Source organism: Cryomorphaceae bacterium 1068 (assembly GCA_027214385.1).
Taxonomy (GTDB): domain Bacteria; phylum Bacteroidota; class Bacteroidia; order Flavobacteriales_D; family Cryomorphaceae; genus JAKVAV01.
In genome coordinates, this window is sequence record JAPVXR010000015.1 from 7,501 (window position 1) to 65,171 (window position 57,671).

46 protein-coding genes and 2 tRNA genes (1 of these 48 running past the window's edge) are annotated in these 57,671 nt (G+C 44.1%); 29 read left to right on the forward strand and 19 right to left on the reverse strand.

Features of this window, described 5'->3' with window-relative positions:
- Positions 1 to 2,531: the 3' portion of a T9SS type A sorting domain-containing protein gene (locus O3Q51_15420; GenBank protein ID MCZ4410205.1), read on the forward strand. The gene continues 637 nt to the left of window position 1, outside the view; only the last 2,531 of its 3,168 coding nucleotides appear in the window; its start codon lies off the left edge, out of view; it ends in the stop codon at positions 2,529 to 2,531.
- A gap of 67 nt (positions 2,532 to 2,598) precedes the next feature.
- On the opposite strand, the gene tpx is transcribed toward O3Q51_15420, so the two are convergent.
- The gene (gene tpx / locus O3Q51_15425) at positions 2,599 to 3,108 is read right to left on the reverse strand and encodes a thiol peroxidase (GenBank protein MCZ4410206.1); all 510 of its coding nucleotides are present in this window, start codon (positions 3,106 to 3,108) and stop codon (positions 2,599 to 2,601) included.
- Positions 3,109 to 3,128: 20 nt separating this feature from the next.
- Complete coding sequence (purL, locus tag O3Q51_15430) at positions 3,129 to 5,381, reverse strand: phosphoribosylformylglycinamidine synthase subunit PurL (GenBank protein MCZ4410207.1); 2,253 nt, start codon at positions 5,379 to 5,381, stop codon at positions 3,129 to 3,131.
- Between the two features lie 176 nt (positions 5,382 to 5,557).
- Between purL and O3Q51_15435 the strand changes: the two genes are divergently transcribed.
- The 6 genes from O3Q51_15435 to O3Q51_15460 all read left to right on the forward strand — a co-directional run bounded on the left by O3Q51_15435 (position 5,558) and on the right by O3Q51_15460 (position 13,907).
- Positions 5,558 to 6,877 (forward strand): hypothetical protein, encoded by a 1,320-nt coding sequence (locus O3Q51_15435; protein MCZ4410208.1) that lies wholly within the window; start codon positions 5,558 to 5,560, stop codon positions 6,875 to 6,877.
- Positions 6,874 to 7,626 carry an SDR family NAD(P)-dependent oxidoreductase gene (locus O3Q51_15440; protein ID MCZ4410209.1) on the forward strand — a complete coding sequence of 251 codons (753 nt, stop codon included), beginning with the start codon at positions 6,874 to 6,876 and terminating at the stop codon, positions 7,624 to 7,626. The genes O3Q51_15435 and O3Q51_15440 overlap by 4 nt, the downstream gene beginning before the upstream one ends.
- Complete coding sequence (locus O3Q51_15445) at positions 7,610 to 9,235, forward strand: amidohydrolase (GenBank protein ID MCZ4410210.1); 1,626 nt, start codon at positions 7,610 to 7,612, stop codon at positions 9,233 to 9,235. Before O3Q51_15440 ends, O3Q51_15445 begins: the two co-directional genes overlap by 17 nt.
- Positions 9,236 to 9,340: 105 nt before the next feature.
- The gene (locus O3Q51_15450) at positions 9,341 to 11,104 is read left to right on the forward strand and encodes an AMP-dependent synthetase/ligase (protein MCZ4410211.1); all 1,764 of its coding nucleotides are present in this window, start codon (positions 9,341 to 9,343) and stop codon (positions 11,102 to 11,104) included.
- Positions 11,105 to 11,217: 113 nt separating this feature from the next.
- Positions 11,218 to 11,892, forward strand: a complete 675-nt coding sequence (locus tag O3Q51_15455; protein MCZ4410212.1) for an SCO family protein — start codon at positions 11,218 to 11,220, stop codon at positions 11,890 to 11,892.
- Positions 11,893 to 12,038: 146 nt separating this feature from the next.
- On the forward strand, positions 12,039 to 13,907 hold the full coding sequence (locus tag O3Q51_15460) for an ABC-F family ATP-binding cassette domain-containing protein (GenBank protein ID MCZ4410213.1): 1,869 nt from the start codon (positions 12,039 to 12,041) through the stop codon (positions 13,905 to 13,907).
- Between the two features lie 58 nt (positions 13,908 to 13,965).
- Here O3Q51_15460 and O3Q51_15465 read toward each other — a convergent pair whose 3' ends face one another.
- Positions 13,966 to 15,012, reverse strand: a complete 1,047-nt coding sequence (locus O3Q51_15465; GenBank protein MCZ4410214.1) for a T9SS type A sorting domain-containing protein — start codon at positions 15,010 to 15,012, stop codon at positions 13,966 to 13,968.
- A 103-nt stretch (positions 15,013 to 15,115) separates the two neighbouring features.
- Between O3Q51_15465 and O3Q51_15470 the strand changes: the two genes are divergently transcribed.
- Positions 15,116 to 16,036 carry a hypothetical protein gene (locus O3Q51_15470; protein MCZ4410215.1) on the forward strand — a complete coding sequence of 307 codons (921 nt, stop codon included), beginning with the start codon at positions 15,116 to 15,118 and terminating at the stop codon, positions 16,034 to 16,036.
- A gap of 31 nt (positions 16,037 to 16,067) precedes the next feature.
- On the opposite strand, the gene lysA is transcribed toward O3Q51_15470, so the two are convergent.
- Positions 16,068 to 17,297: a diaminopimelate decarboxylase gene (lysA, locus tag O3Q51_15475; protein ID MCZ4410216.1), complete on the reverse strand. Its 1,230-nt coding sequence runs from the start codon at positions 17,295 to 17,297 to the stop codon at positions 16,068 to 16,070.
- Between the two features lie 171 nt (positions 17,298 to 17,468).
- Between lysA and O3Q51_15480 the strand changes: the two genes are divergently transcribed.
- The 6 genes from O3Q51_15480 (at position 17,469) to O3Q51_15505 (ending at position 25,697) form a co-directional block, all read left to right on the forward strand.
- Positions 17,469 to 17,936: a MarR family transcriptional regulator gene (locus O3Q51_15480; GenBank protein ID MCZ4410217.1), complete on the forward strand. Its 468-nt coding sequence runs from the start codon at positions 17,469 to 17,471 to the stop codon at positions 17,934 to 17,936.
- An 8-nt stretch (positions 17,937 to 17,944) separates the two neighbouring features.
- Positions 17,945 to 20,353, forward strand: a complete 2,409-nt coding sequence (locus tag O3Q51_15485) for a 3-hydroxyacyl-CoA dehydrogenase NAD-binding domain-containing protein (GenBank protein MCZ4410218.1) — start codon at positions 17,945 to 17,947, stop codon at positions 20,351 to 20,353.
- A gap of 12 nt (positions 20,354 to 20,365) precedes the next feature.
- Positions 20,366 to 21,541, forward strand: a complete 1,176-nt coding sequence (locus O3Q51_15490) for an acetyl-CoA C-acyltransferase (protein ID MCZ4410219.1) — start codon at positions 20,366 to 20,368, stop codon at positions 21,539 to 21,541.
- A gap of 12 nt (positions 21,542 to 21,553) precedes the next feature.
- Positions 21,554 to 23,353, forward strand: a complete 1,800-nt coding sequence (locus O3Q51_15495; protein MCZ4410220.1) for an acyl-CoA dehydrogenase family protein — start codon at positions 21,554 to 21,556, stop codon at positions 23,351 to 23,353.
- Positions 23,354 to 23,609: 256 nt separating this feature from the next.
- The gene (locus O3Q51_15500) at positions 23,610 to 24,101 is read left to right on the forward strand and encodes a lipocalin family protein (GenBank protein ID MCZ4410221.1); all 492 of its coding nucleotides are present in this window, start codon (positions 23,610 to 23,612) and stop codon (positions 24,099 to 24,101) included.
- Positions 24,102 to 25,697, forward strand: a complete 1,596-nt coding sequence (locus O3Q51_15505; protein MCZ4410222.1) for a DUF547 domain-containing protein — start codon at positions 24,102 to 24,104, stop codon at positions 25,695 to 25,697. It abuts the gene before it with no gap.
- Between the two features lie 9 nt (positions 25,698 to 25,706).
- Here the strand turns inward: O3Q51_15505 and O3Q51_15510 are convergent, their stop codons facing one another.
- Both O3Q51_15510 and fabF read right to left on the reverse strand, forming a co-directional pair.
- The gene (locus tag O3Q51_15510; GenBank protein ID MCZ4410223.1) at positions 25,707 to 27,446 is read right to left on the reverse strand and encodes a carboxypeptidase-like regulatory domain-containing protein; all 1,740 of its coding nucleotides are present in this window, start codon (positions 27,444 to 27,446) and stop codon (positions 25,707 to 25,709) included.
- A 61-nt stretch (positions 27,447 to 27,507) separates the two neighbouring features.
- Positions 27,508 to 28,761 carry a beta-ketoacyl-ACP synthase II gene (fabF, locus tag O3Q51_15515; GenBank protein ID MCZ4410224.1) on the reverse strand — a complete coding sequence of 418 codons (1,254 nt, stop codon included), beginning with the start codon at positions 28,759 to 28,761 and terminating at the stop codon, positions 27,508 to 27,510.
- A gap of 244 nt (positions 28,762 to 29,005) precedes the next feature.
- Here fabF and O3Q51_15520 point away from each other — a divergent pair, with 244 nt between their 5' ends.
- From O3Q51_15520 to O3Q51_15530, 3 genes are read left to right on the forward strand one after another with little or no spacing between them, the layout of a single operon-like run.
- A complete protein-coding gene (locus O3Q51_15520) occupies positions 29,006 to 30,160 on the forward strand; it encodes a pitrilysin family protein (protein ID MCZ4410225.1) in 1,155 nt (384 codons plus the stop codon).
- 2 nt (positions 30,161 to 30,162) lie between these two features.
- Positions 30,163 to 30,807 carry an O-methyltransferase gene (locus tag O3Q51_15525; protein ID MCZ4410226.1) on the forward strand — a complete coding sequence of 215 codons (645 nt, stop codon included), beginning with the start codon at positions 30,163 to 30,165 and terminating at the stop codon, positions 30,805 to 30,807.
- Positions 30,808 to 30,811: 4 nt separating this feature from the next.
- On the forward strand, positions 30,812 to 31,825 hold the full coding sequence (locus tag O3Q51_15530; GenBank protein ID MCZ4410227.1) for a beta-eliminating lyase-related protein: 1,014 nt from the start codon (positions 30,812 to 30,814) through the stop codon (positions 31,823 to 31,825).
- On the opposite strand, the gene O3Q51_15535 is transcribed toward O3Q51_15530, so the two are convergent.
- Positions 31,822 to 32,976, reverse strand: coding sequence for an OmpA family protein (locus O3Q51_15535; protein ID MCZ4410228.1), 1,155 nt, complete (start codon positions 32,974 to 32,976; stop codon positions 31,822 to 31,824). The two genes, O3Q51_15530 and O3Q51_15535, sit on opposite strands and share 4 nt — an antisense overlap.
- 406 nt (positions 32,977 to 33,382) lie before the next feature.
- Between O3Q51_15535 and O3Q51_15540 the strand changes: the two genes are divergently transcribed.
- Positions 33,383 to 33,847: a DUF5684 domain-containing protein gene (locus O3Q51_15540; protein MCZ4410229.1), complete on the forward strand. Its 465-nt coding sequence runs from the start codon at positions 33,383 to 33,385 to the stop codon at positions 33,845 to 33,847.
- Here the strand turns inward: O3Q51_15540 and alaS are convergent.
- Complete coding sequence (alaS, locus tag O3Q51_15545) at positions 33,833 to 36,448, reverse strand: alanine--tRNA ligase (GenBank protein MCZ4410230.1); 2,616 nt, start codon at positions 36,446 to 36,448, stop codon at positions 33,833 to 33,835. The genes O3Q51_15540 and alaS overlap by 15 nt on opposite strands.
- Positions 36,449 to 36,547: 99 nt before the next feature.
- On the opposite strand from alaS, the gene O3Q51_15550 reads away from it, so the two are divergent.
- Positions 36,548 to 37,519, forward strand: a complete 972-nt coding sequence (locus tag O3Q51_15550) for a M23 family metallopeptidase (protein ID MCZ4410231.1) — start codon at positions 36,548 to 36,550, stop codon at positions 37,517 to 37,519.
- Positions 37,519 to 37,854 carry a MerR family transcriptional regulator gene (locus O3Q51_15555; protein ID MCZ4410232.1) on the forward strand — a complete coding sequence of 112 codons (336 nt, stop codon included), beginning with the start codon at positions 37,519 to 37,521 and terminating at the stop codon, positions 37,852 to 37,854. The genes O3Q51_15550 and O3Q51_15555 overlap by 1 nt, the downstream gene beginning before the upstream one ends.
- Before the next feature lies 1 nt (position 37,855).
- Here O3Q51_15555 and rfaD read toward each other — a convergent pair whose 3' ends face one another.
- Positions 37,856 to 38,821 (reverse strand): ADP-glyceromanno-heptose 6-epimerase, encoded by a 966-nt coding sequence (gene rfaD / locus O3Q51_15560; GenBank protein MCZ4410233.1) that lies wholly within the window; start codon positions 38,819 to 38,821, stop codon positions 37,856 to 37,858.
- Positions 38,822 to 38,912: 91 nt separating this feature from the next.
- Here rfaD and O3Q51_15565 point away from each other — a divergent pair, with 91 nt between their 5' ends.
- The 4 genes from O3Q51_15565 to fabD all read left to right on the forward strand — a co-directional run bounded on the left by O3Q51_15565 (position 38,913) and on the right by fabD (position 41,646).
- Positions 38,913 to 39,332: a 6-carboxytetrahydropterin synthase gene (locus O3Q51_15565; GenBank protein ID MCZ4410234.1), complete on the forward strand. Its 420-nt coding sequence runs from the start codon at positions 38,913 to 38,915 to the stop codon at positions 39,330 to 39,332.
- 13 nt (positions 39,333 to 39,345) lie between these two features.
- Positions 39,346 to 39,939, forward strand: a complete 594-nt coding sequence (folE, locus tag O3Q51_15570; protein ID MCZ4410235.1) for a GTP cyclohydrolase I FolE — start codon at positions 39,346 to 39,348, stop codon at positions 39,937 to 39,939.
- A gap of 6 nt (positions 39,940 to 39,945) precedes the next feature.
- Positions 39,946 to 40,689, forward strand: coding sequence for a Bax inhibitor-1/YccA family protein (locus tag O3Q51_15575; protein MCZ4410236.1), 744 nt, complete (start codon positions 39,946 to 39,948; stop codon positions 40,687 to 40,689).
- 75 nt (positions 40,690 to 40,764) lie between these two features.
- The gene (gene fabD / locus O3Q51_15580) at positions 40,765 to 41,646 is read left to right on the forward strand and encodes an ACP S-malonyltransferase (protein MCZ4410237.1); all 882 of its coding nucleotides are present in this window, start codon (positions 40,765 to 40,767) and stop codon (positions 41,644 to 41,646) included.
- On the opposite strand, the gene O3Q51_15585 is transcribed toward fabD, so the two are convergent.
- The 6 genes from O3Q51_15585 to O3Q51_15610 are packed head-to-tail and all read right to left on the reverse strand — an operon-like array spanning position 41,641 to position 47,961.
- A complete protein-coding gene (locus O3Q51_15585; GenBank protein ID MCZ4410238.1) occupies positions 41,641 to 42,930 on the reverse strand; it encodes a nucleotide sugar dehydrogenase in 1,290 nt (429 codons plus the stop codon). The genes fabD and O3Q51_15585 overlap by 6 nt on opposite strands.
- 1 nt (position 42,931) lies before the next feature.
- On the reverse strand, positions 42,932 to 43,960 hold the full coding sequence (locus tag O3Q51_15590; protein ID MCZ4410239.1) for a Gfo/Idh/MocA family oxidoreductase: 1,029 nt from the start codon (positions 43,958 to 43,960) through the stop codon (positions 42,932 to 42,934).
- Positions 43,957 to 44,526 (reverse strand): acyltransferase, encoded by a 570-nt coding sequence (locus O3Q51_15595; GenBank protein MCZ4410240.1) that lies wholly within the window; start codon positions 44,524 to 44,526, stop codon positions 43,957 to 43,959. Before O3Q51_15595 ends, O3Q51_15590 begins: the two co-directional genes overlap by 4 nt.
- Positions 44,526 to 45,515, reverse strand: coding sequence for an SDR family oxidoreductase (locus O3Q51_15600; protein MCZ4410241.1), 990 nt, complete (start codon positions 45,513 to 45,515; stop codon positions 44,526 to 44,528). The genes O3Q51_15595 and O3Q51_15600 overlap by 1 nt, the downstream gene beginning before the upstream one ends.
- Entirely contained in the window at positions 45,512 to 46,825 is a 1,314-nt protein-coding gene (locus O3Q51_15605; GenBank protein ID MCZ4410242.1) for a UDP-glucose/GDP-mannose dehydrogenase family protein, read from the reverse strand. The genes O3Q51_15600 and O3Q51_15605 overlap by 4 nt, the downstream gene beginning before the upstream one ends.
- Positions 46,822 to 47,961: a DegT/DnrJ/EryC1/StrS family aminotransferase gene (locus O3Q51_15610; GenBank protein ID MCZ4410243.1), complete on the reverse strand. Its 1,140-nt coding sequence runs from the start codon at positions 47,959 to 47,961 to the stop codon at positions 46,822 to 46,824. Before O3Q51_15610 ends, O3Q51_15605 begins: the two co-directional genes overlap by 4 nt.
- A 37-nt stretch (positions 47,962 to 47,998) precedes the next feature.
- Here O3Q51_15610 and O3Q51_15615 point away from each other — a divergent pair, with 37 nt between their 5' ends.
- Positions 47,999 to 48,808, forward strand: coding sequence for a hypothetical protein (locus O3Q51_15615; GenBank protein ID MCZ4410244.1), 810 nt, complete (start codon positions 47,999 to 48,001; stop codon positions 48,806 to 48,808).
- A complete protein-coding gene (locus O3Q51_15620; protein ID MCZ4410245.1) occupies positions 48,808 to 50,019 on the forward strand; it encodes a 3-deoxy-D-manno-octulosonic acid transferase in 1,212 nt (403 codons plus the stop codon). The genes O3Q51_15615 and O3Q51_15620 overlap by 1 nt, the downstream gene beginning before the upstream one ends.
- Here O3Q51_15620 and O3Q51_15625 read toward each other — a convergent pair.
- A complete protein-coding gene (locus tag O3Q51_15625) occupies positions 50,016 to 50,804 on the reverse strand; it encodes a tryptophan-rich sensory protein (GenBank protein MCZ4410246.1) in 789 nt (262 codons plus the stop codon). The two genes, O3Q51_15620 and O3Q51_15625, sit on opposite strands and share 4 nt — an antisense overlap.
- A gap of 104 nt (positions 50,805 to 50,908) precedes the next feature.
- Here O3Q51_15625 and O3Q51_15630 point away from each other — a divergent pair, with 104 nt between their 5' ends.
- On the forward strand, positions 50,909 to 52,219 hold the full coding sequence (locus tag O3Q51_15630) for a serine hydrolase (protein ID MCZ4410247.1): 1,311 nt from the start codon (positions 50,909 to 50,911) through the stop codon (positions 52,217 to 52,219).
- A 71-nt stretch (positions 52,220 to 52,290) separates the two neighbouring features.
- Here the strand turns inward: O3Q51_15630 and O3Q51_15635 are convergent.
- From O3Q51_15635 to mutS, 3 genes are all read right to left on the reverse strand, one after another.
- Positions 52,291 to 52,378: transfer RNA gene (locus tag O3Q51_15635), tRNA-Leu, on the reverse strand.
- A gap of 440 nt (positions 52,379 to 52,818) precedes the next feature.
- Positions 52,819 to 52,891: transfer RNA gene (locus tag O3Q51_15640), tRNA-Gly, on the reverse strand.
- A 301-nt stretch (positions 52,892 to 53,192) separates the two neighbouring features.
- A complete protein-coding gene (mutS, locus tag O3Q51_15645) occupies positions 53,193 to 55,766 on the reverse strand; it encodes a DNA mismatch repair protein MutS (GenBank protein ID MCZ4410248.1) in 2,574 nt (857 codons plus the stop codon).
- Between the two features lie 149 nt (positions 55,767 to 55,915).
- Between mutS and O3Q51_15650 the strand changes: the two genes are divergently transcribed.
- Together O3Q51_15650 and O3Q51_15655 are read left to right on the forward strand one after the other, a co-directional pair.
- Positions 55,916 to 56,458 (forward strand): RNA methyltransferase, encoded by a 543-nt coding sequence (locus tag O3Q51_15650; GenBank protein MCZ4410249.1) that lies wholly within the window; start codon positions 55,916 to 55,918, stop codon positions 56,456 to 56,458.
- Positions 56,459 to 56,499: 41 nt separating this feature from the next.
- Positions 56,500 to 57,477: a DUF6089 family protein gene (locus O3Q51_15655; GenBank protein ID MCZ4410250.1), complete on the forward strand. Its 978-nt coding sequence runs from the start codon at positions 56,500 to 56,502 to the stop codon at positions 57,475 to 57,477.
- Positions 57,478 to 57,671 lie beyond the last annotated feature (194 nt).

Consider the following 57,671-nt stretch of genomic DNA (forward strand, 5'->3'; position numbering starts at 1 on the left):
TAATTTATCATTTCACTGGTGCAGTTGGTGGTTCTTCTCCAAAAGGAGGACTATTACTCGCCGATGATGACTTGTTATATGGTACTGCCCAATTTGGTGGAAGCTTGAGCCAAGGAACTATTTTTAGCATTAACCCTATCGGAAATGTTTTTAATGTTGTTTATGAGTTGAACAACACATCATCAGACGGACGCTATCCGGTTGGTCGTTTGATTCAAACCGACTCGGGTTTGCTTCTAGGGACATGTTCGGAAGGAGGAACTTCAGGAACCGGAACAATATTCTCTTGCTCAACTGCGGGAGTATTTACCAGGCTTCATAGCCTTTCTGCTTCATCAAACGGAGGATTTCCCAAAACGGGTCTCACCGATGGTGAGGATGGATTTTATTATGGTGTAACAGAATTCGGCGCAGCCAATGGATTTGGATCATTATATAGAATTGAGGAAACAGGAAGTTTCGCCAAACTCAGAGATATGCAATACACCGAGGATGGAAGCAATCCCGTTGGTGGTCTGACACTTCTTGAAAGTGGAGATCTTGTGGGGACAACTACTTCAGGCGGAGCGAACAACTTTGGAACTGTATTTAGCTACAATGAATCAGGACTAGAAAAAATCCATGATTTCAGCTTACCTCTGGGAGGCTCAGGTCCAAATGGGTCAATTATTTCCGGTACTGACTTCTATGGTGTTACCTCATCTGGTGGTCTTTTCAATACAGGTGTATTCTACACTAACGGACTGAACGGGGAAAGAACTAAAATCTACGACTTTAATGGACCTCTGGATGGCCAAGATCCAAATGGCGAGATCATTGAAGTTGAAAGCGGGGTTTTTTATGGCACCTTGAGGTTTGGAGGTCCTAATTCTGCAGGAACCGTTTACAGCCTGACTGAAAACGGCGAGTTTGAACTGATTCATGCTTTTGATGGCAACAATGGCGGCCAATTTCCCTACTCAGGATTAGTAGCCCACACTGACGGAAACTTCTATGGAACTACCATAAACGGAGGAAGTAATGGCGATGGGGTTATCTATCGTATTACATCTGAGGGTACTTTTGAGAAGCTATATGACCTATTCGGATTCTTTGACGGCGGAAGCCCTGAGGCAGGATTGGTTGAAGGTGCCGATGGACTTCTATATGGTCTGACTACAGAGGGCGGAAACTTCAACGGAGGTACACTCTTTCAATTCAATCCTGAGAGCTTATCCTTTGGTGTAGTCCACCAATTCAATACTTCCCTGCACGGAAATGCGCCGATCGGCAACCTTTTACTTCACTCAGATGGCAGCTTCTATGGAACTACCACTGAAAACGGACCGGAGGAAGGAACACTTTTCCGCTACAACTTAGATACAGGGTTTGAAGTACTTCACTCTTTCAACCCTACTGCTGACGGCTTTATGCCTGAAGGAGCTTTGGCTGAAGATGAAGTAGGAACCGTTTACGGGTTTTGCACCCAAGGTGGCGGCCTAAACGGCGGTACTGCCTTCAAGTATTCAGAGAGCAACGGATTTGAGAAAATCTATGATTTCTCTTCAGGCGATAGCCGCAATCCAACGGGCACCCCCGTACTCTTCTTTCCTGAATGCCTGGACAACTCAGGGTGTGTGGCTTCCGAACCATGTTCCGTTGGAGTATGCAACTTTGGTATTTGCGACGAAGTGGCCATCAATCCTCAATTCAGCACCATTCAATTAGGAATATGCGAAACAGGCCTTGACTTATTTGACATGGAAATTGCGCTGAATATAGACATAAGTCCGGGAGGAGTACTAACTATTGCGGGCAATGACTTCGATCTGGATGAAGGTATAACCTCCTACGTGCTTGAAATTATTGGGCTTCCTGCAGATGCAAACGCAATCGATTTGAGTTATGAATTCGAAGCCACGGGCTGCACAGGCCAAACAGGAAATCTAGGTACGGCGCCGATTCCATGCCCACCCATTGAAACCACATTCCGCGTTGATGCGAGCAATATTGACGTTGATCTTGACGGAATGCACGTTGGCGGAAACTTCCAAGGCTGGACTCCTTCTGAGAACCCAATGACTGAGGTTGAACCGAACATCTGGGAAATTACCATTGAGGTAGGTTCAGGAGAATATGAATTCAACTTTTTTAACGGGTCGAGCCTTTTTGATGGTGAATACGTGGTCGGCGATTGTGCCTCAAGTGGTAAAAGGGCATTAAGCGTTGGCAGTGAAAGTCAAGTCATAGAATTTTGCTGGGAAGAGTGTTTTTACGACTGTAACTTTTTGGGTACTCATGAAGACAAAGCGCTCAGCTTTAAATTGTACCCCAACCCTATCGAAAGAGGAAATGATTTGATTATCAATGCTCCTTCAGTAGATGGCAACTGGAATTACTTCATCGTCGATATTACCGGTAGAATGGTCAAATCAGGCAATTTAAATGGTAGCAACCGAGTAAATAGTAGTGAGTTCGCTTCGGGGATGTATCACATCTATTTAAGAAGCGGAGTATCCTATACGAAAGCGGAAAAGTTCATCGTTCGCTAACGAAAATACTGAGACAAAAAAATAGGCGCACCCAAATGGATGCGCCTATTTTTATGAATAAGAAGTTCTAGTTCTTTAGTTTCTCCACTGCTTTGAGCGCCTCCTCATAATTAGGCTCGACAGTAATATCATCAGTAATCTGAGTATAAGTGATTTTGTTGTCTTTATCTACTACAAAGACTACCCTTGAGCTCAACCCTTTGAGAGGTCCGTCAGTCATAAGGGTTTTATACTCATCTGTGAAGTTTCCTCTGAAATCTGAGGCAATTTTCACGTTTTCAATTCCTTCTGCTGCGCAAAATCTTTTCATGGCAAATGGCAAATCCTTTGACACAATCAAGCCCGTTACATCTGCATGGCCGCTCAGTTCTTTATTAAAACGCTTCGCTTCAAGCTGACAGATTCCTGTATCGAGACTAGGCACTGCCACAATCACTTTGATTTTGTCTCCGTGGTCGTATAGCGATTCTTCTGATAAATCTTCTTTCACGTAGGTAAAGTTCGGAGCTGTATGTCCGGCTTCAGGAACATCTCCCAGTAAATGCACTGGATTTCCTTTAAATTTTGTCTGGTTCATGGATTAAAATTTTTTCTTGTTTAAGAAGTAACACTTGAATTGAGCTTTCGTTCGAGGCTATTCAAATAAACATCAGAGGCATCATCAATAAATCCGAAATGAGAATCGTCAATCACCATTTTTCCTCGGGTCACATGACCCAACAGCGTAAATGGAACCTTGGTCTTTCTCATGGCCTCGATGAAGTCATCTTCAAAATCAGGATCCAAGGTCACAATGATTCTGCCTTGAGCCTCCCCGAAAAGGAAAGCGTCCAAACGAACATCGGCATCTGCAGTGACATCAAAGCCAAAACCTCGGTGTATACCCATTTCCACAAGAGTCGTAAATAAGCCTCCATCGGAAACGTCATGCGCCGCATTGATCAAAGCATCATCGATAAGACTAAGTGTGGCAGCTTGTACCTCGAGCTCCCGCTCCATATCGAAATGAGGAGCCGGTGATCTCTTCACGCCTCTCAAGGTGTGTAAGTACTCACTTGCTGCCAGGTCGTTTTGGCTTTCGCCAATTAAGAAAATCAAATCACCCTTTTCTTTAAAATCAAGGGTCATGACTCTATTCACGTTATCTATCAAGCCGATCATACCTATGGTAGGCGTTGGGAAAACAGGAACAGCTTCCGCACTTTCGCTTACCGTCTGGTTGTAGAAACTCACATTTCCTCCCGTTACGGGCGTATTAAAGCTCTCACAAGCTGCACTCATTCCTTTTATAGCCATTACAAATTGCCAGTAGGCTTCAGGATTGTACGGGTTCCCAAAGTTGAGACAGTTTGTAATTGCCGAAGGCTTTCCTCCCGAACAAACAATGTTTCGAGCAGCTTCAGCCACAGCAATCGATGTTCCCGTTTTGGGATCATTGTGAACGTAACGAGCATTGCAATCTACCGTCATGGCAATTCCCTTACCCGTTCCTTTTATATTGGCAACACCTGCATCAGACGGTCCATTGGTAGTCATATTTCGTGTTCCGACCATCGTATCGTATTGCTCGTAAACCCATCTCTTAGATGCTATATTCGGCAATGAGATCAGCTTCATAGCTACTTCAGGGTAGTTATCCGGCTCTGAAATTTTGTCAATGTCAAACTTCTGATTTTCGGCAAAGTAGGCCGGCTCTTTGTACTCTCGATCATAAACAGGCGCTCCGCCACCAAGAACCAAATCGTGCGCAGGAACAGTTGCAACCATTTCTCCGTGCATGTAGTATTCAAGCTGACCTCCTTCGGTTACTTCACCAATCTCTACCGCATTCAGGTCCCACTTTTCGAAAATGTCTTCAACGATTTTTTCTTTGCCTTTGTGAACCACCACGAGCATTCGCTCTTGTGATTCTGATAGCAATATTTCAAATGGCAACATACCCTCTTGACGAGTTGGTACTTTGTCCAAATCGATTTTCATTCCAAAACCGCCATCGGCGCTCATCTCGCTAGTGGAGCAAGTAATCCCTGCAGCACCCATGTCTTGCATTCCCACTACGGCATCAGTTTCAGCCAATTCAAGAGTCGCTTCGAGAAGCAATTTTTCCTGAAAAGGGTCACCCACTTGAACGGATGGCAAGTCATCTGCCGAATCGTCGCTTATATCTTTTGAAGCAAAAGAAGCTCCATTAATTCCGTCTTTTCCAGTAGCGGAACCCACGATGTAAACAGGGTTTCCAACTCCTGAAGAAGTTGCGCTAATTGTCTTGTCAACATCAACAATACCAACACTCATCGCATTCACCAATGGATTCGTATTGTAGCTTTCATCAAAGAAAACCTCACCGCCAAGTACGGGTATCCCGAAAGCATTTCCGTAATCGCCTATTCCTTTTACAACTCCACGCAGCAACCACTTGGTGTGTTCATTTTCAATCGGGCCAAAACGAAGGCTATTCAACTGGGCTATCGGGCGGGCTCCCATAGTGAAAATATCGCGATTGATCCCTCCTACCCCTGTTGCTGCACCTTGATAAGGCTCGATGGCCGAAGGGTGATTGTGCGATTCTATTTTGAAAGCACAAGCCAACCCGCCGCCTATATCTACCAAACCGGCGTTCTCCTCTCCTGCTTCTACAAGCAAGTGATCTCCCTTCTTGGGTAGCGTTTTCAGCCATTTAATACTGTTCTTGTATGAACAGTGCTCTGACCACATGATGCCGAATATGCTCAGCTCAGTAAAATTGGGCGTGCGACCCAAAACTTCTTTGATCTTATCAAACTCCGACTCGAGCAATCCCAAACTCTTGGCTTGCTCTAAGGTTACTTCATCGTGAAGGGCGGTTTCCATAGGTGTGATTTCAGTGAAAATGAAGAGTCAAAAGTAGTGAATTTGAAAGGAAAGAAACCGACGTAATGCAAGGCTTTTGATAAATAAATCATTCAGCAAGCTGACTTGACTCGAGTATCAATTAGAGAATAAACTCCCACTTAAATTAAACCCATTATTTTTGGACTAAAAAGAAATTGGCAGGTCTCCTCTTTATCATCTACGCAGCTATTTTCTCCTTTCTTATCCTGAAATGGAAATTCTTCAATGTACATGGAATTTCCAGGAGATACCTCTTGCTGGCTTTTGCCCTAAAGCTTTGTTTTGGGTTCCTGTTGGGCTGGATATACACAGATCATTATACCGATCGCAAGACGGGAGACACCTACCGATTTTTTGATGATGCTCAAATCATTTATGAATCAGTTGATGATGGCTTGGATGTTTACCTCAAACTACTAACCGGAATTGGGATGGAAGAAGACGAAGTGGCCATGAAATACTACCATAGGATGACTCATATGGAACGGTCCTATTCTGAGGCTTTCTTCAACGACAATCAAACCATCATTCGAGCCAACGCGCTGATCATGCCCTTTTCGAGGGGAAATTACCATGTCCATATTGCATTTTGGTGTTTTGTTTCTATGATTGGCCTTACGGCAATACTCAAAGTGTTGACACGCTATTTCCCAAGAAAGAGAATTGCTATGTTCACAGCAGTTTTCTTACTGCCTACTGTTCTCTTCTGGGGATCAGGAGTTCTTAAAGAACCCATTCTACTTCTTGGATTAGGACTATTCTTCAGAGGGATTATGCGCTTTGCCTATGGCGAATTCAAACCCCAAAATGCTCTGGGTTTTCTATTGGGAATTGTTTTTCTGGTTATCACCAAAGGCTACGTATTGTTTGCCTTGATTCCTGCATCTGCCGGATTGCTTTTGGCTCGAGCATTTCCCAATCGCAACTTCTGGCTCATGTTTGGGATTCCACATCTCGTGCTGCTACTTCTGGTTTTTTTGGGTCCCTTGATCAACCCGACTTTGGACTTTGCGCAACAGATGAATTTAAAGCAAGCGGCATTCTTTAATGTAGCAGCAGAATCAGACTCGGGTTCATTGTTGGAGTTGCCATCTATTGATCATTCGTCTGATCTACTCTTGAATGCGCCAAATGCTTTGCACGTAACTTATCTCAGGCCTTGGCCATGGGAATGGACCAACTTTCTTTACATTCCTGCAGCTCTGGAAAATCTCTTCCTTTTCATTGCTCTCGGATTGATGCTCTGGAATTTCAGAAGACCATACGGATTGGCTGTGCCCATTTTCGCCTTCGGGTTAAGTGCAGTCTTGGTTTTGGGTGTCCTTATTGGAGAAGTCGTACCCGTTCTGGGAGCAGTGGTACGCTATAAGATGCCCGTGCTAATTTTCCTTTTTGTAATCATTTTTGCGCTCACAGATCATGTCATGCTCCAGCGCCGATTTCCTATTCTTAGAAAAAAATTGAAAAAATTATGAGAACAGCACTCGTAACAGGAGCCACTGCCGGCTTTGGAAAAGCAATCGCAGAATCTTTGGCAAAAGCCGGATACCGACTAATCATTACGGGTCGCCGCGCTGAGAGACTTGATCAACTCTGCGAAGAATTAAGTCCTTTGACAAAAGTCCTGACCATGCCTTTTGATGTAAGGAACGAAACCGAAGTGAATGCCGCATTTGAAAAGCTTCCCGATGGTTGGAAAAACATTGACGTTTTAATAAACAATGCAGGATTGGCGCTGGGAAAAGCTCACTTAGAAGGTGGCCTCACTGCAGACTGGGATCAAATGATGGACACCAATGTGAAAGGCCTACTTTATGTTACCAAAGCGGCGATGCCATTACTGAAGAATTCCAAGAACGGGCACATACTAAACATCGGATCGATCGCGGGAACAGAAGTTTACCCCGGCGGAAATGCTTATTGTGCTTCTAAGCATGCTGTGAACGCATTGTCAAAGGCGATGAGAATCGAATTGTTGCCTCTCGCAATCAGAGTAAGTCAGATAAGGCCGGGTTTAGCTGACACCGAATTCTCCGTAGTGCGCTACAAAGGTGACAAAGAAAAGGCCGACGAAGTTTACAAGGGGTTTGACGCTTTGAAGGCAGAAGACATCGCCCGAGCTGCGCTTTTTATTCTTGAGTCCCCTCGCCATGTCTGCATCAACGATTTAGAAATAACACCAACTGCGCAAGCCAATGCCTATCTCCTTGAAAAGAATCGTTAACCTCAGCCTCCTTGTCATTTTGCTCTCCGGTTGCTTCAAATCGGAAGAAGCAGACTTAGTGGTTCACAATGCGTTAATTTATAGTGTGGACGAACAATTTTCCACCTATCAAGCCATGGCTATTAAAGATGGCAAGATCATCGAACTTGGTCCCGAAAGAGAAATATTAAACCGCTATCGCGCAAAGGAAACGTATGATGCCCAAACGAGATTTGTCTATCCTGGGTTCTACGATGCTCATTCACATTTCTTGGGTTACTCTAGAAATCAGGGAGAAATCAACCTATTCGGAGCAAAATCTTTTGACGAAGTAGTGGAGCGAATTCAAAAATTCGTTGCCAAATCTGATCGCGAATGGATCGTAGGTCGAGGTTGGGACCACAACAAGTGGGAAGTGAAAGAATTTCCAAACAAGGCATTGCTCGATAGCCTGTTTCCAAATCGGCCCGTCCATTTGACACGAGTAGATGGACACGCCGTGTTGGTAAACTCTGAGGCTTTAAGACGTTCACAAATAGACAACACCACACAAATAGAAGGTGGATTAATCGAAAAGGATGAAAATGGCGAATTGACGGGTATTCTTCTCGACCGGGCTGAAGAATACGCAGGCGAAGCCATTACTCCAATGAGTGTTGACCTTCAAGCCAAACTGATCGCAGAAACTGAAAAAGAATGTTTCGCTGAGGGCTTGACTTCAGTAACAGATGCAGGGCTGTCTGTGAGTGACATCAATTTCTTGGACAGTTTGCAAAAAACAGGTGATGTGAGTATTCGGGTTTACGCCATGTTAAGGCAAAACGAAGAAGCATTTGAATTCATGCGTAATGGCCCACTCAAAACGGAAAATCTTCATGTGAGTTCAGTGAAAATATACGCGGACGGAGCGCTGGGTTCGAGAGGAGCTTTGTTAAAACAACCCTATTCCGACGATTCTGAAAATATCGGTCTCAGGCTCGTATCCGATTCTACCCTACAAAAGTATGCTTCGGCAGCTTTAGAAAATGGCTTTCAGGTTTGTACACACTGTATCGGCGATTCGGCAAATGCATTTGTTCTGGAAGTTTACGCTGAAACCCTAGAGGGAATAAATGACCTCCGATGGCGAATAGAGCACGCTCAAGTCGTTTCACCCGAAGACTTACACTATTACAAAGATTTTGGAATCATTGCTTCAGTTCAACCCACTCATGCCTCATCCGACAAGGGCTGGGCAGAAGACAGATTGGGCCCTGACAGGATTGCACATGCGTATGCGTTCAACACATTGAAAAATCAGTTGGGTTGGATCCCTCTGGGCACTGATTTCCCGGCTGAGCCGATGTCGCCAATTTCTACCTTCTATGCGGCTGTTTTCCGAAAAAGCCCCGATGGAACAGACGAAGCTCCTTTTCAGCCCGAGGAGGCACTCTCCCGCGAAGACGCCCTGAGAGGAATAACCTTCTGGCCTGCATTGGCCTCTTTCGAAGAACAAGAAAAAGGGAGTTTGGAACCGAACAAAATCGCAGATTTCGTTGTGATGGACACTGATCTCATTCGCTCATCGGAAGAACGTGTTCTCACCTCGAAGGTAATTGCCACCTTTCTTTCAGGAAAACGGGTGCATTAGACTAATCCATCCGACAGACACTTAGACTGATCCATTAACGGAAACGTGTCATTCGTACACCCATTTGAAATAATCCTTATTTTGGAGCCTTAAATTTTGATGTAAATGGAGCTTAAAGCAGATAAAACGAGGCTATTCGATTTCTACGATTTTCAACTAGAGCACTTCCCTCAAGAAGTTGCTATCGCTGATAAAGTGAATGGAAAATGGGTAACACTTTCTACCCAAGGAGTAATTGACGCTGCAAATGCTTTAAGCACGGGCCTGTTAGAAAAAGGTATTAAGCCGGGAGATAAAATTGCTATCATTTCCAACAATCGCTCTGAGTGGGTGATCACCGATTTAGCCATCCTCCAAATCGGTGCTATCAATGTCCCGGTTTATCCCACCATTGGCGATGACGGCTATGCTTTCATTTTTAATGATTCGGAAGTAAAGATTGTTTTTGTCTCAGACGACGAGCTCTTGGCAAAAGCCAAATTGGCAAAAGAAAAGTCTCCTACGGTGGAGGAGATCTACACGTTTGATACTATTTCTGGAGCAAAACATTGGAAGAAACTTCAGAGTCAGAAAGCTGATTTGGACCAAATCAAGACACTTCGAGATGGGGTCAAAGCCGAAGACTTAGCAACATTGATCTACACCTCAGGTACTACAGGAACACCGAAAGGTGTGATGCTTTCACATAAGAATGTAGCGAGCAATGCCATAGCTAGTAAGAAGAGGCTTCCCGTAAATACGGATGCCAATGGTGTCAGCTTTCTTCCGCTCTGCCACATCTATGAGCGCATGATCATTTACCTCTATGCTTACACAGGAGTGTCGCTCTATTTTGCCGAATCTATGGAAACTATAGGGGACGATATCCGCGATGTTCAACCACAAGTATTTACCGCTGTCCCTCGACTACTCGAAAAAGTATACGATAAGATCATTGACAAAGGGGCTGCGCTGACAGGGATCAAAAAAGCCTTATTCTTTTGGGCTGTGAGTGTTGGTGATCAGTATGAACCTTACGGCGCAAACGGTCCGATCTATGAGATCAAACTTAAAATAGCCCGAAAACTGATTTTCAGTAAATGGCAGGAAGCCCTCGGCGGAAATGTGCGGGCCGTAGCGAGCGGAAGTGCTGCTTTGAACCCTAAATTGGCAAGAATCTTTAACGCAGCGAATATTCCCGTGCTGGAAGGTTATGGTCTTACTGAGACTTCGCCTGTGATCAGCGTCAATGAACTTGACAATAACGGACTGAAATTCGGGACTACGGGTCGTCCGATTGATGACGTACATGTAAAAATAGCGGAGGATGGAGAAATTTTAGCCAAAGGCCCGAACGTGATGATGGGCTATTACAAACGACAGGATTTAACGGACGAGGTTATTAAGGATGGTTGGTTTCATACAGGAGATATAGGTGAGTTAGTAGATGGCGAATTCCTTAAAATTACGGATCGTAAGAAAGAGATTTTCAAGACTTCGGGAGGAAAGTACATCGCTCCTCAGTTGATGGAAAACAAGTTTAAGGAGAGCCGATTCATCGAGCAGATCATCGTCATAGGTGAATACCAAAAGCACCCTTCAGCCCTAGTTGTCCCTACTTTTGAATTTCTTGAGGAATGGTGCAAGCGAAAGAACATAGACTGCTCGTCACGAGAAAAAATGCTCTCCGATCAACGAGTTATTGATCGCTTTCAAGAAGAGATAGATCATTACAATGCCCCTTTTGGTAAATGGGAGCAGATCAAGAAATTTGAACTCTTGCCCGAGGAATTCACCGTTGAGAACAGCATGGTGACCCCTACCCTAAAGCTCAAGCGCAAGATCATTCATGCCAAATACGAATCTCTTATCGAGAAAATATATAGCTAAGATTCAGCCTTGAAATTTTCTTTACCTACCCCTCTATTTCGGGGTTTTTCTTTACGACCTTTGCCCAACATTTAAAGCCTTAGAGCTGTTTTTAGATTGAAAAAGTTCAAACTATGAAAACCAGAAGTTGGGTACTTACCCTCATTATTTTTGTTGCCATTCTAATAGGTGGCATGGTACTGGCCTACCCCTTGCTCAAAAGTGAGAAAAAACTGAAGGTTTACCAACCTGCGGATGTCAATCCCAAATTGGTAGATAAGTCCAAACAAAAGGTACAAAAAGACCATGCGGTGGCCGACTTCAAGCTAGTCAATCAACTTGGCGATACGATTACTCAAGCTGATTTTGAAAACAAGATCTATGTAGCAGATTTCTTCTTTGCGACTTGCCCTTCTATTTGTCCGATTATGAGCCGAAATATTTCAGTGCTTCAAGAAGAATTTGCCGATCGTCCTGAAGTTATGTTCTTATCGCATTCGGTCACTCCGGATATAGATAGCGTGGCAGCTCTGTACGAATATGGAGAACTCTATGATACTAACCCTGAAAGATGGATGTTAACTACAGGAGACAAAAAGCACATTTACGAGCTTGCGCGAAAAAGCTATTTCGCCGTGCTAGACGAAGGCGACGGAGGCAAACAAGACTTCATTCACACCGAAAATTTTATCCTAGTAGACACCGATCGGAGATTGCGCGGATTTTACGATGGTACCAGCGAAGCGGATATGCTTCGATTGGCAGACGAGATTGAGATTTTGTTGGAAGAAGAGTTTTCTGAAGAGTAGGAAATTATAAATGTCGTATGAAGTACAAAGTATTATGTACAAAGATTACATGACGTAAACAGATCATTGGAAAGTCGCCATCTTTGCGCTCGAAAAACCATTAAGAATACCTTACCATCTTTATACTTTGTACTTAATACTTCTGCATGAACCTCCTCTCCGTCGAAAACCTTTCCAAGCGCTATGGCCCTAAGCTACTGTTCGAGAACTTCTCATTTGGCATGGCTAAAGGCGAGAAAGTGGCCATCGTAGCTCCGAATGGATCGGGAAAGACGACGCTACTCAGAGCCATCGCAGGGGTAGAACCGGCCGACTCAGGCGAGATTACGTTTAGAAGTGGAATACGAGTGGGGTATTTACCACAAGAGCCTGAATTTGCTGAAGGCCTTAGTTTGACAGATGCCATTATGGTGTCTGACAACCCGATGACGGGCGCCATTAAAAAGTACGAGAAGGCCATCCAAAATCCCGACGATGGAGATGCTTTACAGCAGGCTATGGAGGAAATGGATCATACCAACGCCTGGGATTTCGAGGCACGCGTGCGGGAAGTGCTAGGGCAATTGGGAATCGAGAATACCGACATGCGGATCGACACGGCATCTGGAGGTCAGCGCAAAAGAGCTGCCTTGGCTCGTGTTCTCTTGGAAGAGCCCGAGTTCATCATTATGGATGAGCCTACTAACCACTTAGATCTTGACACCATTGAGTGGCTGGAGAAATGGCTCGCATCGGGAAATTTCACATTATTGATGGTCACGCACGACCGTTATTTCTTGGACCGCGTTTGTTCCGACATTTTGGAAATCGATCGCGGCGAATTGGTGAGATACACGGGTAACTACACCTACTTCCTGGAAAAGAAAGCAGAGCGTGAAGCAAGCCTTGCAAGTAGTGTGGGAAAGGCCAAAAACCTTATGCGCACTGAATTGGAGTGGATCAGACGTCAACCCAAAGCGCGTGGAACGAAATCCAAATCAAGGGTCGATGCTTTTGAAGGAATCAAAGCACAGGCTACGATCCGCACCGACAAGAGTAGCGTTGAACTAGGCGTAAAAACCGAACGGCTCGGCTCGAAGATCGTCGAGTTCCACAAGGTTTCTAAATCTTTCGGCGACCTGAAGATTACCGATCATCTTGACTACAACTTCCAGCGAAAAGAAAAGCTGGGCGTAGTCGGAAAAAACGGAACGGGGAAAACCACTTTCGTGAAAATGCTCTTGGGTGAGCTAGAGCCCGATCAAGGAAAAATCGTTCAGGGAGAAACGGTGAAGTTTGGTCATTACGATCAAATCGGACTGACAGGTGCCGATCAAAAAAGGGTAATCGAAGTAGTAACAGACATTGCCGATATCATCGAATTGCACAAAGGACAAAAGCTTTCTGCCACGCAAATGCTCGAGCGATTTCTCTTTGCAAGAGACAAGCATTGGCAGCTCGTTGCTACCTTGAGCGGAGGAGAAAAAAGAAGGCTCTATTTACTCACAGTCTTAATGTCCAACCCAAATTTTTTGGTGCTCGATGAGCCTACAAATGACTTAGATATAGACACCCTTCAGGTTTTGGAGGATTACCTTCAGACTTATGACGGCTGTCTGGTTGTGGTTTCTCACGACCGATTCTTTATGGACAAGGTAGTCGATCATCTTTTCGTTTTTGAAGGTCAGGGAGAAATCAGAGATTTCCCGGGGAACTATACCCAATACCGAGAGAAGAAGAGAGTAGAAGACAAAACCTCTACAAAAGAAATAGCAGCCGAGAAAAAACAATTCGAGTCTTCAGAACCCGAGAAAAAAGCGAAAACCAAACTCACTTACGGTGAGCGCCTCGAATTTGAAAAGCTGGAAAAGAGCATTGAGAAATTGGAGGAGAAAAAAGCAAAGCTTGCAGAGCTTCTCTCATCAACCAACGACAACGAAGAGTTAATGAAAATCTCAGCTGAGCTCGAAGCAGTAGTCAAAGAATGTGATGCTCAGAATGATCGCTGGTTGGAGTTAGCGGAATGGGCGGAATAAATTTATTCATCTAAGCTCGATTGTCGCAACGTACCGAGTACCAAATAAAAGATAAGTTCTATTCAGCAGTTTTACTCAGTTTGATGGAGCCATTATACGTATCCGTCTTCAGAGTAGCAATGTAAAGGCCTGATGAAAGATTTGTTCCATCGAGCAAAAAACTATGGCTGCCTGGATTCTGATTTCCTAAACGTAAATGCTCAACCTGCTTGCCCGTTAGGTCGAAGATGATGATCTCTACATCAGATTTATCCGGTAGTTGATAGTTCAACCTCGTTTGGTTCGAAAAGGGATTGGGATAGTTGGCTTCAAGACCGTAACCTTCCTGGAAAGGATTAGTCGTACCCAAGGTCATCAGCGGACCGTTGAATCCGGCGCTGACTATTGCAACCTCGCCGGAGTTGCTTGGATTTTCATCCGCACACTCCAAAAGCACGCTTGCACCACTTAGAGTCAGATATTGATAATCCACATAATTTCCCTCTTGACTGGAGTTAGTGCTAATTCGAATTCTGAGAGCATCTTCACTCGTCCCGTCAGGCAGTATCAAAGTTCCAAAAGCATCAACAAAATAGGCTATTTCCAATTGCTCTATGGACCCTACATCGCCTCCTTGAATTGGTGTTCGAGTAGAAGACGACTCCCACTCTGTTCCAAAATTTAATGGGTAAGAAATATCCCTCAAAACAGGTGAGTAATACTCAAATTCCGCATCAGAAAAGCCCGAGATCTCAGTTACAATCCCACTCAAATCAAATCCTTGATCGTTTACATAGTAGTGAAAACTGGTGAAGGTAAATTCTGTTGTTTCAAAAACAGTTCTGAAACAAATATTCGCCTCAGAGAAGTCAACCCCATAAAGAGTATTCTCAGGAGAAAGGCCAGTTTGAACGAAGGTTTCATCGAATGTTAGTCCTGAAAAATCAAACACATTTCCACCTCCGGGCTCACCAATATCAACTGTTTGTTCTGCATAATCATAGTATACATTCGTAGTGTTGCCATCAGAAAAAACAGCAGTTAAATCCTCGGCCTCGATGGTAATCTGAGAAAAAGAAATCGAGGCAATAAAAAGCGACGTAAAAAGAAGAGATAGGTTTTTCATTAAGAGCGATAGTTTGGTAAGTTTCCAAATGTAGATAATTATTTGGCAAAGAGCTTTTAGCATCGATCTACCAATTACTCTAGTTATATTTAAAGGCCGGCGAATGACACACACTCAAAAACTCCTGTTTCTTCTGTTTCTTATAGTTGAAAGTATGACGCATGCTCAAGAGGCTAGAGTCATCAAAGTCCCGATCATCATCGAGAATAACCTGATCAGTGTGATACTTGCTGTTCAAAAAACGGATACGCTCTTGCTATACACTGACACAGGAGGCAAAAACTACTTGTACAGAAGCGGACTAAAAAAACTCGGACTGAAAAAGAGCAAGTCTAATCTATGGAGTCCTGAGATTGCTAAGATTTTCCGCTCTTCGAACATTCCCCTTCCCTTTGAAAAGCAGTTGAATTTCATAAAAGATCCAAAGGCCTCCGAAGACGGAATGCTCGGGCGAGAATGGTTTGCCCGAAGGGCTTGGCTCTTTGATTACGAAAGTGAAACATTGAGTCTTGCAAATTTTACACAACAAGAGACTGAAGCGGAAGAAAAAATTCCATTGGGTTTCAAAAAGGATAGCCTCGGAAACCATACAGACCACTTGCCGCGAATAGAAGTTTTCATTGATAATGACACACTGTCTTTTCTCTTTGACACCGGGGCACAAGCCTTTCTTTCGGATGAAGCTCAAGCGTATTTTCAATGCACTGAAAAAGTGGCTACAAGCTTTATCAATGCTACCTATTTTGAGAAATGGAAAGCTGCACATCCCGATTGGATGATTCTAAAAGGCGGAGATCAATCCTTTGGAAAGAGTGCGGATATAATCGTAGCGCCTCACGTACAGATTGGCAGTCGATCTATCGGTCCTGTGGCTTTCACAAAAAGGGAAGACTTCAACTTCGAGATCATGTCTGAACGGTTTATGGATTCCGAAATAGTTGGGGCCATTGGCGGAAACGCACTGAGCCAACTCGAAAGATTCATTATCGACTATCCGAATGAAATGATGAGTCTTATCGATTAGTGAAACCAGCTGATCAAAATCGATTCACGGTCTAGAGAACCTCAATCTGATTTTTCATCAAATCATCAAAGGTTTCCCTTTTTCGAATCAGGTGAGCTTTCCCATCAAGAATCAAAACTTCCGCAGGCCGCAAACGGGAATTGTAATTCGACGCCATCGTAAATCCGTAAGCTCCGGCATTGTAAATGGCCAATACATCTCCCGCTCTCACTTCAGTCAGCTTTCGGTCGTAGCCGAATGTATCCGTCTCGCAAATGTATCCGACTACTGAGTAGACCCGCTGCGTTTCACCTCGATTACTGATATTGACGATATGATGATAGGCCTCGTACATCATCGGCCGAATGAGGTGATTTTGACCCGAGTCCACCCCCGCAAAAACAGTAGAAACGGTCTGCTTCACCACGTTGACCTTCACTAAAAAAATACCCGCTTCACTCACCAAGAACTTTCCGGGCTCAAACCACAATTCGAGCTTCTTGCCATAGGTTTTGCAGAATTCCTCGAACCGCTTTCCGAGAACTTTTCCCAAGCGATCGATATCAGTGGTCACATCATCTTTGCGATATCCCACCTTAAAACCTGAGCCGAGATCAACGTACCTGAGGTTCTCGAAATTCATCGCGGCTTCAAAGAGCAGTTCTGCTGCGTGAGTGAACACTTCGGCGTCCACAATATCGGATCCTGTGTGCATGTGCAATCCGGCAATGTCCATATTGTTGGCTTTCACCACTCGGATTACATGCCTGATTTGATGTATCGATATTCCGAATTTCGAATCAATATGTCCCGTTTGGATATGCGCATTTCCCCCTGCCATCACATGTGGATTTATGCGAATACAAACGGGAACTGAGCTTTGGTATTTGTGACCAAACTGCTCCAGAATGGAGATATTATCGATGTTGATATTGACGCCCATTTGAACAGCCTCCTCCATTTCTTCCATAGATACACCATTGGGTGTATAGAGGATCTCCTCAGGCTCGAATCCTGCTTTTAAACCCAGGCGAACTTCATTCATTGAAACCGCATCGATTCCACTACCCTCCTGCTTTAGCAGTTTCAAAATATTAATATTCGAATTGGCTTTACAGGCATACTTGATCTTTACGTCTATTCCTTTAAATGCACCTGCGAGCTTTTTGTATTGCTCTCTTATTTTGGCTCCGCTGTATACGTATAACGGTGTTCCAAATTCTTCGCTAAGGCTAAGTAAACTTACGCCCTCAACTGCATACTCCTCATTTTCAACTTGCATCAACTAAATAGATTGCGAAAGTGTATTTATAAATGCTTAAAGCGCTCAAAATTAGAAGAAGCTCGAAATAACCGAACATTTAGGAGGATAATTCAGTGAAGAGCACAACCAAAACTGATTAATTTGTTATGCGTGCATACCTTTTTTTATTACCTTAGCGGTCACTAGATTATGAAACCACAACAGACTATCGATTTTCACCTGCGCTGGCTTTGGCAAAAGATCATCCGCATTTACAATCAGGAAGCCTCCAAATTCGGAGGAACCATGTCTGTGGGATATGTTCTATTGAACATAGATAAGGATGGGACTCCCAGTACCAAACTCGGCCCAAAAATGGGTATGGAATCCAGAAGTCTTACCCGGACTTTAAAGTCGATGGAAGAAAAAGGTCTTATCTACAAAACCCAAGATGAGACCGACGGTCGACTCGTACTTATACACCTCACCAACGACGGAAAAAAATACCGCGACACCTCGCGTGAAGTAGTGCTCAAACTAAATGAATACGTTCACGAAAACATTGACAGCGATAAGCTAGAGACTTTTTTTGAAGTTTCGATGCAAATCAATGAGCTACTCGATAATCCGAGCATCTATAAATTGAAAACCGAATTATCCCCAACCGATAAAAAGTAGATTAAACCATGAGCAAAAGAACCATAGAAAAGGTAGCAGTTTTGGGATCAGGAGTAATGGGCTCCCGAATTGCCTGCCACTTCGCCAACATCGGCGTTGAAGTGCTTCTTCTCGATATCGTTCCTCGCGAACTGAACGAGAAAGAAGCCGCAAAGGGTCTCTCTTTGGAGCATCCGTTAGTGCGAAATCGCATCGTAAATGATGCCTTGCAATTCGCATTGAAAAGCAACCCCTCTCCCATCTATTCGAAGGCTTTCGCCAAAAGAATAACAACCGGAAACTTCGACGATGATATGTCGAAAATCGCGGATGTAGATTGGATCATAGAGGTAGTGGTAGAGCGACTCGACATCAAGCAACAAGTATTCGAAAATGTCGAAAAGTACCGCAAACCGGGAACGTTGATCACTTCAAATACTTCGGGTATTCCAATCCAGAGTATGAATGAAGGTCGCAGCGATGACTTCAAAAAGCACTTCTGCGGAACGCATTTTTTCAACCCCCCTCGATACTTGAGACTATTGGAAATCATTCCCGGTCCCGATACCGATGAAGCGGTGATTGATTTCTTAATGGAATACGGATCTCGATTCCTCGGAAAAGAGACGGTTCTCTGTAAAGACACGCCGGCCTTCATCGCAAACCGTGTTGGAGTTTATTCCATTATGGAGCTATTCCATATCGTAGAGGAAATGGGATTGACCGTAGAACAAGTCGACAAACTCACGGGCCCCGTGATCGGCCATGCCAAGTCGGCTACCTTCCGCACGGCAGATGTAGTGGGACTTGACACGCTTGTTCATGTGGCAAATGGAGTTAAGAACAACTGCCCTGACGACGAAAGAAACGATGTTTTTGCCATTCCAGGTTACGTTCAGAAAATGGTAGAGGGCAATCGACTCGGAAGCAAAACAGGTGAGGGCTTTTTCAAAAAAATCAAAGGCGAAGGCGGAAAATCAGAAATTCTGGCGCTCGATCTTAAAACGTTGGAGTATCGACCAAGCGAACGAGCCAGTTTCCCGACTTTGGAAATGTCCAAGTCAATCGACAGCCTCAGCCAACGACTTCCAATGCTTTACGGCGGCATGGACAAAGCGGGGGAATTCTACCGCAAGTCTTTTCACGGTCTGTTCAGTTACGTTTCTTACCGTATTCCGGAAATCAGCGACGAGCTTTACAAAATTGACGCTGCGCTTCGCGCAGGCTTTGGCTGGAAAATGGGCCCATTTGAAAAATGGGATGCCGTGGGAGTTGAGAAGGCGCTTAAAAACATGGAGAAAGAGGGCGTTAAAACTGCCCCTTGGATTCAGGAAATGCTCGACGCGGGAATCACTTCTTTCTACAAGATTGAAAACGGAGCGAAGTACTTCTACGATGTAGCAAGCAAGTCTTATAAAGAAGTGCCTGTTCTTGAAGGACAAATCTTCCTCGACAACATCGGCGGAGATGGCGTGATCTGGAAAAACTCCGGAACGACCATAAAGGATCTCGGCGATGGCATCTTGAACATCGAGTTCCACACCAAGATGAACACCATTGGTGGTGAAGTCATCGAAGGTCTCAACAAAGCAGTTGATTTGGCTGAAGCCAATTACAAAGGACTCATCGTTTCAAACACGGGCGACAACTTCAGTGCGGGAGCCAATGTGGGAATGATCTTCATGATGGCGGTTGAACAAGAGTTTGACGAATTGGACTTTGCCATAAAGCGATTCCAAGACACCATGATGCGCATGCGCTATAGCAGCATTCCTGTTATTGCGGCCCCTCACAACCTCGCTTTGGGTGGTGGTTGTGAACTTTGTCTGCATGCAGATAAGGTGGTCGCCCACGCAGAGCTTTACATGGGTCTCGTAGAATTTGGCGTGGGAGTGATCCCTGGTGGTGGCGGAACCAAAGAGTTTGCGGCACGCACATCCGATGAGATCAAAGATGGCGACATCCGAATCAATACACTGAGAAACAGATTCCTTACCATCGGTCAAGCCAAAGTGTCTACCTCAGCTTATGAAGCATTTGAGCTCGGATACTTGCGAAACGGAACTGACGAGGTAGTGGTGAATAGAGATGACCAATTGGCTTACGCCAAACAGTCCGCTCTTTTAATGGCTCAAAAAGGATACACCAAACCGGTAAAACGAACAGACATCAAAGTTCTTGGGAAAGAAGGTTTAGGGATCGTCTATGTCGGTGCCAACAGCATGATGAGTGGAAACTACATGTCTGATCACGATCGAGTTATTTCAGAAAAACTAGGTACCGTACTCTGCGGAGGCGACCTATCTGAAATCACCGAAGTTTCAGAAGACTACTTGCTCAAGCTGGAGCGAAAAGCCTTTTTGGAATTGTGCCAAACCAGAAAGACAATGGAAAGATTGGAGAGTATGGTGAAAAAAGGAAAAGTACTTCGAAACTAAACCCCGAAAAAAATGAACGCATATATAGTATCAGGATATAGAACAGCAGTTGGGAAAGCACCCAGAGGGGTTTTTCGCTTTACTCGACCAGATGATTTAGGTGCTGCCGTGATCAGAAAAATCATGGCTGAAAATCCTCAAATTGACAAGGAACTCATCGAAGACATCATTGTGGGAAATGCCACACCTGAGGCTGAGCAAGGACTGAATGTGGGAAGAATGATTTCACTCATGGGCCTTGACACCGAGAAGGTACCGGGTATGACTGTGAACAGGTATTGTTCTTCCGGGTTGGAAACCATTGCGATTGCATCTGCTAAGATTCATTCAGGTATGGCGCATTGCATTATTGCGGGTGGTGTTGAATGTATGAGCCCTATCCCTTTCGGGGGATGGAGAATCGTCCCCAATTCAGACGTAGCTAAGAAAAACCCCGATTGGTACTGGGGAATGGGGCTCACTGCTGAGGCCGTAGCTCGAGACTACGAGGTATCCAGAGAAGATCAAGACCAATTCGCTATGCAATCTAATCACCGCGCTGTAGCAGCAATTGACGCAGGTCGATTTAAGGATGACATCGTACCTATTGAAGTGGAGCAGATTTTCCTCAAAGACGGAAAGCGAACCACCTCAACGTATACGGTTGATACTGATGAAGGGCCTAGACGTGGCACAAACATGGAAGCACTCTCAAGGTTGAGACCCGTTTTCGATGCAAAAGGAAGCGTGACGGCTGGAAATGCCTCACAAACTTCTGACGGTGCCGCATTCGTGATGGTAGTTTCAGAGGAATTCTTGAAAGAACACAACCTCACTCCCATTGCACAACTAAAAAGCTACCACGTATCGGGACTTGAACCAAGAATTATGGGTGTAGGTCCAATTTACGCCGTACCTAAGGCCGTAGAAAAAGCGGGGCTCAAAGTGAACGATATCGAGCTTTTTGAATTGAACGAAGCTTTCGCTTCTCAATCGCTAGCAGTCGTTCGAAACTTAGGTCTCGATCCTGAAATCGTAAACGTAAACGGAGGAGCAATTGCACTCGGTCATCCACTTGGATGCACGGGCGCTAAGCTTAGCGTACAACTCTTTAATGAAATGCGTCGTAGAAATAACAAATACGGCGTAGTAACAATGTGTGTAGGTACCGGTCAAGGCGCCGCGGGTGTATTTGAATTATTGAATTAGAAAATTAAGAAAATGGCAGAAGTAACAGAACAAAACAAAAAGGCAATTAAGGGCGGTGAATGGCTAATCCGAACCACAGAACCCTCAGATATTTTCATTCCTGAAGAGTGGAGTGAAGAACACCAGATGATCGCTAAAAGTGCAAAAGACTTTTTGGAGGCGGAAGTATATCCGAATCTCGACCGAATAGACAGCATGGAAGAAGGGCTTATGCCATCTTTAATGGACAAAGCAGGTGAATTGGGTATGCTTGGATTAAGCGTTCCTGAAGAACTTGGTGGTCTCGGTATGGATTTCAAAACGTCCATGCTCGGTGCCGAAGTATTTGGCCCCGGACACTCTTTTTCGGTAGCCTACAGCGCGCATACAGGTATTGGAACTTTACCCATCCTTTACTACGGAAACGAAGAGCAGAAACAAAAGTATATTCCAGGATTAGCAACAGGTGAGCTCAAAGCAAGCTACTGCCTTACTGAGCCAAGTTCAGGTTCTGATGCCAATTCAGGGAAGACTTCCGCAAAATTGACCGATGATGGTAAACACTACCTTATCAACGGTCAGAAAATGTGGATCACCAATGCAGGATTTGCCGATGTTTTCATTGTATTTGCCAAAATTGATGACGACAAAAATCTAAGTGCATTTATCGTTGAGAAAGAATTTGGAGGAATCACTCTGAATCCAGAGGAGAAGAAAATGGGAATCAAGGGGAGTTCGACTCGTCAAGTATTTTTCAATGACTGCAAGGTTCCCGTAGAGAATTTGCTTTCCGAAAGAGGAAACGGATTCAAAATAGCCTTGAATATTTTGAACATCGGGCGAATTAAGCTTGGTGGCGGTGTGATTGGTGGAAACAAGGACATTATTGATCACAGTGTGAAATACGCTCTCGAAAGAAATCAGTTTGGAAGATCAATTTCAAAATACGGAGCGATTCGTCATAAATTAGGTGAACAAGCCACTCGTACTTTTGTAACCGAGTCTGCCATTTATCGAGCTACTCAAAATATACAAGACGCGATTGATGCACTGATAGCAGGAGGAAAGGATAAGCACCAAGCTACCCTGAAAGGCATCGAGCAGTATGCGGCCGAATGTGCCATGATGAAAGTACTCGCATCAGAAGTATTGGATTATGTAGTCGATGAGGCTGTTCAAATTCATGGAGGAATGGGTTATAGCGCCGAGACTCGAGTAGAGCGCGCCTACCGAGATGCTCGAATCAACCGAATTTTCGAAGGAACCAACGAGATCAACCGCATGCTTACGGTAGACATGCTCATTCGCAAAGCAATGAAAGGCGAGCTCGATTTGATGGGCCCTGCTATGAGCGTTGCCAACGAACTGATGTCTATTCCTGAATCTCCCGAAGATGACGGCAAGCCGATGTTTGAAGAGCGAATGCTCGTTGAGAACTTTAAGAAATGTGTTCTTATGGTTGCAGGAGCTGCGGCTCAAAAGCTGACTCAGACTCTGGCAAAAGAACAAGAAGTAATGATGAACATAGCGGACATGGCAATCTGGACGTATGCTTCTGAATCTGCTATTTTGAGAACCATGAAAATCATGGAAACCAAAGGTGAAGAAGCAGCCAAGGATCAGGTAGCTATGACAAAAACATGGCTATACGATACCTCTGATCGCATGAACAAAGCAGGAAAAGATGCCATCAATTCATTCGTCGAAGGCGATGAGCTAAGAATGATGATGATGGGATTGAAGCGATTTACAAAACACGCACCGTTTAATTCAAAAGATGCGCGTCAGCAAGTTGCATTGAGCTTGATCGATGCAGGGAAGTACTGCTTCTAATTACCAAATTAAGAGTCTCATCTCTAAATCCACTTGTCTTTTAGGCAAGTGGATTTTTTTTGGACTACAGGAATTCCAACTTTTTGAAACTCTGCCCTACAGAAAAAAAGGCAGATGCAGTTCGAACCTCTGGTCAATCGTCATTTTTGAGAATCCAATTTGATAAATTTCTCTCTTAGCTTGTTGTGCGAAGTGTCCGCTGAACGACTAATCTGATGAGACTTGACTCCGTTATTAGCACTAAATATCTATTCCGATGAAAAAGACACTAATGTATTCCGTTTTAGCTCTATTCATTTTTGCGGCATGCAATGAATCAGAAGATGAGCCACAAGATCCATCAAACAACTCTCAAGATGCAGCTATTCAAGAGGGCGAAGTAGATGCTACTGATGCGGCCTCATTTAAAATGATGATTGATGCCGGTGATGAAAAAACGTGGTTGGCAAGTGCGTTCACCTTAGCAGGTCAGACCACTTTTACCGATTGCAGATTAGATGATGAGATGGTTTTTAATGTCGACGGGACTTACATCTACAATGGTGGAAACGATCTTTGCGGAGCAGAAGACAATGCGCAAGTAAAGAGCGGCACTTGGGAAATTGACTTTGAAAATCGATCTATTATTTTCGACAAAGAAAGCAACAACGAAGAGACCGCGGAAGTAATAGGGTTAAGCGAAAATGAAATACGCCTTCAAGGGTCCTACATGATGATGCAGGTGCGCGGGGTGTATACTGCAAACTAAATGAGGAGCTTCTTCATTGCCATCTTCTGTTTCTTAGGATCAGCCGCTTTCGCGCAATCTTCTTCCGAAGAGATCACGCTATCTATTGACCACTTGTTGGATTCATTCGTCGAAAACGGCAAAGTGGACTACAAAACCCTTGTTTCGGTTAAATCAAACCTAGATAAACTAGTTGAGCAGATTGGGCGGTTCCCTTTAAGCTCGGTAGATGCTAACGAGGAAAAAGCGTTTCTGATTAATGCTTACAACATCTTCGTTATTAAACAAGTGGTGGATAATTATCCGATCGCGTCCCCTCAGGAGAAGGGCAATTTCTTTACAGAGAAGAGATTCGACTTGAGTAACTCAAAAAAATTGAGCCTCAATGATCTAGAAAAAAATATCCTTCTCAGAAAGTATCCGGACGCTCGACTCCACTTTGCACTGGTATGTGCTGCCGAGGGCTGCCCCAAACTCAGATCAGAAGCTTATACGAGTGCTAGCCTCGAAGAACAGCTGGAAGAACAGTCCAGGCTTGCATTGCAAAATCCGTACTTTTTGGACTATGACGATACCTCGAATAGTCTGAATATCTCCAAATTATTCGACTGGTACGCCACAGACTTTGGCGGAAACAAGCAAGAGCGAATCGAATTCATAAACCGGTATGCCTCGAAGAAAGTCCCGATGGATACGAAGTTTGAATACAACGAATACGATTGGACGCTAAATGGAAAGGATGCTCAGGTCGGGAACGCCCCTGAAAAGGAGATGAGCAACCTCCAGCTTTTCACCCCTTCAGCGCTTTTTACCAGAGGCGAATTTGAAGTGAATGTATTCAATAGTATTTACTCACAACAAAGTTTTAGGGATGAAGAAGGAAATGAAGATGATCTTGGGGAAACCCAAAATTTCTTCACCTCGATGATTATGCTCACTACCGGTGTTTCCGAGAAAACTCGCTTTAATGTTGGCTTGGATGTTTTCATCTCAAAAGCGAGGTATTCACCTGAAGATGTTTCGGCGCTAAACGTATTTAGCAATTCTGATGATGCCACTTTCAACGAAACGGTTGTCTCCTATATCGCCCCACGAATAAAATGGGTGCCTTTCAAGACAGTCCCCAGGCTATCCATACAAAGTGCTTTATGGATACCTGTAAGCGATCAACTCGAAGAAGAGAGATTTATCGCACATGATCGATATACTTGGTTTACTCAAGTCTTCTTCGACAAAAATTTGGGCGATGATTTCCAGATATTCTTAGAAGCAGATTTACTCTACCGATTTGAGAATTCCGAACTCCATAATTACGACTTCTTCAGAACCCCTGTCAGTGTGTTTTTGAGTTATTTCCCCACTTCAAATTCCACTATTTATGTGTTTTCGCAATACTCTCCACGTTTCGAAACTACAATGGAAATTGATGATTCGGTAGAAATGGAAATAGTTGAAGAATTCGGAATGACAAGTTGGTTTGCCCAATTTGGGATTGGGGGAAAATACCAAATTACGGATGCACTGGGAATCGAACTTTCGTATTCAAACTTTGCCCTGTCGAGATCAGAAGGAGCAGGGCACACTTTAAATTTCGGTTTGCGCTATATTCACAGATAGATCCGTCTATCAATTGCCTTCTTGAAACAATTCCTGAGCATCGGGAAATAGAAATAACTCGACGTTGTTAACCCCGGTAACCGGCATCAATTCCTCATTGTACTTTTCAAGTGCCCTCAATGAAGATCCCGAGTCGGTATCGCGAAAATAGCGTTCCGTGGCTCTATTGAATCTTTTCGAACTCAACTCATAGAGATTCAAAAGCTCTTTCGGTGAAATATCATCAATGGAAGCGATCGACCCTTCCATTTTTCTACGCTCCACTTCACAGAGATCAAAATGTAAGTTTAGAAAGAGGTCTGTGAGTGAATCTGACTCCAACGCATAATAAGAATCATACACGTCAAAGATGCACTGACTGAAATGAGATATCATGGAATCAACCTGAATAATATCAAAATACAACTCGACATCTAGATTAAATCTTTGCCTTCTTGGTGTTGAAGTGCGCCCTGAAATGGCCGTAGGGTCATGATAAATAAGGTTCAATCTCAATCTCGCCGTATCTGACCAGAAGACGTTTGAGTGATCTACGACGGATTGTAGCCCACCAAATTTTCTATACTCATCCTGTTTTCTATAGTTCTTCAAAGTTCCGTTCTCAGCAATAAATTCCTGATTTCGCTTGAATCTTTCACTCTCAACAAAAGGGCGTCCTACTTCCCAAAGCGCCTCATGAAAGGGAGTGTTAAGCAGTTTTTGATAATCGTTCAATACTGTTCCGTAAGAGAATTCAGGGGAGAAAAACGGAGTATTAAAATCATAGAAGTAGATCAATCCATCTGACTGAATTCTCCGCTCAAGCCAAGGCCCCGTATACCCTTCACCAATCGGAATTGCCGAAACATAAGAATAGTTGAAGTCAATAAGATAAGGAGCAACTCCTGTTTCTTGCTGTGAATAAAGCCACTTAATATCCAACGTTAGTGGCCTAAGGGAGTCAGTTTCAAAAAGTGGGATGAATGGAGTTCGATTTGGGTTTTGTATCGAGAATTCGATTTCTGTCACATTCATCTTCTCATCGATTGAAAAGAAACCAGAGAAAAATGATTCACTATTGGCTGGCTTCGCGTCGAAGTAGACCGTTTTCTCCCCTGATTTGAATTCGATCAGTTTGAAATCATACAGCTTATTCATTTCGTTTCTTTTTAATGAAAACGGACTTTCGGGAAATCCGGCACTGTTCAAGGGGTTATGAGATTGGATAACCTGCGACATTGAAAGGCTCATAAAAAAGGAGTTGTTCACGGGAGCTACGGCCACCCTACCCGACTTGTATTCCAGACCTTCAATGCCAGCATCTCTCAAATCGGCGTTGTAATAGACTTCAAGCAACTCGGTTGGCAAGGAGTCTTTTTCGGTAAACAATTCCAAGAATGCCTTGCTGCGCGTATAGCCGCTTTTCAAAAGCTGCTTTTTCGCTTGATCGATATATTTCAAGGCGCGCTCATCTGCTTCGATAACGGTAAATTCGGCAAGTTGACTAATTGCGGGAAATAAGCGAATCTCAAAATATGAACTTTCAATATCTGCCAAAGCAAAGCACTTCGAAGAAAAACCCGTGCACCTCACTTCAAGTGTATCTCTTCCGCCAACTTCTATTCTGAACTGACCATCTTGATTGGAAATGCTACCTGCAGCAGTGCCGATAATAGCGATGGTGGAAAATGGAAGCGGATCGCCAGATTGACCATCGATAACACGACCTTCAATAAGTGTCTCTTGACCAGAGCAGAGCGGTACTAACACAAAAAAGGAAAACCAAAGGCTTAGAGCCTTCGCAACTGATTTGTTCCTGCTATAAGATAGCCTATTCCTCAAACTTTTTATAAAGTACCGAAGTATTGTGTCCACCGAAACCGAAGGTATTGCTTATCGCCGCATTTACCTTGTGCTCTTGTGCTTGAGGACCTGCTATTTTCAATTCAGAGGGGATGGCAGGATCCAGTTCAACCGTATTTATGGTAGGTGCAACCACTCCATCTTGTATTGCCTTGATAGTGAAAACACTTTCTACAGCGCCCGCACCTCCGATAAGGTGACCTGTCATGGACTTTGTTGCTCCAACAATGAGATTCTCCATCTTACCACTAAACAGTTTGGAAATCGCTCTCACCTCGCTGATGTCTCCGACGGGGGTTGATGTAGCATGAGCGTTGATGTAACCGATTTCTTCCGGTGAGACTCCTGCTTCTTCCATGGCCAACTCCATCGCACGAATAGCTCCGATTCCATCAGGATGCGAAGAAGAAAGATGGTAGGCATCTGCGGTAGATCCGGTTCCTGCCAGCTCGGCGTAGATTTTTGCTCCTCGCGCTTTGGCATGCTCCAGCTCTTCCAATATAATGGCGGCTCCACCTTCACCCATCACAAATCCATTTCGAGTAACATCGAATGGTCGAGAGGCTCTTTCGTAATCGTCATTATCGGCAGAAAGCGCTCGCATAGTAGAGAATCCCGCCATGATAGGAGCGGTAACGCCTGCTTCGGCTCCACCGCAAATCATCACCTTGGCTCGACCCAGCAAGAGGTTGTTAAAGGCATCGATGATAGCGTGATTGGAACTAGCGCAAGCCGATGTAACGGCAAAGTTGACTCCCATCAATCCGTACTTCATTGATATCATTCCAGGTGCTATGTTTGGAATCATCTTAGGAACGAAAAAAGGACCAAATCTCGGCGCTGCTTCGCTCTTCCAGTAAGCACTGGATTCTTCATCATAGCTATTTACACCGCCTTTTCCGGTTCCCCAAATTACGCCTACATCATAAGGAGACATTTGCTCGAAGTCTATCCCGCTGTCCTTTACAGCTTCTGCTGCACAATGAATGGAATACTGTGTGTAAATATCACTTCTTTTGATCTCGTTTCTATCCAAGTAGATAGTGGGATCAAAACCTTTTATCTCGCATGCAAAGTGAGTTTTGTGCAGAGAGGCATCATATCTGGTAATCGGACCTACGCCATTTTTTCCTTTTAAAGCGTTTTCCCATAGCTCTTTAGAAGAATTACCTATTGGGGATACAGCCCCCAATCCTGTTACTACTACTCTTACTTTGCTCATCAGTCAGCGAATAAAATGATTGATAGTGTTTTACTCTTTACTAGTCTGCAATATTAATTGACTTATTTAGAACAAAAAGCAGATTATCTGATTTGTTTCCACATGAAAAGTATTCAGACCTTCTCCTTTGAAAGTACTCTTTGAGTTTACAAACTAAGTATCTTTGCGCTTCTCTATGGAATTTCGATTTCGCAAGCTCTCAAATAACATACGCACTGTTCATCTCGCTCTACAAGACCACCGAGTGTCACACTTGGGTCTAACCATTGAAGCAGGTTCGAGAAATGAATTGACGCAGGAACAAGGCATTGCTCATTTTATTGAGCACTTACTCTTTAAGGGTACTAAAAAGCGGAAGGCTTTTCATATCCTCAGCAGGTTGGATAGTGTAGGCGCTGAGCTAAACGCCTATACTTCAAAAGAAGAGACAGTGATCTACGCTTCTTTCTTGAATGAACACTTTGAGAGAGCTGCAGAAATAATTGCAGATATCGCCTTCAACTCAACCTTTCCCGTAAAGGAAATCGAAAAGGAAAAAGAAGTTGTGTTGGATGAAATCCTAAGTTATCAGGACAATCCTGCCGAATTGATTTTCGATGATTTTGAAGAGCTACTCTATCCGAATCATCCCATGGGTAGAAATATTCTGGGTACGACAGATTCAGTATCCGGCTTTCGCCAAAAGGATCTTTCTCATTTCGTCGAAAGACAATACCATACCGATAGAATGGTGGTAAGTCTGGTTGGTGAAATCAAAGAGTCAAAGGTTCAACGAATCATGGACAAGTATTTTGGTTCAATTCCTTCGACTAAGTCTAGCTCTAAAATCATCTCACCAGGTAGAGCAAATATTGAGCGCAAAGAAGTGGACATGGATACCTTCCAAGCTCACCTCATCATTGGGAGTGAAACGTACGACATCCATCACAAGCAGCGCATTCCTATGATTCTTCTTAATAATCTCCTTGGTGGGCCGGCCATGAATAGCAGGCTGAGTATGAATATCAGAGAGAGGTACGGTATTGCCTACAATCTTGAGTCATCTTATACCGCCTATTCCGATTGTGGCGTATTCACCACTTATCTGGGAACTGACAAAAAATGGCTGAGTAAAAGCGAAAAGTTAATACTTAGGGAACTTAAGAATTTGAGGGACCAAAGGCTCACCACAACGGGGCTTCACAGAGCTAAGCAGCAATTGAAAGGTCAATATGCCCTCGCCAAAGAAAGTGGTGCCGGAATGATGCAATCCATTGGTAAAAGCCTACTTGTGCTTGACAAAGTAGTAGACTCTGAAAACATTTTAAAACAAATTGAAAACATTACGGCAGAAGAAGTAATTGAGGCCGCTAACTTTACCTTCGACCCAAATAAACTGAGCACACTTATATACAAGTAGACATGGAATTTATCGACGCAGAACTGGACCAATATGTTCACGATCATAGCGAAGCTGAAAGTGAACTTTTGAACGAATTAAACCGAGAGACCTACTTAAAAGTACTCCAACCAAGAATGCTTTCGGGACATGTTCAGGGCAGAATCTTGAGTATGTACTCCAAACTGATAAAGCCTGAATGCATTTTGGAAATCGGCACCTACACAGGTTATTCGGCCATATGCCTAGCCGAAGGTTTGGGTGAAAGAGGAATTCTTCATACCATCGAAAAGAATGAGGAGCTCAAACCTATCATCGACCAATATTTTAAACGTGCCGGCTTTCGGGATAAAATTGAACTTCATATTGGTGATGCCTTGCCTATAATTGAATCTATGGACGCCACATTCGATTTGGTTTTTATCGATGCCGATAAAACAAATTACCTCAACTATTACGAGGCGGTATTGCCGAAGATGAAGTCGGGAGGATGCATCATAGCCGATAACGTGCTATGGAGTGGAAAGGTACTTGACGAAGATGAGTTGAAAAATGATCCGGATACTGCGGTACTCAATGAGTTTAACAAGGCGGTTACGGCAGACGACCGTGTCGAAAATGTGCTACTTCCCGTTCGTGATGGGTTAATGTTGATTCGTAAAAAGTAAATTCATGTTTGACCTGAGAAGTGATACCGTTACCAAGCCGAGTAAGGAAATGCTGAAAACTATGTTCCACGCTGAAGTTGGCGATGACGTTTTTGGTGAAGACCCTACCATCAATCGATTGGAATCAATGGGAGCGGAAATGATGGGACATGAGGCGGGTCTGTTTTGTCCGTCAGGAACGATGACCAATCAAATTGCTATCTCTATTCATACGAAACCGGGTGATGAGGTTATATGCCATGAGAGCTCTCACATCTATAATTATGAAGTAGGAGGTATTGCCCGAAATTCCCTCAGTTCAGTAAAACTCGTTTTTAATGATGATGCTATTTTAACACCGGAAGAAGTGGAAGATTCCATACTCGCCGACCACGATTGGCTAGCAAGAACTTCATTGGTTGTAGCCGAAGACACCTCGAATCGGGGGGGTGGGAAGTGCTATGAATTCGAGCAACTAAAAGCGCTCAGCGGTGCTTGCAAAAAGCACAAGCTCGCCTTTCACCTGGATGGAGCAAGAGCATTCAACGCGATTGTCGAAAAGGGCCATGACCTCGCTTCGTATGGTCAATTATTCGATTCACTTTCTATTTGCCTTTCAAAGGGACTGGGAGCTCCCGTAGGTTCATTACTACTGGGGAGCAAATCATTTATTAAAGAAGCCAGACGGCGCCGAAAAGGTATGGGTGGAGGAATGCGTCAGGCAGGCTACTTGGCCATGGCAGGAATCTATGCTTTGGAAAATAATGTAGCCCGCTTGCAAGAAGATCATGATCTGGCCAAAGAAATCGCGGAAACGTTGAAGGGCTGCTCCAAGGTGGTGAGGGTGATCGAACCAGAGACGAACATTTTGATTTTTGACGTGGATAACTTGTCAGAAGTTTACCTGGCGAAATTGGAACTACATAACGTTCGCGGAGTATCTTTTGGAAAAAAGCGGATTCGTCTGGTGACCCATATGGACATAGACCGCTCGAAAACAGATGATTTAAAGGAGTCGCTAAAGAGGGCTCTGAATTAATTAATCAAGTTTACTTCTACCCTTCTATCAGCAGGACCGGAAGTGGTGCTTTCGGTGTCACCTAAATAAGTTACGACTACGCGGTTTCCTTCTATTCCCATCGACTCAAGGAATACCCTCACCGACTCGGCACGCTGTTGTGATATCCAAGCATTGTACTCTGAATCCCCTGACCTATCAGCGTATCCGGTCACCAATGCTTTTTGAGAAGGATTCTTCACTAAAAGTACTATTGTCTTATTGAGTCGTGCTTTTTGTACCTCGCTCAATTCATACTCATTCTTTGCGAAGATCAGATATTCAGGCCCACTTTCAGTTGAACTACGAGATGGCTCGTCCTTCAGCTCAGTTATCATCTGTCGCATTTCGGCCATATCCTCTCTCAAGTCGCTGTTGTCTCTTCTATTGATCTCATCAATTTGACTTTGGAGATTCTGAAACATTTCAGAATAGTTGGATAAAATTCTATTATTCTCCTCCAAAAGAGTTACCACTTCCTCAGAGAAATCGTTTTTCTTTCTTCGATTTTTCTTCGAAGGCCTTCTATTGGATGCAAAGAGGTCGGGGTTGAGACTTAAATCTCCAAGATTATCATGAATTGCAGGATCAGCCATCAATTGAAACTCTTCCGCCGGCATCACCCTGATTTTATTGTCATCTTCTTGACTTTCGTCAATAGACATATACTCCTCTATAAACTCAGTTGCTTCAGCCATGGCAGATTCTTTCAGGCTAAAAACAAGACTTTGAAAACCATAAAGGCTTAAATCATCTTGATCCAAAGGATCACTAAGACGACGACCGTTGAGCTCTTTAAGATGAGATGCTTGACTTAATACATCATCAGAAAATCCTTGAAACAACTCCGAGAAGGGCAAGTCATTTATCCAAATTGCATTCTTGACCAAGGCACTGGCACTTTCATCAAAATCAAGTGCTGAGGAATACACGCGAATTTGGCCATTTTCGACAAAATAATTGTCATCGACAAATGACTTCAGGCCGTAGCTGATCATCTGGTTTAAGAGAGACTGCTTCGTGTTCGATGCAAGCTCATATTCATTGATGATAATGGTCTGTTCTTTGAAACCACTCAGTACATAATTCTCAGGCACGTCACTAAGAGGCTCACTGTGAAAACGATTTATCACGGTAACATTTTGCGCAGATAATGTGAAAGCCGCACAACAAATTGTGGTAGTCAGTAATTTTGTAAGCACCTAGGTCGAAACACTCCACCAACTGATGGATTTCTTCGTCAAATTTCGACAAAACCAAAACCAAAGTCCACTTAATGACCCCAAACGTTTTGAACAGAATACTCGTTAATTTGAGCTTTTTGTGGAAAAGTCACGGCTCCCACAAGCCCTTTGGAAAGTCATTATTGGAACTCCAACAAGTAACCACAAAAGTCAGAACACTGCTATTGAGCACCTTAACTCGAGTAAAAAAACAATTGTGTACTGGCAACCCTAATAGAAGAAGGCCGTCTTTAAATCAGAACCGTATTCGTACGGGACAAAATAGAAAAGGTTACAAAACAAAAAATTACACATTATGGACGGCATCATCAATTTTATTCAAGACTTCTTCATGGGGCTCTACGGAACTTTCGGAGACGGATTACTTCTTTTAGCAGGAGTGTTGGCTTTCTTCGGAATCGTTGCTCAATGGAAACTTTACGAAAAAGCAAACCAGCCGGGTGTTGCTTGCATAGTTCCTATCTGGAACTTCATCGTATTCCTTAGAATTGTAGGGCGACCTGCTAGTCACATGTTCCTCTTCTTTATACCGATCTACGGACAATTCTACCTTGTACCAAAGGTGTACATCGAGTTGTGCAATAGCTTTGGAAAGACGAGCATCGTAGATTATGTGTTGATTATTCTTTTCAATGCATTCTACATCCTCAACTTAGGCCTCTCATACGAGACTGAGTACCTAGGGCCAGCGCATGGAAAAGACATGAGCGAGATTAAGGCTATGATGAACCGAGGCGGTTCTAGATCAGCCTACGCTTAGAATTTCTTCCGCACGTTTCAGTGCTTCAGAAATTCCATTAGGATTCTTGCCACCTGCGGTGGCAAAGAATGCTTGTCCCCCGCCACCACCTTGAATAAATCTTGCCAGTTCTTTCACAATAATCCCGGAATTAAAGCTTCCATCAGTAACCAATTCATCAGACAGAGCCACGGACACCGTGGCTTTGTTGTTTTCGGCTGTAGCCAAAACCAAAAACAGAGGACTCAACTCTTTTCTTAGTTGAAACGATATATCCTTAACCGATGCCGGATCAAGATCAACTTGCTCTGCAATAAATGACACTCCATTAATTTGTCGAACTTTATTAGCGAGCTCCTTCTTTATGCTTTGAGCTTTTTCTGACTTCAAGGCTGCAATCTCCTTTTCGAGATCAGTCTGCTTCGCAATAAGTGACTCTACGGCTTTCGCAGGAGATTTTGGAGCTTTGAGCTTTTCTTTGATTGTCTGTAACTCGTCAATTTCACTGAATACCTGGCCTTCAGCAGCTTCTCCTGTCAATGCTTCTATTCTTCTAATACCGGCAGCTACCGACCCCTCGCTTGTAATTTTGAAAAATCCAATCTCCCCTGTTGCTTGCACATGTGTTCCTCCACAAAGCTCTACGGAATCTCCGAATTGAATCACTCTGACCTCATCACCATATTTCTCGCCAAACAGAGCCATAGCTCCCATCTCCTGAGCCTTACTCATTGGAACCTTCCTGAATTCTCCTAAGGCCAAGTTCTCCCGAACCATCGCATTCACTTGCATTTCGACCTTGCGAATCTCCTCATCGCTCATCTTTGAAAAGTGTGAAAAATCGAATCGGAGGTAATTCTTCTCGACCAATGACCCTTTTTGCTCCACATGAGTTCCGAGAACATCTCGAAGTGCATGATGGAGTAGATGCGTTGCTGAATGGTTTTTCTCAGTACTACTGCGATCCTTAGAAGCTACAACTGCAGTAAATTGAGGGCCAAGTTCCTTTGGCGAGTTTTTCGTTATGTGAACAATGAGATTGTTCTCGCGGTAGGTGTTGTCAATAGACAATTTTTTACCATCACTTTCAATGTATCCCTTGTCGCCTACCTGACCTCCACCTTCAGGATAGAAAGGTGTTTTATTGAATACTAAGTGAAATAGCTTTTTGCCTTTTTGCTCCACTTCCCGATAACGCACCAATTCTATAGTATCTTCCAAAACATCATAGCCGACAAACTCCGTTGAGGGTGAATCTGACAAGACTACCCAGTCTCCTGCTGCTACCGCTGAGTCTTTTCTCGAACGACTCTTTTGCTCTTGAAGAGCTTTTTCAAAAGCTTCTTCATTGTAGAACTTCCCTTGCTCGGAAAGAATCAATGCCGTCAAATCAGCAGGAAACCCATAGGTGTCATAAAGCTCAAAGACAGTTTCACCATCAATCTCTTTCCCTTCTGTCTTTTGAATGATTTCAGAAATCCGATCCATCCCTTTAGCTAAGGTGCGCAGAAATGCTTCCTCCTCTTCTTTGATGACTTGCGCTATCAATGTCTTGTTGTGGCTAAGCTCAGAAAAGAACTCCCCGAGTTGTTTCTCCAGCTCACCTGCCAAGAGAGTTAATATAGGTTCACGCCTATCTAAAAAGCTATAAGCATATCGGACCGCACGTCTGAGAATTCGACGTATTACGTAGCCCGCACCCGTATTGCTAGGCATCTGACCATCGGCAATGGCAAATGAAACTGCACGAACATGGTCTGCAATAACACGAAAAGCCACATCTTGTTTAGATTCAGTTCTTCCGTATTTAACTCCTGTTTCTTTTTCAAGAAATGAAATTAGCGGGGTAAAAACATCAGTGTCGTAATTTGACTGCTTACCCTGAAGCACCATGGCCAAACGCTCAAATCCCATTCCTGTGTCAATATGCCTTTCCTTCAAGGGGATAAGCTTTCCATCGGCCTTGCGATTGAGTTCCATGAAGACCAAATTCCAGATCTCCACCACTTGCGGATGGTCCATGTTGACCAATTCAGCGCCGGACTTGAGTTTTCTCTCCTCGTCTGATCGCAAGTCAACGTGAATCTCAGAACAAGGGCCGCAAGGGCCCACGTCGCCCATTTCCCAGAAATTGTCTTTTTTATCCCCTTTTAGAATTCTGTCCTCTTCAACTAGATTTTTCCAGTAGCCGTAAGCTTCCGTATCGAATTCCAGATCGTCTTGTTTATCTCCTTCAAAAACGGTCACATACATCCTATCCTTCTCAACACCGAAAACGTCTGTCAGCAGCTCCCACGCCCACTCGATTGCTTCTTTTTTGTAATAAGCCCCGAATGACCAATTCCCCAACATTTCGAACATGGTGTGGTGGTAAGTGTCTACACCAACTTCTTCCAGATCATTATGCTTCCCGCTCACTCTCAAACACTTCTGCGTGTCAGCGACACGCCTATTCGAAGTTTCTTCATTGCCCAGAAAAATATCTTTGAACTGATTCATCCCGGCGTTCGTAAACATAAGTGTGGGATCATTCTTAATGACGATTGGAGCTGAATCGACAATTTTGTGATTCTTACTCTCGAAAAAGTCAAGAAAGACACTGCGAATTTGAGATGATTTCATTGAAACAAAGTTTAACAATTGAAGGGAGTCGCCGAAGAAATGGTTGTTTGTGCCATTCAGTCGATTTCCTACTTTTATGGTTTAATTTTTCCTAACCGGATGGCAAAAATAAAATACAAGTACAATCCAAGTACGCTCAACTACGAAAAAATCCAGCTGACCTTCAAAGATCGGCTTAAGAAAGGGTTAACCTACTTCGTTGTTGGATTATTTTTTGCATTGATCATTGTATTTTTTGCTTACACCTTTATTGACTCTCCTAAAGAGCTGACGCTAAAACGAGAACTTGCCCAAATGCAGGCTCGCTACGAATTACTGAATAAAGATCTGGACAATGTGGAAGCAGTGCTTTCTGACATTGAAAGGAGAGACGACAACATCTATCGACAAATTTTGGAATCGGAACCGATTCCTCAATCGGTCAGGGAAGCAGGTGTAGGTGGTGTGAATCGCTACACTTATCTGGAGGGGTACAGCAATTCCGACTTGGTGATTGATACCAGAAAAAGGCTTGACAAACTAAAAAAACGCCTTTACGTGCAGTCGAAGTCCTTTGACGAAGTGGTAGAACTCGCTAAGAATAAGGAGAAGATGTTGGCCTCAATTCCCGCAGTACAACCCGTTCCCAATAAAAATTTAAAGAGAGTGGCTAGTGGCTATGGTTACCGCGTTCACCCTATCTACAAGGTTCGCAAGATGCATTGGGGGATGGACTTTTCCGCACCTACAGGCACTGAGATTTTCGCAACAGGCGACGGGGTGATTAAAAAAGTAGTAAACAGCCGTCGCGGATATGGAAAACATGTCATAATAGACCACGGTTATGGCTACGAAACGCTCTATGCCCACATGAGTAAGATAGATGTGCGACGCGGACAGAAAGTAAAAAGGGGAGATATTATTGGCTTAGTAGGGAATACAGGCACTAGTAATGGCCCTCACCTTCACTACGAAGTAGTGAAGGATGGTAAAAAAATTAACCCGGCTAACTTCTATTTTAATGACTTGACACCCGAGGAATATGATCTAATGATCGAACTCTCTTCCAGTGTAAACCAATCCTTCGACTGATGCCATACCGCGAAAAAGAAATTGAAAAGCTCTACTACAGTATAGGCGAGGTATCGAAAATGTTTGATGTCAATACATCCTTGATCCGATTTTGGGAAAAGGAATTCGATATCATCAAACCAAAAAAGAACAAGAAGGGAAACCGACTCTTCACCAAAGATGATGTGGAGAATTTCCGAATCATCTTCCACTTGGTAAAGGAGCGCGGCTACACACTACAAGGGGCTAAAGACAAGCTTAAAGACAATAAAAACGACGTGGCGGATACTGTTGAAATGGTCAAGCGACTCGAGAATGTAAAGGCTTTTTTGCTAGAGCTTAAAAAGAGCCTTTGATCTAGTAGTAAGACTCCTCACTCAAATAATTCTGCACATAATCTTTCACTCCATTTTCCAATGAGGTGAACTCTTTGTCATAACCAATGCCGATCAGCTTTGCCATATTGGCCTCAGTGAAATACTGGTACTTGTCTCTTATATCAGCGGGAGTATCGATGAATGAAATGTTTGGCTCAAGGTTCAAGGCGGAAAAAGTAGCTTTTGCTAAATCCAAGAAAGTTCTGGCAGTCCCCGTTCCCAAATTGTAGAGTCCCGAGTTTTTCCTATGTTTCATTAAAAAAAGGCAAACATTAACTAAGTCTTTGACATAGATGAAGTCGCGCAACTGCTCACCATCCTTGTACTCAGGATTATGAGATCGAAACAACTTTACCTCTCCGTTTTTCTTAATTTGATTAAAGGCGTGAAAAATGACCGAAGCCATTCTTCCTTTGTGGTATTCGTTGGGACCATAAACATTAAAGAATTTGAGACCCGCCCAGAAATAGGGCTTCTTGTCTTGTTTAAGCGCCCACTTGTCAAATTCGTTTTTTGATTCTCCGTAAGGATTGAGTGGCTCTAGCTTTTCTATTACATCATGATTGTCTTCGTAGCCATACTCTCCCAGGCCATACGTAGCTGCTGAGCTAGCATAAACCAAGGGGATTCCATAATCCACACAAGCTTTCCAAATCTTTTGAGAATAGTCCACATTCAAATCGTCGAATATCGATTTGTCAAATTCTGTGGTATCCGTGCGGGCACCGATATGAAAAATGAAGTAGACTAACTTGTGATTCTCGCTTAGCCAATGGTGAAATGCTCTTCGCTCCACCAGCTGAGAAAACCTCTTTCCTTCATAATTGAATGCTTTTTCAACTTTTGAAAAGTCATCCACCAAAATTAAATCGTAGTAGCCCTTTTCATTGAGCGCACTTATTAAACAGCTCCCGATAAAACCCGCAGCACCCGTTACAACAATCATAAGAATTGAGATTTTCGTCAAAGATAGGCATTGACCTGTATAAGGATGTAAGGTTGAAATAGGTTGTATATTTGCACCTGAAAATTTAAGCATGCCATTGGTTTACATCACAAGACGAGAGCGATTTAACGCTGCACATAAACTCTGGAATGAGGAATGGACTGAGCAGAAGAACATGGAAGTCTTCGGCAAATGCGCCAACCAGAACTGGCACGGTCACAACTACGACCTTTTTGTGACCGTGAAAGGACAACCACACCCCGATACAGGATGTGTCATCGATTTAAAAGATCTAAGCAAGATTTTGAAAAAAACGGTGATAGACAAACTCGACCACCGTAACTTGAATCTAGATGTGCCTTTTATGAAGGGCAAAATGTCATCTACTGAAAATTTGGCAGTCGCCATTTGGGGCGAAATAAAAACTAAAGTTGAAAGTCACGGCTGCCTACTTCACTCCGTTCGTTTGCACGAAACGGAGAACAATTTTGCCGAATACTTCGGAGAGTAAGAGCGAAATGGAAATGGAAGGTTCACAACAAAGTCAGAAGGAAAAAGAGCTCAATAATTTAGAGTCACTATTTGGGAAGGTGTTGGACAATCTCGGAGGAGAAAGAGATCGCCAAGGCTTGGAAAACACTCCTTTGAGAGTAGCCAAAGCCATGCAGTTCTTAACTAAAGGCTATGACCAAGACCCTGCGGCTATCATTCGATCAGCCATGTTTGATGAAGAGTACAGCCAGATGGTCTTGGTGAAAGACATCGAAGTTTACAGCCTTTGCGAGCACCATATGTTGCCTTTTTTTGGAAAGGCTCATGTGGCCTATATTCCAAATGGAAGAATTGTAGGATTGAGTAAAATACCTCGAATCGTGGACGTATTTGCACGAAGATTGCAAGTACAAGAGCGACTGACGAATCAAATAATGGAATGTCTTCAAGAAACGCTGGACCCTGTTGGAGTTGCCGTAGTAATAGAAGCTCAGCACATGTGCATGCAAATGCGCGGAGTTCAAAAGCAAAACTCCGTCACTACGACTTCTGCATTTCACGGAGAATTCTTGGAGGAGACAACTCGTCAGGAATTTGTTAATTTGATATCAGCAAAACTTCATTAAACAGATATGGAAGAGAATAATAATATGATGTTTGGCCGCGATGGCGGGCAACATTCAGCACAAGTGGACTCCGGCGCATTGGCCAAAAATTTTGTGAGCAATGTCATGACTTACATGACTGCCGCATTAGCCATCACAGGAGTAATGGCCTATTGGTTTGGAACCAATGAAGACTTAATGAGATTGCTCTATAATGCTGAGGGAACGGGTCGTTCTCTCCTCGGTTGGATAGCGATGCTCGGACCACTTGGACTCGTTTTGCTCATGGGCTTTCGCTTTCAAAAAATGTCCAGCACAGGAATGCTGACTACCATGATTATCTTTAGCCTGCTGATGGGGATAAGCTTGAGCTCAATTTTTGCAGTTTATTCTGCATCGAGCATTACCATGACATTCCTTATTACTTCCGCCACTTTCGGAATCATGGCTGTGCTCGGCTACACTACAAGCACCGACCTCACCAAGTTTGGCTCGATCATGATGATGGGATTGATCGGAATTATCATAGCCATGGTAGTCAATTGGTTTATGCAAAGTGCTGCACTTGATTACATCATCAGTGCCGTCGGTGTCTTAATTTTCACAGGACTCACAGCATATGATATGCAGAAGCTTAAACAAATCGGAATGCAAGTTGACTCAGGAACCGATGAAGGAAATAAATATGCTCTTATGGGTGCATTAACTCTTTACCTCGATTTCATCAATCTCTTTTTGTTTCTCCTTCGCTTCTTGGGAAATAGAGATTAATCATTCATTGAAATTAAGAATCCGACCTTCGTCGGATTTTTTTATTTGTAACCACCTCAAAACCAAATTATACTTATGAAAGCATACGTTTTTCCAGGTCAAGGATCACAGTTTCCGGGAATGGCCAAAGAACTCTACGAGCAGTCTGAAGAAGCTAAAGCGCTTTTTGAACAAGCAAACGAAATTCTCGAGTTCCGAATCACAGACATTATGTTTGGAGGTACCCAAGATGACTTGAAAGAGACTAAAGTAACCCAACCCGCTATCTTTTTACACAGCGTTATTTTGGCTAAGATGCTTGGAGATAAATTTCAACCGGACATGGTCGCGGGGCACAGTCTCGGTGAGTTTTCTGCATTGACCGCAGCAGGTGCTTTGAGTTTTGAGGCTGGCTTGAAGTTGGTGGCCCAACGTGCCAATGCCATGCAAAAGGCTACCGAGCAAACAAAGGGAACAATGGCAGCCATATTAGCCTTGGACGACGAAGTAGTGGAGAAGCTTTGTGCAGAAATTGATGGTATAGTCGTTCCGGCCAACTACAATTGCCCTGGCCAATTGGTGATCAGTGGAGAGCTGGACGCTGTCCAAAAAGCCTGTGATGCTCTTTCGGCAGCAGGTGCCCGACGAGCTATGATTTTACCCGTAGGTGGTGCATTCCATTCGCCACTTATGGAACCGGCCAGAGCCGATTTAGCCTCAGCCATAGAATCGACTGAGATTAAATCACCGTCCTGCCCGGTTTACCAGAATGTATCTGCAGAACCTGTGACTGATCCCGCCACGATCAAAGCAAACTTGGTCGCACAGCTTACCGCTCCTGTGCGTTGGACGCAAACCATGCAAAACATGATTGCAAACGGAGCTACCGCTACAATTGAAGTGGGCCCTGGAAAAGTTCTTCAGGGACTCTTTAAGAAAGTAGATCGAGGTTTTGAAACGTCTTCTGCTGAATTATAAACTCCAGTAAAGAAACTTATTAATCTTCCCTCGGTAGATTCCTTTTAGGTCAACGAATACACCATCCGCATCGATAATCTCCTCGAAGTAACTCTCGGGGAGATTATCGTATTCAGAGTGATTTACCGCTACGATTACTCCATCGTATTTAGGATTGGGCTTTGGAGCCAAATCATACCCATACTCATCCTTCACCTCTTCAGGAGAGGCATGAGGGTCTATAACGTCCACCTTCACACCAAAAGACTCTAACTCTTTCACTGTATCTACCACCTTAGAGTTACGAATATCGCTCACATTCTCTTTGAAAGTAGCGCCCATAACCAGCACTTTGGCGTTTTGGATATGCTTTCCTTTTGAGATGATCTTCTTCACGGTTTGTTTCGCCACGTAAGCTCCCATCGAGTCATTCACAAATCGACCTGAGTTGATGATCTGCGCGTGGTATCCTAGTTTCTCCGCTTTATGTGTGAGGTAGTACGGGTCGACACCAATGCAGTGACCGCCTACCAATCCCGGACGGAAATTCAAGAAATTCCATTTAGTCCCTGCAGCTTCCAACACTTCGTAGGTGTTGATTCCCATCCTATTGAAAATAATCGAAAGCTCGTTGATCAAAGCAATATTTACATCTCGTTGCGTATTCTCAATAATCTTGGCTGCTTCAGCAACTCGAATGGAGCTTGCACGGTGCACTCCTGCGTCAACTACCAATTCGTAAACCTTGGCAATGATTTCAGCCGATTCAGCGTCGCAGCCTGCAGAAACCTTAACAATACTGCGAAGAGTGTGCTCCTTGTCTCCCGGATTAATCCTTTCAGGGCTGTAGCCTACCTTAAAGTCTTCCACAGATTTTAAGCCACTGATCTCTTCGATCACAGGAACACAATCTTCCTCGGTACAACCAGGATAGACAGTACTCTCGTAAACAACATAATCGCCTTTTGATATGGCGTTAGCAACCGTTTTGGACGCAGCCAATACAGGAGTCAAATCAGGCTTATTTCCAATATCGATTGGAGTAGGCACTGCTACGATAAAAAAGGAAGCCTCCTTCAAATCTTCTGCATCGGCAGTGAAGGTTATGTCACAACCTTCAAAATCAGATGACTCCAATTCATTGCTTGGATCTATTCCATTATTCATCAATGCAACCCGATCGGGGTTGATATCGAAACCAATTACGGAAACTTTTCTGGCGAATTCCAAGGCTATGGGAAGACCCACGTAACCGAGGCCAATGACCGCCATTTTCTTCTCTTTGTTTAAGAGGGAATTGTACATATCAGGAATTATTCTTGTCTCTTACTTTGTAAATTCTTTCGATGATGTCTACCACCTTTAAACCTTCGAGGGCATTGGTAGTGGCCACATTTCTATTCAAAATAGTGTCAACCACGTTTTCAATTACGAAGTGGTGATTGGCAGCACTTCCTTTATAAGCGCCATAATCATTGGCGGGACTAGACTCGCTAAGCTCAGGCATCTCATAGCCTTCTACATTGCAAACCTCAACTTCATTCATGTATTGACCGCCAACCTTCACGCTTCCTTTGCTGCCTATCACGGTTATGCTGCTCCCTAAGTTTTTGCCCCAAACAGAGGTCGAGTAATTCAAGGAGCACTTACCTCCGTTAATGAAGTCAAAAGTCACCAAACCACTGTCTTCAAAATCGGTTAAACCCTTATGATTGAAGTCGGCAAAACGACCTTCAATGTTCTCGATATCTCCAAACAACCAGTACATGATATCGATGAAGTGAGAAAATTGGGTAAACAGTGTTCCCCCATCAAGATCGGCTCTTCCCTTCCAGCCTTCCTTCTTGTAGTACCGCTCATCGCGGTTCCAGTAGCAGTCGATGTCCACCAAGAAGATCTCACCCAAACGCTTATTCTCAATCATCTCTTTCAACCAAGCCGAAGGAGGAGAATAACGATTTTGCATGACGCAAAAAACGTGTCTACTCACCTGAAGTGCCTTGAAGATCACCTCTTCACAATTCGCTTTCGACAAGCCCATTGGCTTTTCACAAACTACGTGCTTCTTTTCATTCAAAGCCTTTAACGACTGAGAGGCGTGCAGTCCATTGGGAGTACAAATATTCACCACATCGATTTCAGGATGGGCTTTGAACATTGCCTCCATAGTGGAGAAAAAAGACTCTTCGATCCCCTCCGCTCCGCATTCAGCAGGAGAGGCGTTATCAACTACTGCGACCAATTCCGCTTCGTCATTTCGTCGGATCATTTCCGCATGGCGCTTTCCGATGTGGCCGTAACCTACTATAGCAAACTTTACTTTTTGTTGATTCATTGCTTTCTGACCTTTCCGTCTTCAAGAATATACTTATCGCCACTTTCAGGGCAAATGGCCGAACCCTTTGAATCGAATTCGAGTCGATGACCAAACTCGCTTATCCAACCCAATTGCTTGGCAGGATTTCCAATTACCAATGCAAAGGGAGCCACCGTTTTGGTAACTACTGCACCCGCCCCGATAAAAGCATATTCACCAATATCATTTCCGCAAACAATGGTAGCATTAGCGCCAATACTAGCACCTTTTTTCACAACTGTTTTGGCGTATTGATCTCTTCTGATGACAGCACTTCGTGGATTCGTGACATTGGTAAAAACCATTGACGGCCCTAAAAAGACATCATCTTCGCAGATGACACCAGTATAGATGGAAACGTTGTTTTGGACTTTCACATTTCTACCCAAAATCACTTCAGGAGAGATGACTACATTCTGGCCTATATTGCACTTTTCTCCAATCTTGCAATTGGGCATGATGTGCGAGAAATGCCAAATCCTTGTGCCTTCACCTATTTCGCAGCCCTCATCAACAACTGCCGTTTCATGTGCTTGAAAACTCATTATCGACGAATGTAATTATCGAAATGTTTGTGATCCTTCTTGTAAAGATCATCCTCGCTCAATGTTTTGAAATAGGCCAATGTTCTTTCCAAACCATCGTACCGCTCTACTTGCGGCTCCCAATCAAGGATTGCCTTTGCCACTGAAATATCAGGACGACGCTTCTTGGGATCATCGTGAGGTAGATCTTTATAGATGATTTTAGTTTTGGCTCCCGTCAATTCTACAATCTCTTCAGCAAAAGACTTGATCGTAATTTCATCAGGATTCCCAATGTTTACGGGTTCGGCATAATCTGAAAGAAGCAATCTATAAATCCCTTCGACCAAATCATCTACGTAACAGAATGAACGAGTCTGAGATCCATCGCCAAAAACGGTAAAATCTTCACCTCTCAATGCCTGCCCAATAAAGGCTGGCAATACACGGCCATCGTTCAATCGCATTCGAGGACCATACGTATTAAAGATTCTGATGATACGCGTCTCCAATCCGTGAAAACGGTGATAAGCCATGGTTATCGCTTCTTGGAAGCGTTTCGCCTCGTCGTAGACCCCGCGAGGTCCTATGGGATTAACATTCCCATAATAAGATTCTTTCTGAGGGTGCACCTCAGGATCACCATAAACTTCACTCGTGCTAGCTACTAGGATTCGTGCTCCTTTGGCTTTGGCCAAACCCAAAAGATTGTGTGTTCCTAAGGAACCCACTTTCAATGTTTGGATAGGGATTTTCAAGTAATCAATCGGGCTGGCAGGCGAAGCAAAATGCAGGATGTAGTCCAACTCTCCGGGCACATGAACGAAATTACTTACGTCGTGGTGGTAGAAGGTGAAATCCTTTTCGGGAAAAAGATGCTCGATGTTTCTGAGATCTCCCGTTATCAGGTTATCCATCGCCATAACTTCGTAGCCTTCGGCTATAAAGCGATCGCAAAGGTGAGAGCCTAAAAACCCCGCAGCTCCGGTGATTAATACTCTCTTCTTCATGCTATTATTTTTTCTCTACCAATGCTCTCATAATGGTAGCCCAATTCTTTCATTTGACCTGGCTCAAAGAGGTTTCTTCCATCAAAAATCACCTTCTCATTTAGTCTATCGCTTACTTTATTAAAGTCAGGACTTCTAAAAACTCCCCACTCTGTTGCGATCAATAAGGCATCCGCATTTTCAAGCGCTTGGTACATATTGTCAGCATACTCGATTGTGTCTCCGTGTAGCAACTTCACATTGTCCATTGCTTCGGGATCAAAGGCCACAACTTTGGCTTTTGCCAAAAGGAGTTCTCTGATCATATAGAGAGCCGGCGCTTCTCTGATATCATCCGTATCAGGCTTGAATGCCAAGCCCCAAAGAGCAAATGTTTTTCCCTCCAAATTATCGCCGTAGTACTCCTTCACCTTGTGAATCAAGGAAAGCTTTTGACGGTCGTTAACCTTTAGAACTGAATCCAGTATTTCAAAATGGTAACCCGATTCGTTTCCACTTCGAACCAATGCTTGGACATCTTTTGGGAAACAGCTTCCGCCGTATCCGATTCCCGGGAAAAGGAAACGCTTTCCTATTCGAGCGTCTGTTCCGATACCCGCGCGAACTTTGTCCACATCTGCACCCACCAACTCGCAAAAGTTGGCAATCTCATTCATGAAAGTAATCTTGGTAGCCAAGAATGCATTTGCAGCATATTTCGTCAATTCAGCCGATTTTTCGTCCATCACGATCAAGGGATTGCCCTGACGAACAAATGGCTTGTATAGGTCTGTCATCACCTTGGCCGCACGCTCCGAAGAGGTTCCGATTACCACGCGGTCAGGTTTCATAAAATCTTCAACAGCAAAGCCTTCGCGAAGGAATTCGGGGTTGGAAACCACATCGAAATCAACTTTAGCATTTTTGGCAACAGCCGCATGGACCAACTCCGCCGTACCAACGGGAACTGTACTTTTATCAATGATGACCTTGTAATCATCTATAATTTTACCAAGCTCCTCGGCCACACCAAGAACGTAGGAAAGATCGGCAGATCCATCTTCACCGGGAGGAGTTGGCAAAGCCAAGAAGATAATGCTTGATTTCGACACTGCATCTTTAAGATCGGTCGTAAAACGCAAGCGATCTTGACGGATATTTCTTTCGAAAACGGTATCGAGATAAGGCTCGTAAATCGGCACCTCGCCGTTTTGCATTCTTTCGACTTTTTTCTCGTCAATGTCTACGCAGATCACGTCATTTCCCGTGTCAGCGAAGCAAGTTCCGGTAACGAGGCCTACATAGCCTGTTCCAACGACTGCAATATTCATGATCGTTTTTCCTTTACAAAGGTTTTCACCGTATCGGTGATATAGGTTAGTTGTTCTTCGTCCAGTTCAGTCTGCATAGGCAAAGAAAGAACCGTCTCACAGAGCTGCTCGGTTATCGGGAAAGTACCTTCACTGTATCGATCGTCTCGATACGCTTTTTGCAAGTGAAGTGGCACAGGATAATAAATCATCGCAGGAACACCTTTTGACTCCAGGTATTCTTTCATCTCGCTACGATCCAACCCATTTAACACCATAGTGTATTGATGAAAGACGTGATTAGATTTAGCATAGCGCGCAGGTGTGGTAATTTCATCCAACTCCTTAAAAGCTTCATCGTAGTGGCTGGCAGCCGCATTTCTACTGGCAGCATATGAATCCAGATGGCGCAACTTAATTCTCAAGATAGCCGCTTGGATAGAGTCCAATCTCGAATTTACTCCCACTCGATCGTGATAATATCTTTCGGCTTGACCGTGATTGGCAATCGAGCGAATTCGGTGAGCCAAATCATCATCATTGGTGAAAATAGCCCCTCCGTCACCATAGCAACCGAGATTCTTTGATGGGAAAAAAGAAGTGGCCCCAACGTTTCCGATGGTACCGGCTTTCTGTTTCCTACCATCTGCAAATGTGTAATCTGCACCAATTGCCTGAGCGGTATCCTCTATTACAAAAAGATCGTGCTCCTCAGCCAACTTCATGATCTCCTCCATGGGAGCAGATTGCCCAAACAAATGGACGGGAACAATGGCTTTTGTTTTTGGTGTGATGGCTTTCTTGATTGAATCAATATCAATATTAAACGTGGCAGGGTCAACGTCAACCAAAACAGGAGTCAATTGCAAAAGCGCAATGACTTCTGCTGTCGCAACGTAGGTGAAGTTTGCCGTAATGACTTCATCACCCGGCTGCAAGCCAAGGCCCATCATCGCAATTTGAAGGGCGTCAGTACCGTTAGCACAGGGAATGACGTGTTTCACATCGAGGTACTGTTCCAACTCGCTCTGAAACGCTTTAACCTCAGGTCCGTTGATGTAGGCCGATGAACGAATAACGTCAAGTACTGCCTTGTCGATTTCCTCTTGCATCTTCTCATATTGGGAGATGAGATCGACCATTTGAATTTTCTTCATGGAAAGGCTTAAATTTGGACGGCGAATATACGTATAAATGCACAGATCAACCCCTTTGACACCTAGCCTTACCTCGGTTTATTTACAAAAATTCCGAAGCCTCATTATTGTGGCGCTCTGCCTTTGCTGCGCTATTGTTGGGAAAAGCCAATCCGACATTTCGAAGGATAGCATCGCTATGTCGCTCTTTCAAATTCAAGGTGGATTTCAGCAACCTTATGGTGATATGGCTGAACTGTACGGGGCAAACTTCAATATTGGGTTCTCATATGCGTTCAAGACAAAAAATAATTTTCTCTTAGGAAGTGATTTTCTCTTTCTCTTCGGTGACAATGTGAAGAACTCAGAAACAATCGCTCATGGGTTGCGAACGAGTTCAGGGCAAATTATTGGAATAACGGGAGAGTTTATCCTACCAATCGTTCAGCAAAGAGGCTTCACGGGAGGATTTTATGTTGGAAAGATTTTTCCGATCATCGGACCAAACCCCAGCTCCGGATTAGAAATTCGTTTTGGTGTTCAATACATAGAGCACCGAACGTGGATCGAGCTTCGACAGGACGATTACCCGCCGCTGGAAGGAGAATACCGAAAAGGGTACGACAGAAAACGAGCAGGTTTTGCAACCAATCAGTTCATAGGCTATCGCCATTTCAGCAACAATCGATACGCCAACTTCTTTATCGGTTTAGACTTCTACCAAGGCTTTACTACTGATTATCGCTCATACAACATAGATCAGATGGAAGAAACCAATGGCGATTATTTTGATATGATGATCGGATTGAAGCTAGGGTGGGCACTTCCCGTATACAAGCGATACGCTGATAAATTTTACTTGGATTAATGCAGGGACTCTATTCCCTTGGCATCAGACTTTATGGGTTGGCGATATCCATAGCAGCTCTTTTTCAAGAAAAGGCATCAAAGTGGAAGTCAGGCAGAAAAAATTACTTTGAAAATCTTCCGACCGGATTGGAAGGCTGTATCTGGATTCACTGCGCCTCTTTGGGCGAATTTGAACAAGGCCGCCCGATTATTGAAGCCTTGAAAGAAAAGTCTTCACAAAAAATCTTACTCACTTTCTTTAGTCCATCGGGTTACGAAATCCGAAAAGACTACAAAGAAGTAGATGCAGTAGTCTACCTGCCGCTCGACACGAAGAGCAATGCACGCAGGTTTGTAGATCATTTCAAGCCTTCGTCGGCTATTTTTGTGAAGTACGAGGTATGGCATCATTTCTTTCGGGAGATGCAAAGGCGAAAAATTCCTCACTACATGGTTTCGGCTATTTTCCGAAAGGATCAGATTTATTTCAAACCATACGGAGATTGGTTTCGAGAGACGCTGAAAGGGGTAAATCACATTTTTTGCCAAGACGAAAATTCAGAAAAACTTCTCTACTCACAAAGCATCAGCCGTGTTTCGATTGCAGGTGACACCCGTTTTGACAGGGTAAAAAAACTAGCAGACTCCTTCACTCCTGTGGAAAAAGTAGAAGACTGGCTCGACGGGAGGAGAGCCATCGTAGCGGGAAGCACGTGGCCGGAAGATGAGGACTTAATTGCTGAGTTAATCGCGAAGGCTCCGGCAGATGTGGCGTTTATCATCGCTCCTCATGAAATCAAACCCCAAAAGATTGACCGACTCAAAAAAAGGCTGAAAGAAACGGATCAATACTCCAATTGGAAAATGGGCAATAGTGCTACACGAGTTCTTATCGTCGACACCATCGGACTTCTGGGGAAGCTCTACCATTATGGTGAAGTGGCATATATCGGTGGTGGGTTTGGATCAGGAATTCACAACACACTGGAGGCAGCCGTTTATGGAATCCCCGTGGTTTTCGGGCCAAAACACGAAAAGTTCAGAGAAGCCAAAGGCCTAGTAACTGTCGGAGCTGCTTTTTCAGTTCACGACCAAAAGGATTTTAATCAGATCATGATTCAACTTTTGGAAGATGGTTCCTTTCGCCGAAAGGCAGGTCAGCAAGCCAAGAGTTATGTGGATTCCCAAGCAGGGGCTACCGAAAAGATTCTGAAGGAAATATTGAACTAGGCCGAGCGCCCGTATTTCGCCACCTTAATCCTGTCGCCGATAAAGGTTACCAGCATTCCCGCGATCAAAGCAATAGCACCAAACTTGGCCGCATTCATCGCCATGGGCTCGTCCATCTGCTTCACGTAAATGGCTACCAATCCCCATAACACGGCAAAACCGTAGATGTAATCATTTTGAGTGATGACCATAATGAGCGCCAGAGCAGCTGCTACAGCGATGGCAATCAGCGCAAAGAGGCCTTCGTTATTTACAAAAAACGGAAGATTGAATGAAGTCAGCACGACAGCAGCATTGACGACCGCCGCCAAACTCACCCAGCCGAAGTAAAGCCCGAAAGGCACGTGAAAAAAGTAGCGTTGAGTCGTACCGATGGATCTCTTGACGCGATAGAATATTTTGAAAATCGAAACCAGACTGATCAAAATTACAGCCATCAAAGCGAGCGAAAGCACGAGCCAATCGTTTTGGAATGCCACTAACCAGAGACAGTTAGCCACGACATTGATCATAAAATAAGGCCAAATCAATTTGTAGAACCGCACCTCTTTGCCTTTGAAGAATTGCCAAACGGCAAAAATCGCAAGGGTAAGATAAATGACTCCCCAGATGCTGAAGGCGTAACCTTCGGGGGTAATGAGCGTTGGGTATTTGGTGCTAATGTCGGCATTAGTCTGTCCGCCAAACGGGATAATGTTAGACAGAGCGTTGACTAAAATTAGGACGAAGACCCCAAAAATAAAGGTCACTCGCTTGATGATGTCGTAGGTGTAGGCGGTTCTCATATGTTAGGTCTCCCCTAAAAAGACTTCGATTTAAGTGTCAAATTGTTTTCTTTGAGGAGAATGCAAAGTTAGTCAACTCTACTCCCCTAGAAACAAAAGTAGTTATGAAAAAAACAAGAACTATTGGTCTTTCCCTACTTGTGGTTGCATTCATTGCTTTTTATTTTTTGCTCTACCCCAAGTTGGAAATAATGTCGGGCTACAATGCCAAGATCTTGTGCTCCTGCCTTTTCGTTTCTGAAATTGACGAAGAGCGAGCCACAGACATCGACCTTGGGTTCGGACCGCTTTGGCTGGCCTCGAGAGACATTGACTATGAGAATAAAGTGATCAGGACTTCGGTTTTTGGCCTTCACCCGAAGGTGGCTATTTACCGTGAAGGCTTGGGGTGTAGCCTGCTTCACGATCAGACAAAACCTACGGGCAGCTTGCCCGAAATGGGAATAAAAGACAAATCCGATTGGCCGATTCAGGCTTTTGCAGGAGAAGCCGATTTACAAGCCGTCTTGCAAAAAGCGTTTGATGCGCCCGGCGAAAACAAATTAAATACGCGAGCCGTGCTGGTGTTGAAAAACGGGATGATTGCAGGTGAGGCTTACGCGGATGGAATCACACCAACAACACCTCTTTTGGGATGGAGCATGGCGAAAAGCCTAACAGCTACTATGGCGGGAGTACTTGCCAAAGATGGTTATTGGTATCTGGATTCACCACTGCCTATCGAAGAATGGAAAGGGAGCCCGAGAGAAGATATAACGCTGGCAAATGCCTTGAATATGACAACCGGTATCGAATGGGAAGAAGAATACGGCTCCGTAAGCCCAGCCACAAAAATGCTCTACGGTTCGAACAATATGGGAGCTTCTGCAGCTGATTATCCCTTAGAGTTTGAACCAGGGGAATTTTGGGAATACTCTTCGGGAACGACCAATATCCTCTCCTACGCCATGGCTCAGGCTTTTGAGTCCCAACAAGAATACTTGGAATTCCCTTACGAACGAATTTTTAAACCACTCGGAGCCGAGACATTCGTGCTCGAAACAGATGCTTCAGGGCATTTCGTAGGTTCTTCATATGGATACGCCTCAGCCCGCGACTGGGCCAAGCTCGGGCAGCTATTCCTCAACGAAGGGAATATTTACGGCGAGCAAATAATCGATACGGCTTGGGTAGAATTTTGCAGTACGCCTGTGTCCGAAAGCGACGGAATCTACGGGGGTCAGTTTTGGTTCCCCCATGCGCGTGGTCAAGAAGGCTACCGCCCGACCGATTATGCCATGGATGGCTTTCAAGGTCAGATCGTCTCGATTCATCCAGAAGATGAGATGGTGATCGTCCGATTGGGAGTAGCATACGAGGAAAGTGATTTTGACTTTGGTAGCTGGGTGAAGGAAGTGAGAGAAGTGGTGAAGTAAAGCTTTGAACTTCTTACAGAGATAGCTAGAGTTAAGACCAAAAAAAACAGAGCTCGAAATGAACTCTGTTTTGGTACCCGGAGCGGGACTTGAACCCGCACGGCCGCAAGGGCCACAGGATTTTAAGTCCGGCGTGTCTACCAATTCCACCATCCGGGCGAATTGGGACGGCAAAGTTAAAATTTTTGGTGGCTTGGCAAGTGGATTGGAAAAAAGATTAAATGTGATTCATTTGTAGCGTCAAGGCATGCCTTGAAGCGTACAAATGAAAGTCATTTTTAAGGGGATTGGCCTTCGCTGCGGTGATCCCAAGGGGTGGGACTTTCAACCAAAGCTAATCCGACTTCGTCAGATTCATGCTTTTTTCATTTTCTGAAGCCTGTGAGCGAGCTTTAGCAGCGATTGACTGCTCAGGTCAGTACTATTAAAAGGGATTGGCCTGCGCTTTGCTACGGCCATCCCAAAGGGGGAGGCTTTCAACAAAAGCCAATCTGACTGAGTCAGATTTAGCCTTTTTTCATTTTCTGAAGCCTGTGAGCGAGCTCACGCTTCAGAAAATGAAAAAAGCCATCACAACTTCGTCGTGATGGCTTTTGTTGAGCGGGAGACGGGATTCGAACCCGCGACCCCGACCTTGGCAAGGTCGTGCTCTACCAGCTGAGCTACTCTCGCGTAATTCTCAAATGCTTCGTTTCAATCGATTTTGAAAAGAAAAGCTCCCTGGAAGCAGAAGGCCTGAACGAATCAGGACTTGCATTTGGGTTGGCAAAATTAACCAATAATTCCTTTTGGCAAAATAAATCTACCTCGCATTATTTGATGACAAGACATAATGAAGGTCGAAGGCTTTAAAATGGCGGTATTTTCACGACAGAAGCATAGCCGTAGCTATAGTGATGGAGGGAAGATGGCAAAGCGCCCGCCATTGAAGAGAGTTTGGCCTGGAATAGTTTTGCCATTGAAAAATGCGAGGTCAGCTCCCCGTAATTTTTTTGATCTCATTGAGCTTCATCAAAGCTTCTACAGGAGTGAGGGAATTGATGTCAATAGCCACTATCTCATCTCGAATCTGCTGGAGAACAGGGTCATCCAATTGAAAAATACTCAACTGCATTTCATCCTTGTTGGCAATCTTCCCTTTGGCATCCAGCGCCTCTCCCGAGTGTGTTTTTTCCAATCGAGATAAAATGGACTTGGCTCGATCGAGCAAACTGGTTGGCATTCCCGCCATTTGTGCCACGTGAATCCCGAAACTGTGCTCGCTTCCTCCAGGCTTTAGTTTTCGCAGAAAGATAATTTTGTCTTTGTACTCCTTTACGCTCACGTTGAAGTTCTTAATCCGAGAGAAGATCGACTCCATTTCATTCAATTCGTGGTAATGAGTGGCGAAAAGTGTTTTCGCTCGTAAAGTTTTCTGTTCGTGCAGATACTCGGCAATGGCCCAAGCGATGGAAACGCCATCGTAAGTGCTCGTTCCGCGACCGATCTCGTCGAGAAGCACCAAGCTACGATCGGACAAGTTGTTGAGAATACTGGCCGTCTCATTCATTTCGACCATGAAGGTCGACTCGCCCGAAGAGATATTGTCGCTGGCCCCTACCCTCGTGAACACCTTATCGACCACACCGATTTCGGCATCCGAAGCGGGAACGTAAGAGCCAATTTGAGCCATCAAAACGATCAAGGCTGTTTGGCGTAGCAGCGCCGATTTACCCGACATGTTTGGTCCGGTAATCATCATGATCTGGGTATTCTCATTGTCGAGCTCCACGTCATTTTCAACGTAAGCCTCTCCCGTGGGCAGTTGGTGCTCAATAACTGGGTGGCGCCCACCGTGGATCTTCAACTCGTGTCCTTCGTTCATTTGCGGACGAATGTAATTCAGCTCTACTGCCGTTTCGGCAAATGAGAGGTAGCAGTCGACTTCGGCAATCCGACGAGCGTTCAGCTGTATTGGCTCTACGAAGGCTGCCAAGTCGGCAATCAAATCGTTGTAAAGTCGAGACTCCAATTCATTGATCCGCTCTTCGGCTCCGAGAATTTTTTGTTCGTAGGTTTTCAGCTCTTCCGTAATGTAGCGCTCGGCATTTACGAGAGTTTGCTTCCGCACCCATTCTTCGGGCACCTTATCCTTGTGGGAATTTCTCACCTCGAGGTAATAGCCAAAAACATTGTTGAAGGAGATCTTCAGACTTTGAATTCCCGTGCGCTCCGTTTCTCGCTGTTGAATTTTGAGGAGATGGTCTTTTCCGTTCTTTTTAATAGCGCGGAGCTCATCCAGCTCTTCGTTGACACCTTCAGCTACGACGCCTCCTTTGTTTAATTGAACAGGAGCTTCAGGATTGAGTTCATTCGCAATTCGTTCTACCACACTAGCGCAAGGATTAAGCTGTTCGGCGAGTTGAGTCAGAGAAGAGTTTTTGGATTCATCCAACTGGTCTTTAATGGGTAGAGTTGCTTTCAAAGCCCTCCCCAATTGAAGCACCTCTCTCGGATTAATCCGTCCAACACTCACTTTGGATATCATCCGCTCGATATCGCCGATCTGTTCGACCTGATGTCGAATAAAATCTGCCACTTTTTTCTCTGTGATAAAGTATTCTACAGCTTCGTGCCGCTGTGTAATGGCCTTAACCGATTTTAGCGGAAGCATAAGCCAGCGCTTCATCAATCGACTTCCCATCGGAGAAATGGTTCGATCAATCACCATTTGAAGAGAAGTTCCCCCTTCATTCATGGGGTAAACCAATTCCAAGTTTCGGATGGTAAATCGGTCGAGCCAAACGTATTTGTCCTCGTCGATTCGTTTAAGCTGACTGAGGTGGCCTAGCTTGTGGTGGTGCGTTTCACTCAGGTAGTGGAGAGCAGCACCGGCAGCAATGATGGCCATTTCCATTCCTTCAATGCCGAATCCCTTAAGGGATTTCGTTTTGAAGTGAGAGACGAGTTTATCTCGGGCAAAATCTTCTGTAAACACCCAATCGTCAAGTCGAAAGGTGTGGAATTTTCCGCCAAATGCATTAAGGAACACTTGTTCGTTGTGTCGCTGAAAGAGCACTTCGCTTGGCTTAAAGCTTTGGAGCAGTTTTTCTACGTAAGCAGAAGAGCCTTCGGTGGTGAGAAACTCACCCGTTGAAATATCGAGGAAGCTCACTCCCGCCTTTTCTTTTCCAAAGTGAACTGCCGCCAAGAAGTTATTCGACTTGTGATCGAGCACTTGGTCATTGTAGGCCACTCCCGGAGTTACCAGTTCGGTAACTCCGCGTTTCACGATGCTCTTGGTCATTTTCGGATCTTCCAGCTGATCGCAAATAGCAACGCGGTAACCCGCTCGAACCAACTTTGGTAAATAGGTATCAAGCGAATGATGTGGAAATCCTGCCAACTCGATATGAGCAGCTGCGCCGTTTTTCCGCTTGGTGAGGACAATTCCTAAAACATTGGAAACCGTAATGGCATCTTTTCCAAAAGTCTCGTAGAAATCTCCTACCCGAAAAAGCAGCAATGCATCGGGATACTTGGCCTTAACACCAAGGTATTGCTTCATCAAAGGGGTTTCCTTTGGTTCGTTTGCCTTTGTGCTCTTTGGCTTTGCCTTTGTTTTGGTAGTATCCACGCGCTGTTTATTCCTTGTTCACGAAAATACCAATACCTTTCCGGAAGGAAAAAATGCAGGATTTCTAGTTTTCAATTCTTATGAACAAGAAGGTACCAAACGAAGCGCTGAATCGCTTAACGGAAAAAGAATTCAAGAATGCAGCTAAGACCCCTGTTGTGGTGGTGTTGGACAACGTGAGAAGCGCTCAAAATGTTGGTTCTGTTTTTCGCACTAGCGATGCATTCAGGTTGGAAAAGATTTGCCTTTGTGGAATTACTCCTACTCCCCCTTCCCGAGAAATGAACAAGACTGCCCTTGGAGCGACAGAATCTGTTGACTGGGAATACTTCGCCGATACGATTTCTTGTCTCGACATATTATTCGAACAAGGTTTTGAATGTATTGCCGTGGAGCAAACTGAGAATTCAGAAAAACTTGGCGACTTTAAAATTGAAAGCGAAAAAAAATATGCCTTGATTCTAGGCAATGAGGTGGACGGTGTAGATCAAGAAGTAATTGATCGATGCCCCAAAAGCCTCGAAATACCACAGATTGGGACAAAACATTCGATCAATATTTCCGTATGTACCGGCATTACCATTTGGGAATTTTATCGTCAGATAAAAACTGAGGGTTCGTAGAACTTGTATTTCTTATATTCGTCCCTTTATCTTTGATAGCTGTGAATAAGTTTTGTCGGTACGTTTTTCTAATTCTGTTCATCTCCTCCTTTTCGGGAGTGAATGCTCAGTATTTCAGCGGGCAAACTTCGTACTGGAAGAGCCAGCGCCACAGTTTCGGAATGGGCCTCGGTGCTTCTTTCTTTTTGGGCGAACTCGGTGGAAGAGACCAAATAGGGACGGACTTCATCTATGACTTAGAAATATCGAAGACTCGTCCTGCCCTACAACTCATGTATCGATACCAATTGGGAAGCCGATTTTATGCGAAAGCTCAATTTGCTTTTGCCTATATAGGTGGGAATGATGCACTGACAGAAGAGATATTCAGGAGAAATCGGAATCTAAGTTTTCGATCAAACATATTTGAATTTTCTATTCAAGGAGAGTTTGATGTGATCGACTTTACTCCAAAAAATCGCTACGGAAAAGTCAAACAAGGAAAACTCGAAGGTTCTGCACTATACATCTCAGCAGGAGTGGGTGTAACCAGATTCAATCCACAAGCGAATTTTGAAGGGTCGTGGTACAACCTTCGCGATTTCGGCACAGAAGGACAGCTTCAGGATGGTGGACCATCACAGTATTCACTATATACTGTGGTTATACCGCTAGGTATTGGATATCGCCTTCAGATCAATAAAGAATGGACGGTAGGATTTGAAATCGCTCATCGCATCACGTTTACGGACTACATGGATGATGTAAGCACCGTGTACTTCGACAATCAAGTCATAGAAGACAACCAAGGAGAACTAGCTGCTTACTTTGCGGACCCCAGCTTGGGCTATTACGTCGATGAAAACGGCTCTCGAGTTCCTCTAAATAGCACGGAAACGGGCTTTCAACGAGGAGATCCTGATGACAATGATGCCTATTTCTTTGCTATGTTCAATGCCTATTACAAAATACCCCAAAAGCGTTTCAAGCGTGGTCGTGGCCGTGTGACGAAGAGACGACGGCGAAGAGTGGTATTCTAAGGCGGTACATAGTATTGAGACAGTTCAAACTTTCTAATTTCTTTTATAGTTCACTTGACCTTTATAGCGTTCTATTCTGAAATTCATATCTCCCATGGACAACTGTAAGGAATAGAAATCATCGTCTTGTCAAAGAATCAGATTGTAACAGATCTTGATCTAGATTGATCATTCTGAATAGGAACGTGCTCTGG

Coding starts and splice junctions, on each gene's coding strand:
- O3Q51_15490 (MCZ4410219.1), top strand. CDS start 20,366: ATGAACGCATATATAGTATCAGGATATAGAACAGCAGTTGGGAAAGCA.
- O3Q51_15525 (MCZ4410226.1), top strand. CDS start 30,163: ATGGAATTTATCGACGCAGAACTGGACCAATATGTTCACGATCATAGC.
- fabF (MCZ4410224.1), bottom strand. CDS start 28,761: ATGAGCAAAGTAAGAGTAGTAGTAACAGGATTGGGGGCTGTATCCCCA.
- O3Q51_15550 (MCZ4410231.1), top strand. CDS start 36,548: ATGGCAAAAATAAAATACAAGTACAATCCAAGTACGCTCAACTACGAA.
- O3Q51_15605 (MCZ4410242.1), bottom strand. CDS start 46,825: ATGAATATTGCAGTCGTTGGAACAGGCTATGTAGGCCTCGTTACCGGA.
- O3Q51_15480 (MCZ4410217.1), top strand. CDS start 17,469: ATGAAACCACAACAGACTATCGATTTTCACCTGCGCTGGCTTTGGCAA.
- mutS (MCZ4410248.1), bottom strand. CDS start 55,766: ATGAAGCAATACCTTGGTGTTAAGGCCAAGTATCCCGATGCATTGCTG.
- O3Q51_15600 (MCZ4410241.1), bottom strand. CDS start 45,515: ATGAAGAAGAGAGTATTAATCACCGGAGCTGCGGGGTTTTTAGGCTCT.
- O3Q51_15590 (MCZ4410239.1), bottom strand. CDS start 43,960: ATGAATCAACAAAAAGTAAAGTTTGCTATAGTAGGTTACGGCCACATC.
- O3Q51_15615 (MCZ4410244.1), top strand. CDS start 47,999: ATGCACAGATCAACCCCTTTGACACCTAGCCTTACCTCGGTTTATTTA.
- O3Q51_15500 (MCZ4410221.1), top strand. CDS start 23,610: ATGAAAAAGACACTAATGTATTCCGTTTTAGCTCTATTCATTTTTGCG.
- O3Q51_15595 (MCZ4410240.1), bottom strand. CDS start 44,526: ATGAGTTTTCAAGCACATGAAACGGCAGTTGTTGATGAGGGCTGCGAA.
- O3Q51_15485 (MCZ4410218.1), top strand. CDS start 17,945: ATGAGCAAAAGAACCATAGAAAAGGTAGCAGTTTTGGGATCAGGAGTA.
- O3Q51_15540 (MCZ4410229.1), top strand. CDS start 33,383: ATGGACGGCATCATCAATTTTATTCAAGACTTCTTCATGGGGCTCTAC.
- O3Q51_15610 (MCZ4410243.1), bottom strand. CDS start 47,961: ATGAAGAAAATTCAAATGGTCGATCTCATCTCCCAATATGAGAAGATG.
- folE (MCZ4410235.1), top strand. CDS start 39,346: ATGGAAGGTTCACAACAAAGTCAGAAGGAAAAAGAGCTCAATAATTTA.
- alaS (MCZ4410230.1), bottom strand. CDS start 36,448: ATGAAATCATCTCAAATTCGCAGTGTCTTTCTTGACTTTTTCGAGAGT.
- O3Q51_15585 (MCZ4410238.1), bottom strand. CDS start 42,930: ATGTACAATTCCCTCTTAAACAAAGAGAAGAAAATGGCGGTCATTGGC.
- O3Q51_15455 (MCZ4410212.1), top strand. CDS start 11,218: ATGAAAACCAGAAGTTGGGTACTTACCCTCATTATTTTTGTTGCCATT.
- O3Q51_15495 (MCZ4410220.1), top strand. CDS start 21,554: ATGGCAGAAGTAACAGAACAAAACAAAAAGGCAATTAAGGGCGGTGAA.
- O3Q51_15470 (MCZ4410215.1), top strand. CDS start 15,116: ATGACACACACTCAAAAACTCCTGTTTCTTCTGTTTCTTATAGTTGAA.
- fabD (MCZ4410237.1), top strand. CDS start 40,765: ATGAAAGCATACGTTTTTCCAGGTCAAGGATCACAGTTTCCGGGAATG.
- O3Q51_15530 (MCZ4410227.1), top strand. CDS start 30,812: ATGTTTGACCTGAGAAGTGATACCGTTACCAAGCCGAGTAAGGAAATG.
- O3Q51_15625 (MCZ4410246.1), bottom strand. CDS start 50,804: ATGAGAACCGCCTACACCTACGACATCATCAAGCGAGTGACCTTTATT.
- purL (MCZ4410207.1), bottom strand. CDS start 5,381: ATGGAAACCGCCCTTCACGATGAAGTAACCTTAGAGCAAGCCAAGAGT.
- O3Q51_15465 (MCZ4410214.1), bottom strand. CDS start 15,012: ATGAAAAACCTATCTCTTCTTTTTACGTCGCTTTTTATTGCCTCGATT.
- O3Q51_15505 (MCZ4410222.1), top strand. CDS start 24,102: ATGAGGAGCTTCTTCATTGCCATCTTCTGTTTCTTAGGATCAGCCGCT.
- rfaD (MCZ4410233.1), bottom strand. CDS start 38,821: ATGATTGTTGTAACGGGTGCTGCGGGTTTTATCGGGAGCTGTTTAATA.
- O3Q51_15440 (MCZ4410209.1), top strand. CDS start 6,874: ATGAGAACAGCACTCGTAACAGGAGCCACTGCCGGCTTTGGAAAAGCA.
- tpx (MCZ4410206.1), bottom strand. CDS start 3,108: ATGAACCAGACAAAATTTAAAGGAAATCCAGTGCATTTACTGGGAGAT.
- O3Q51_15620 (MCZ4410245.1), top strand. CDS start 48,808: ATGCAGGGACTCTATTCCCTTGGCATCAGACTTTATGGGTTGGCGATA.
- O3Q51_15575 (MCZ4410236.1), top strand. CDS start 39,946: ATGGAAGAGAATAATAATATGATGTTTGGCCGCGATGGCGGGCAACAT.
- O3Q51_15650 (MCZ4410249.1), top strand. CDS start 55,916: ATGAACAAGAAGGTACCAAACGAAGCGCTGAATCGCTTAACGGAAAAA.
- O3Q51_15450 (MCZ4410211.1), top strand. CDS start 9,341: ATGGAGCTTAAAGCAGATAAAACGAGGCTATTCGATTTCTACGATTTT.
- O3Q51_15565 (MCZ4410234.1), top strand. CDS start 38,913: ATGCCATTGGTTTACATCACAAGACGAGAGCGATTTAACGCTGCACAT.
- O3Q51_15555 (MCZ4410232.1), top strand. CDS start 37,519: ATGCCATACCGCGAAAAAGAAATTGAAAAGCTCTACTACAGTATAGGC.
- O3Q51_15460 (MCZ4410213.1), top strand. CDS start 12,039: ATGAACCTCCTCTCCGTCGAAAACCTTTCCAAGCGCTATGGCCCTAAG.
- O3Q51_15630 (MCZ4410247.1), top strand. CDS start 50,909: ATGAAAAAAACAAGAACTATTGGTCTTTCCCTACTTGTGGTTGCATTC.
- lysA (MCZ4410216.1), bottom strand. CDS start 17,297: ATGCAAGTTGAAAATGAGGAGTATGCAGTTGAGGGCGTAAGTTTACTT.